The sequence below is a fragment of the Halomonas sp. KM072 genome (assembly GCF_050710315.1).
Lineage (GTDB): Bacteria > Pseudomonadota > Gammaproteobacteria > Pseudomonadales > Halomonadaceae > Vreelandella > Vreelandella hamiltonii.
On sequence record NZ_CP136132.1, the window covers coordinates 570394 to 626765 of the forward strand.

The 56372-nt window shown below is 58.8% G+C and carries 54 protein-coding genes and 3 tRNA genes (2 of these 57 only partly in view); 39 read left to right on the forward strand and 18 right to left on the reverse strand.

The genetic code is table 11. The features are described from left to right. From RVM26_RS02675 to RVM26_RS02690, 4 genes are all read left to right on the forward strand, one after another. Positions 1-170: the end of a 5-(carboxyamino)imidazole ribonucleotide synthase gene (locus RVM26_RS02675; RefSeq protein ID WP_287808280.1), read on the forward strand. Its footprint begins 976 nt before the window's first position; 170 of the gene's 1146 nt are visible here — the last part of the coding sequence; its start codon lies beyond the left edge, outside the window; the stop codon is at positions 168-170. Between the two features lie 130 nt (positions 171-300). After that, positions 301-1620, forward strand: a complete 1320-nt coding sequence (locus RVM26_RS02680; protein ID WP_498940643.1) for an IS4 family transposase — start codon at positions 301-303, stop codon at positions 1618-1620. A 152-nt stretch (positions 1621-1772) separates the two neighbouring features. After that, a complete protein-coding gene (locus tag RVM26_RS02685; protein ID WP_044630674.1) occupies positions 1773-2909 on the forward strand; it encodes an RNA-guided endonuclease InsQ/TnpB family protein in 1137 nt (378 codons plus the stop codon). A gap of 174 nt (positions 2910-3083) precedes the next feature. Further along, the gene (locus RVM26_RS02690) at positions 3084-4709 is read left to right on the forward strand and encodes a diguanylate cyclase domain-containing protein (RefSeq protein WP_287808353.1); all 1626 of its coding nucleotides are present in this window, start codon (positions 3084-3086) and stop codon (positions 4707-4709) included. Here the strand turns inward: RVM26_RS02690 and RVM26_RS02695 are convergent. The 7 genes from RVM26_RS02695 to RVM26_RS02725 all read right to left on the reverse strand — a co-directional run bounded on the left by RVM26_RS02695 (position 4687) and on the right by RVM26_RS02725 (position 10473). Continuing rightward, positions 4687-5511, reverse strand: coding sequence for a TraX family protein (locus RVM26_RS02695; protein ID WP_287808352.1), 825 nt, complete (start codon positions 5509-5511; stop codon positions 4687-4689). The two genes, RVM26_RS02690 and RVM26_RS02695, sit on opposite strands and share 23 nt — an antisense overlap. Positions 5512-5589: 78 nt before the next feature. Next, positions 5590-5760: an amidohydrolase family protein gene (locus tag RVM26_RS02700; RefSeq protein ID WP_287808351.1), complete on the reverse strand. Its 171-nt coding sequence runs from the start codon at positions 5758-5760 to the stop codon at positions 5590-5592. Positions 5761-6141: 381 nt separating this feature from the next. Next, positions 6142-6912 (reverse strand): transporter substrate-binding domain-containing protein, encoded by a 771-nt coding sequence (locus RVM26_RS02705; RefSeq protein WP_287148604.1) that lies wholly within the window; start codon positions 6910-6912, stop codon positions 6142-6144. 138 nt (positions 6913-7050) lie between these two features. Further along, a complete protein-coding gene (locus RVM26_RS02710; protein WP_016916530.1) occupies positions 7051-7779 on the reverse strand; it encodes an ABC transporter permease in 729 nt (242 codons plus the stop codon). A gap of 1 nt (position 7780) precedes the next feature. Continuing rightward, a complete protein-coding gene (locus RVM26_RS02715) occupies positions 7781-8482 on the reverse strand; it encodes an ABC transporter permease (RefSeq protein WP_016916531.1) in 702 nt (233 codons plus the stop codon). Positions 8483-8499: 17 nt separating this feature from the next. Next, the gene (locus RVM26_RS02720) at positions 8500-9270 is read right to left on the reverse strand and encodes an ABC transporter ATP-binding protein (RefSeq protein WP_016916532.1); all 771 of its coding nucleotides are present in this window, start codon (positions 9268-9270) and stop codon (positions 8500-8502) included. A 216-nt stretch (positions 9271-9486) separates the two neighbouring features. Beyond that, a complete protein-coding gene (locus RVM26_RS02725) occupies positions 9487-10473 on the reverse strand; it encodes a succinylglutamate desuccinylase (RefSeq protein WP_287808356.1) in 987 nt (328 codons plus the stop codon). A gap of 342 nt (positions 10474-10815) precedes the next feature. Here RVM26_RS02725 and wrbA point away from each other — a divergent pair, with 342 nt between their 5' ends. Further along, a complete protein-coding gene (gene wrbA, locus RVM26_RS02730) occupies positions 10816-11415 on the forward strand; it encodes an NAD(P)H:quinone oxidoreductase (protein ID WP_213262353.1) in 600 nt (199 codons plus the stop codon). A 94-nt stretch (positions 11416-11509) separates the two neighbouring features. Here the strand turns inward: wrbA and RVM26_RS02735 are convergent, their stop codons facing one another. Next, complete coding sequence (locus RVM26_RS02735) at positions 11510-12583, reverse strand: tartrate dehydrogenase (RefSeq protein ID WP_228219767.1); 1074 nt, start codon at positions 12581-12583, stop codon at positions 11510-11512. 130 nt (positions 12584-12713) lie between these two features. On the opposite strand from RVM26_RS02735, the gene RVM26_RS02740 reads away from it, so the two are divergent. Beyond that, complete coding sequence (locus tag RVM26_RS02740) at positions 12714-13631, forward strand: LysR family transcriptional regulator (protein ID WP_498940648.1); 918 nt, start codon at positions 12714-12716, stop codon at positions 13629-13631. A 12-nt stretch (positions 13632-13643) separates the two neighbouring features. On the opposite strand, the gene RVM26_RS02745 is transcribed toward RVM26_RS02740, so the two are convergent. Further along, positions 13644-14207, reverse strand: a complete 564-nt coding sequence (locus RVM26_RS02745) for a lipocalin family protein (protein WP_498940650.1) — start codon at positions 14205-14207, stop codon at positions 13644-13646. A 157-nt stretch (positions 14208-14364) separates the two neighbouring features. Here RVM26_RS02745 and RVM26_RS02750 point away from each other — a divergent pair, with 157 nt between their 5' ends. Both RVM26_RS02750 and RVM26_RS02755 read left to right on the forward strand, forming a co-directional pair. Further along, on the forward strand, positions 14365-14793 hold the full coding sequence (locus RVM26_RS02750; RefSeq protein ID WP_498940652.1) for a YjbQ family protein: 429 nt from the start codon (positions 14365-14367) through the stop codon (positions 14791-14793). 39 nt (positions 14794-14832) lie between these two features. Continuing rightward, positions 14833-17109 (forward strand): glycosyltransferase, encoded by a 2277-nt coding sequence (locus RVM26_RS02755; RefSeq protein WP_287808344.1) that lies wholly within the window; start codon positions 14833-14835, stop codon positions 17107-17109. An 8-nt stretch (positions 17110-17117) separates the two neighbouring features. Here the strand turns inward: RVM26_RS02755 and RVM26_RS02760 are convergent, their stop codons facing one another. The 3 genes from RVM26_RS02760 to RVM26_RS02770 form a co-directional block, all read right to left on the reverse strand. Next, complete coding sequence (locus tag RVM26_RS02760) at positions 17118-17810, reverse strand: TVP38/TMEM64 family protein (RefSeq protein WP_287808342.1); 693 nt, start codon at positions 17808-17810, stop codon at positions 17118-17120. A gap of 71 nt (positions 17811-17881) precedes the next feature. Next, the gene (locus tag RVM26_RS02765) at positions 17882-18820 is read right to left on the reverse strand and encodes an ABC transporter substrate-binding protein (RefSeq protein ID WP_498940655.1); all 939 of its coding nucleotides are present in this window, start codon (positions 18818-18820) and stop codon (positions 17882-17884) included. A 32-nt stretch (positions 18821-18852) separates the two neighbouring features. After that, positions 18853-20028, reverse strand: coding sequence for a TauD/TfdA family dioxygenase (locus RVM26_RS02770; protein ID WP_287808340.1), 1176 nt, complete (start codon positions 20026-20028; stop codon positions 18853-18855). 126 nt (positions 20029-20154) lie between these two features. On the opposite strand from RVM26_RS02770, the gene RVM26_RS02775 reads away from it, so the two are divergent. The 4 genes from RVM26_RS02775 to RVM26_RS02790 all read left to right on the forward strand — a co-directional run bounded on the left by RVM26_RS02775 (position 20155) and on the right by RVM26_RS02790 (position 23708). Next, entirely contained in the window at positions 20155-21018 is an 864-nt protein-coding gene (locus RVM26_RS02775) for a LysR family transcriptional regulator (RefSeq protein WP_498940657.1), read from the forward strand. A gap of 106 nt (positions 21019-21124) precedes the next feature. After that, the gene (locus RVM26_RS02780) at positions 21125-22576 is read left to right on the forward strand and encodes an alanine/glycine:cation symporter family protein (protein WP_287808338.1); all 1452 of its coding nucleotides are present in this window, start codon (positions 21125-21127) and stop codon (positions 22574-22576) included. A gap of 186 nt (positions 22577-22762) precedes the next feature. After that, positions 22763-23371, forward strand: coding sequence for an FMN-dependent NADH-azoreductase (locus RVM26_RS02785; protein ID WP_498940659.1), 609 nt, complete (start codon positions 22763-22765; stop codon positions 23369-23371). Between the two features lie 37 nt (positions 23372-23408). Continuing rightward, positions 23409-23708 carry an MGMT family protein gene (locus tag RVM26_RS02790; RefSeq protein ID WP_016916542.1) on the forward strand — a complete coding sequence of 100 codons (300 nt, stop codon included), beginning with the start codon at positions 23409-23411 and terminating at the stop codon, positions 23706-23708. A gap of 79 nt (positions 23709-23787) precedes the next feature. On the opposite strand, the gene RVM26_RS02795 is transcribed toward RVM26_RS02790, so the two are convergent. Together RVM26_RS02795 and RVM26_RS02800 are read right to left on the reverse strand one after the other, a co-directional pair. Next, complete coding sequence (locus RVM26_RS02795; RefSeq protein WP_287808336.1) at positions 23788-25356, reverse strand: GNAT family N-acetyltransferase; 1569 nt, start codon at positions 25354-25356, stop codon at positions 23788-23790. Positions 25357-25399: 43 nt separating this feature from the next. Further along, entirely contained in the window at positions 25400-26317 is a 918-nt protein-coding gene (locus RVM26_RS02800; protein WP_287808335.1) for a DMT family transporter, read from the reverse strand. Positions 26318-26548: 231 nt separating this feature from the next. Between RVM26_RS02800 and RVM26_RS02805 the strand changes: the two genes are divergently transcribed. The 5 genes from RVM26_RS02805 to RVM26_RS02825 all read left to right on the forward strand — a co-directional run bounded on the left by RVM26_RS02805 (position 26549) and on the right by RVM26_RS02825 (position 34907). After that, positions 26549-28570 carry an FAD-dependent oxidoreductase gene (locus tag RVM26_RS02805; RefSeq protein WP_287808334.1) on the forward strand — a complete coding sequence of 674 codons (2022 nt, stop codon included), beginning with the start codon at positions 26549-26551 and terminating at the stop codon, positions 28568-28570. A 139-nt stretch (positions 28571-28709) separates the two neighbouring features. After that, on the forward strand, positions 28710-29762 hold the full coding sequence (locus RVM26_RS02810) for a threonine aldolase family protein (protein WP_498940662.1): 1053 nt from the start codon (positions 28710-28712) through the stop codon (positions 29760-29762). A 266-nt stretch (positions 29763-30028) separates the two neighbouring features. Further along, entirely contained in the window at positions 30029-31951 is a 1923-nt protein-coding gene (locus RVM26_RS02815; RefSeq protein ID WP_498940663.1) for a PrkA family serine protein kinase, read from the forward strand. Positions 31952-32031: 80 nt separating this feature from the next. After that, a complete protein-coding gene (locus RVM26_RS02820) occupies positions 32032-33321 on the forward strand; it encodes a YeaH/YhbH family protein (protein WP_498940665.1) in 1290 nt (429 codons plus the stop codon). 20 nt (positions 33322-33341) lie between these two features. Beyond that, a complete protein-coding gene (locus RVM26_RS02825; protein WP_039181979.1) occupies positions 33342-34907 on the forward strand; it encodes a SpoVR family protein in 1566 nt (521 codons plus the stop codon). Between the two features lie 37 nt (positions 34908-34944). On the opposite strand, the gene RVM26_RS02830 is transcribed toward RVM26_RS02825, so the two are convergent. Further along, a complete protein-coding gene (locus RVM26_RS02830; protein ID WP_039181982.1) occupies positions 34945-35259 on the reverse strand; it encodes a high-potential iron-sulfur protein in 315 nt (104 codons plus the stop codon). 258 nt (positions 35260-35517) lie between these two features. Between RVM26_RS02830 and RVM26_RS02835 the strand changes: the two genes are divergently transcribed. Both RVM26_RS02835 and RVM26_RS02840 read left to right on the forward strand, forming a co-directional pair. After that, on the forward strand, positions 35518-35793 hold the full coding sequence (locus RVM26_RS02835) for an Lrp/AsnC family transcriptional regulator (RefSeq protein ID WP_026002022.1): 276 nt from the start codon (positions 35518-35520) through the stop codon (positions 35791-35793). An 83-nt stretch (positions 35794-35876) separates the two neighbouring features. After that, the gene (locus tag RVM26_RS02840; RefSeq protein ID WP_227407781.1) at positions 35877-36740 is read left to right on the forward strand and encodes a DNA/RNA non-specific endonuclease; all 864 of its coding nucleotides are present in this window, start codon (positions 35877-35879) and stop codon (positions 36738-36740) included. A 312-nt stretch (positions 36741-37052) separates the two neighbouring features. On the opposite strand, the gene RVM26_RS02845 is transcribed toward RVM26_RS02840, so the two are convergent. From RVM26_RS02845 to RVM26_RS02855, 3 genes are all read right to left on the reverse strand, one after another. Next, positions 37053-37139, reverse strand: a tRNA-Leu gene (locus RVM26_RS02845). A gap of 64 nt (positions 37140-37203) precedes the next feature. Beyond that, positions 37204-37290: transfer RNA gene (locus RVM26_RS02850), tRNA-Leu, on the reverse strand. An 84-nt stretch (positions 37291-37374) separates the two neighbouring features. Continuing rightward, positions 37375-37461 (reverse strand) — tRNA-Leu (locus tag RVM26_RS02855). Positions 37462-37731: 270 nt separating this feature from the next. Here RVM26_RS02855 and rnr point away from each other — a divergent pair. From rnr to RVM26_RS02955, 20 genes are all read left to right on the forward strand, one after another. Next, entirely contained in the window at positions 37732-40131 is a 2400-nt protein-coding gene (rnr, locus tag RVM26_RS02860) for a ribonuclease R family protein (protein ID WP_498940668.1), read from the forward strand. A 2-nt stretch (positions 40132-40133) separates the two neighbouring features. Beyond that, positions 40134-40943 (forward strand): SPOUT family RNA methyltransferase, encoded by an 810-nt coding sequence (gene rlmB / locus RVM26_RS02865; RefSeq protein WP_498940670.1) that lies wholly within the window; start codon positions 40134-40136, stop codon positions 40941-40943. Positions 40944-41153: 210 nt separating this feature from the next. Further along, entirely contained in the window at positions 41154-41531 is a 378-nt protein-coding gene (gene rpsF / locus RVM26_RS02870) for a 30S ribosomal protein S6 (protein WP_016916554.1), read from the forward strand. 33 nt (positions 41532-41564) lie between these two features. Then, positions 41565-41792 (forward strand): 30S ribosomal protein S18, encoded by a 228-nt coding sequence (gene rpsR, locus RVM26_RS02875; RefSeq protein ID WP_009097135.1) that lies wholly within the window; start codon positions 41565-41567, stop codon positions 41790-41792. Positions 41793-41804: 12 nt separating this feature from the next. Next, positions 41805-42656, forward strand: a complete 852-nt coding sequence (locus RVM26_RS02880; RefSeq protein WP_498941699.1) for a hypothetical protein — start codon at positions 41805-41807, stop codon at positions 42654-42656. 15 nt (positions 42657-42671) lie between these two features. After that, positions 42672-43118, forward strand: a complete 447-nt coding sequence (gene rplI, locus RVM26_RS02885) for a bL9 family ribosomal protein (RefSeq protein ID WP_498940672.1) — start codon at positions 42672-42674, stop codon at positions 43116-43118. 183 nt (positions 43119-43301) lie between these two features. Further along, entirely contained in the window at positions 43302-45956 is a 2655-nt protein-coding gene (locus RVM26_RS02890; RefSeq protein ID WP_498941700.1) for a replicative DNA helicase, read from the forward strand. 126 nt (positions 45957-46082) lie between these two features. Further along, on the forward strand, positions 46083-46376 hold the full coding sequence (locus RVM26_RS02895; RefSeq protein ID WP_498940673.1) for a hypothetical protein: 294 nt from the start codon (positions 46083-46085) through the stop codon (positions 46374-46376). 140 nt (positions 46377-46516) lie between these two features. Continuing rightward, positions 46517-46819 carry a DUF6482 family protein gene (locus RVM26_RS02900; RefSeq protein ID WP_498940674.1) on the forward strand — a complete coding sequence of 101 codons (303 nt, stop codon included), beginning with the start codon at positions 46517-46519 and terminating at the stop codon, positions 46817-46819. A gap of 240 nt (positions 46820-47059) precedes the next feature. Beyond that, on the forward strand, positions 47060-48145 hold the full coding sequence (hemH, locus tag RVM26_RS02905; RefSeq protein ID WP_498940676.1) for a ferrochelatase: 1086 nt from the start codon (positions 47060-47062) through the stop codon (positions 48143-48145). A gap of 199 nt (positions 48146-48344) precedes the next feature. Continuing rightward, on the forward strand, positions 48345-50693 hold the full coding sequence (locus RVM26_RS02910; RefSeq protein WP_498940678.1) for a putative monovalent cation/H+ antiporter subunit A: 2349 nt from the start codon (positions 48345-48347) through the stop codon (positions 50691-50693). Then, positions 50686-51117, forward strand: a complete 432-nt coding sequence (locus RVM26_RS02915; RefSeq protein WP_498940680.1) for a Na(+)/H(+) antiporter subunit B — start codon at positions 50686-50688, stop codon at positions 51115-51117. The genes RVM26_RS02910 and RVM26_RS02915 overlap by 8 nt, the downstream gene beginning before the upstream one ends. A 33-nt stretch (positions 51118-51150) precedes the next feature. Further along, positions 51151-51498 carry a Na+/H+ antiporter subunit C gene (locus tag RVM26_RS02920; protein WP_287808318.1) on the forward strand — a complete coding sequence of 116 codons (348 nt, stop codon included), beginning with the start codon at positions 51151-51153 and terminating at the stop codon, positions 51496-51498. Beyond that, positions 51495-53096, forward strand: a complete 1602-nt coding sequence (locus RVM26_RS02925; RefSeq protein ID WP_498940682.1) for a proton-conducting transporter membrane subunit — start codon at positions 51495-51497, stop codon at positions 53094-53096. The genes RVM26_RS02920 and RVM26_RS02925 overlap by 4 nt, the downstream gene beginning before the upstream one ends. After that, on the forward strand, positions 53093-53566 hold the full coding sequence (locus RVM26_RS02930) for a Na+/H+ antiporter subunit E (protein WP_039182030.1): 474 nt from the start codon (positions 53093-53095) through the stop codon (positions 53564-53566). The genes RVM26_RS02925 and RVM26_RS02930 overlap by 4 nt, the downstream gene beginning before the upstream one ends. Next, positions 53566-53835, forward strand: a complete 270-nt coding sequence (locus RVM26_RS02935) for an MrpF/PhaF family protein (protein ID WP_039182034.1) — start codon at positions 53566-53568, stop codon at positions 53833-53835. The genes RVM26_RS02930 and RVM26_RS02935 overlap by 1 nt, the downstream gene beginning before the upstream one ends. Then, positions 53828-54232: a cation:proton antiporter gene (gene mnhG, locus RVM26_RS02940; protein WP_498940686.1), complete on the forward strand. Its 405-nt coding sequence runs from the start codon at positions 53828-53830 to the stop codon at positions 54230-54232. The genes RVM26_RS02935 and mnhG overlap by 8 nt, the downstream gene beginning before the upstream one ends. Before the next feature lie 197 nt (positions 54233-54429). After that, the gene (locus tag RVM26_RS02945; RefSeq protein ID WP_498940688.1) at positions 54430-54588 is read left to right on the forward strand and encodes a DUF2256 domain-containing protein; all 159 of its coding nucleotides are present in this window, start codon (positions 54430-54432) and stop codon (positions 54586-54588) included. After that, positions 54585-56006, forward strand: a complete 1422-nt coding sequence (locus RVM26_RS02950; protein ID WP_498940690.1) for a cryptochrome/deoxyribodipyrimidine photo-lyase family protein — start codon at positions 54585-54587, stop codon at positions 56004-56006. The genes RVM26_RS02945 and RVM26_RS02950 overlap by 4 nt, the downstream gene beginning before the upstream one ends. Then, positions 55999-56372 carry the 5' portion of a DUF3429 domain-containing protein gene (locus RVM26_RS02955; RefSeq protein ID WP_498940692.1) on the forward strand. 85 nt of this gene lie beyond the right edge of the window, so only the first 374 of its 459 coding nucleotides appear in the window; the start codon lies at positions 55999-56001; its stop codon lies beyond the right edge, outside the window. The genes RVM26_RS02950 and RVM26_RS02955 overlap by 8 nt, the downstream gene beginning before the upstream one ends.

Consider the following 56372-nt stretch of genomic DNA (forward strand, 5'->3'; position numbering starts at 1 on the left):
CCCATACCCACCTGCACCGCTACGACAAGGCCGAGCGGGCGGGGCGCAAGCTGGCCCACGTGAACGTCGTGGCGGCCAGCCATGCCGAGCTGCTGGAAAAAGTACGCGCCTGCCAGGCACTGCTGCCGGGTGCTCCGGCGGTCGAGTGGAGCTTTGCCGACTCGCTCTGAGACGTGCGTTCGATGGCTGTCATGGCCTCTTAAGCCGCCCTTAGAGGCTAATGCCAGTCAGTTAAGAGTTTCATCAATGAGCTGACAATGCGATATTCCGGTATCAGTGATTCTCTGATACCGGATTTTTATGCATTTTAGTCAGGCCATTGATGCCATCGCTCGCGTTTCACCTGAACATTTCTCCAGCCTCGCGGATGTTCTCTCCCCCGAGCTGATTGACGAATGCCTAGCGCACGCCGGTGTAGCCACCTTGCGTAAGCGCCGTTTACCGCTTGAGATGGTGGTCTGGTCGATTGTCGGCATGGCCTTGTTCCGGCACATCCCGATGGGGCAAGTCGTTCATCAGCTTGATATTGTCTTACCCGGCCAACGTCCTTTCGTGGCACCCAGCGCCGTTGTCCAAGCACGTCAACGCCTCGGGGTAGAGGCTGTCAAACGTGCGTTCGAGCAAACGCAGGACCTGTGGCACGAACAAACCCCTCACCCTCATTGGTGTGGTCTCAGGCTGCTAGGCGTAGACGGAGTGGTATGGCGAACGCCTGACACGCCTGACAACCAAGCGGCTTTTACACGTACGCGTAACGCCTACCGAGAAGCGAGCTACCCGCAGGTGCGGATGGTGTGTCAAATGGAGCTGACGAGCCACCTAATCACGGGCGCCGCGTTTGACAGCATCTCGACGGGCGAAGTGGCGTTAACGACAGACCTGATCGCCAGTACACCTGACCACTCACTGACGTTATTTGACCGTGGGTTTTATTCGCTGGGTCTGCTGCATGCGTGGCAGCAAGCAGGCGAACAGCGCCACTGGATGATCCCGTTACGGAAGGGAGCGCAGTATGAAGAGATCTACTCGCTGGGACGTCAGGATCGACTGGTTCGTCTGACGACATCCCCACAAGCACGAGCGAAATGGCCAGACTTGCCCGCGACGTTAGAAGCACGTCTGATGCGTCGTAAGGTCAAGGGAAAAGAAGTTCAGGTGCTGACGTCGATGACCGATCCGCTGCGCTTTCCTGCTGCTGATATCGTGGATCTTTATAGCTATCGCTGGGAAATCGAGCTGGGCTACCGGGAAATGAAGCAGTCACTGCTGGGCAGCCGACTCACGCTGCGTAGTCGTACGCCGGACATGGTTCGCCAGGAGTTATGGGGAACGTTGCTCGCCTACAACTTGATACGCTTTCAGATGGCGCGAATGGCCTACAGCCTGGACAGCATTCACCCCAATCAATTGAGCTTTCACCAAGCTGCCCATTTTATTATCAAAGAGCTATCTATGTTGCCGGCGGTGTCACCTGGCCGTCTTCCCGAGGTCATGAGGTCGATGCTAGAGATGGCGCCTTCCTTCTTGTTACCCGATAGACGAGAACGGTCATACCCGCGTGCTGTTCGGACACGACCACAAAAATATGCGGTTAGAAAAATGCCAGTCAGGCTTAACTGACTGGCATTACCCTTAGAGGCGGCTTTTTCATGTTCGAAGGCTACTTTTACCAAACAGCGCGTAAAGCATCGCCCAGTCGGGCGGTGATACAAGCGCGCACCGCGTAGCGGTGCCAGATTGACTTCGCCTCATTACCCTGATATTTATACAGCATGACAAAGCGTGCCTACAAAGAGCGGTTCTACCCCACTTCCGAACAGGCTGAGCTGCTGGCGCAGTCGTTCGGGTGTGCCCGTTTTGTCTGGAATAATACCCTGGCCTATCGCACCGAGGCGTATCAGCAGCGCGGTGAATCGGTCTCGCACTCATCGGCGGAAAAGCGACTGGTGGGCTTAAAGGCGGAGTTTCCGTGGTTGCGGGATGTTTCCAGCGTGATCCTGCAGCAAACGCTCCGCGACCAGAAAGCCGCCTTCGACAACTTCTTCAACCCAAAGCTCAAGGCGCGCTACCCACGTTTCAAGCGCAAGGATTGCCGGCAGTCGATCCGGCTGACCAAGGCCGCGTTCCGCTATCGGGATGGTGAGATCACTATCGCAAAAGCGAAGACGCCGTTACCCATCCGATGGAGCCGGTCACTACCCTCTGCACCCTCTACCATCACGATTTCACGCGATCGTGCTGGACGCTACTTCATCAGTTGCCTGTGTGATTTCGTGCCAAAAGCGCTTCCGGTCACGCGCAAAACGGTCGGCATTGACCTCGGCTTGAGCGATTTGTTCATTACCAGTGACGGCGCAAAATCGGGCAATCCGCGTCATCTGAAACGCTACGAGGCGAAGCTGGCCTGCTTGCAGCGCCGGTTGGCGAAAAAACAGACAGGTTCAAACAACCGCAACAAACACCGTTGGAAAGTGGCACGGCTACATGCCAAGATCGCCGACTGTCGCCGTGACGCTACCCACAAAGCGACCCGCGCACTCATTAACGAAAACCAAGTCCTGTGCGTCGAGTCACTTAATATCATTGGTATGATCAAGAATAGACGGCTTTCTAAATCCATTAGCGATGCCGGGTGGGGTGAGTTCGTCCGGCAACTGGAATACAAGGCCGCCTGGGCGGGGCGCCAACTGGTGAAAGTGAGCCAGTGGTTCCCCAGCAGCAAGCGGTGTCATGGCTGTGGCTACAAGGTTGAGAAACTGCCGCTGTCGCAACGTCACTGGCACTGCGAAAGCTGCGGCTATCCCATTGACCGCGACATCAACGCGGCCAGGAATATACAAACCGCCGGGCTGGCGGGGTTAGCCTGTGGAGCGACCGGAGCGGAGGGCAGCGGCCTAGCTGCTATCTAGTGAAGGCGTGTGGAAGCAGGAAGGTTCTGGGGGTGATCTCAGAACCCTCGCCCAAAGCGCGAAGCGCGGCGGGCGGGGAGTGTCAGTGCGTAAACATGCTAAAAGATAGGGCGTGATAAAACGTTTGTATTAATCAATAAGATTGGCCCATAAGCCGACGAAAACGGGGGTTCTATGTCGCCCAGCAAGCCAGTGGCGTCGACGGCAACTGCGTCAGGGTTACGCAGCGGCTACCAGCGCGATCACCATCTCACCCTGCAACAGCTGCGCGGAGAAAAAGTGCGGATGTTGTATGACAACCTTTGGCAACCGGTGCTCAGCAGCGTTTTGGCGGGCGGCTTGCTGGTGGCGGCGATGTGGCCCGTGGTGGAAGGCTGGGTGCTGCTGGGTTGGTACACGGCTTTGGTGGTGGTGTCGGGATTGCGTTTGGCGTTGGCTCACCGTTTCAAGCGCTTGCCGATTCAGCAGCAGCAACGGCACCGGTGGCTACGCTGGTTTGCCATGGGGGCCATTGTTTCCGGGGTGGTATGGGGCAGTACGGGAGTGCTGTTGTTCAGCCCTGAATATCCGGGGCAAATTGCGGCGCTGTCGATCGTGCTGGCCGGTATCGCGGCGGGGGGCGTCACGACGCTGTCTTCGGTGTGGTGGGTGGCCACTGGCTTCGTATTGCCCATCCTGTTGCCTTTGAAATTCCAGTTCATGCTGATGGGAACACCGCTTTCCGTGTTGATCGGGCTGATGCTGGTCCTGTTTCTGCTGCTGATCCTGATCACCAGCCGCCGCTTGAGCCGAACCATCCATGACAATATCGCCCTGCGCGTTACCATGGCGGCCCGTGAGGCACAGCTTCGGGAAAGCGAAAACCGCTATCGCTCGATTTTCCAGCACTCCCCCTTGGGTGTTTTGCACTTTGACGACCAGGGGCAGATCACCGACTGCAACAGCAAGCTGCTGGAGATCCTGGGCGTCGAGCGTTCTCGGCTGCTGGGCTATCGCATGCTGGACCGTTCAGCCGACCGAAGCGTTGCCCGGGCCGTTTCCGCGGCGCTGGAAAAAGGCACCGGCTACTACGAGGGGACCTATCGGCTACCCAAGGCCAGTGAGGGGACGCCGCTGCGAGCGTTCTTCAACGGCGTACATGGCATGGATAACCGGATGATCGGCGGCGTGGCGATCATCGAAGACTTCACCGAGCGCAAGCGCAGTGAGGAGATCATTTATCGCCAGGCGTACTACGATGCGCTGACGGACTTGCCCAATCGGCGCCTGTTCATCGAGCGTATGGCAACGCTGTGCCAGGAGGAGGAGAGGCCGCAGCGGGGTGGCCTGGTGATGTTCATGGACATGGACCGCTTCAAACTGATCAACGACACGCTGGGACATGCCGCGGGCGATGACCTGTTGGTGCAGGTGGCGCGGCGCTTGGAGTCGTGCCTGCGCGACGGTGACATGGCCGCCCGGTTGAGTGGCGATGAGTTCGTGCTGCTGGCGCAGTTTTCAGAGCCTGATCTGGACAAGCTGAGCGCCCTGGCCGAGCAGTACATGCAGCGAGTGAAGCAGGCGCTGTCGGGGGAGTATCGGCTGGAGAGCCGCTGGGTAGAGGTGACCCCGAGTATGGGGTACACCTGCTTTGAAGCGTCTACCTGTGACCATGCCGAAGTGCTCAAGCAGGCCGATACCGCCATGTATCAGGCCAAGCTGGAAGGGCGTGATCGGCTGCGCCGCTACCAGCCCTGGATGCAGGACGAGGTCAATCGGCAGGTGGCAGAAAAGACGTTCAACCTGCCAGTTGGCCGCTGATCAATAGCCACAGGGCAATCAGGGCGAAGTGCCCTGGGTACCAGGCCAGCCACAGGCGGCGGGGCATGGCCAGCGCCACGGGCGGTACGCGCTGGGCGGCGCCCGCGGCCAGCATCAGCACCAGAACACAGGTACCGACGGTAAAGGATTTGGCCATGTCCGATGCGTTCATCTGCCCGGCGATCCAGAGCACCGGAAACGCCGCCAGACCCGCCCATAGCCTTGATTTGAGGGCATCGCGGGTCTCGCTGAGGGCCTGCATGGCAAACATGAACAGCGGAATCAGCAGCAGGCCGTTGTGGCCATACTCCACCCAGAAGCCCAGCAGATACCAGACGGTGACACACACGGCGGCCCCCAGCATCAGCCAGCCCAGGCCCAGCGTTTGTGCCTGGTAGTGCTGCCACCCCTGGCGTACCAAGGCACCGAGTGCCAGGCCGCTGGCCAGCGTAAAGCAGACATTCAGGATAAACGCATCCGAGGCCCTGGGCATCATCATGTAGGGCACTTGTGCCGCGATACCGATGATCAGGATACGGCGTGCGTAGCGCAGCGGCTTGCGGGTGTTGAACAGGCCGTGCCAGGCCACCATGGCAGCAAACAGCGGAAAGGCAATGCGCCCAATCGAAGAGCCCGCCCAGCCCAGGTCCCAGGCATCGGGCAGTACGTAGCGGGTCAGGTGGTCCACGGTCATGGTGAACAGCGCAAGCCACTGGCCCCAGGCGGTCCAATGGGACGAGGGGCGCATCGTCTCGGGTAGGCCCGTGGAGGGCGTTGCGTGTGCCGCTGAGTATTCTGCCATGTTACCTCCTTGTAAAAGCGCATTATGCCATTAAAGACCCGCATTGGCTGAGCAAGTTCGCTGGGCGGCTTCGGGCGCTCAGGGGGCGCTGAAAATCGGTTTGCCCAGTGCCCACACGTGGTCAATGGCCCAGCGACCTTCGCTCAACACGATGAAATCGGCATCCGAACCGGGTATCAGGCGGCCTTTTTGGGGAAGCTTCAAGGCATCAGCGGCGGTGGTGGTAGCACATTGCAGGGCGTGCTCCATGCTGATCTAATGAAGACGATGCCTGATTTCCCTGCGAGCAGCCCGGCGGTGCGGGCGTCGGAAGCAAGCCGCGTTAACTCTTGGGTAGTGGGTTGGGAGCCGCGATGGTCACTAATCGCGACTTCACCCACGCCGATGAACTCAGGAATGTAGAGAATATCGCTGGCTACCGAACCGGTCAGCGTAACGGGGGGAAGTTGGCACGGGCGTGCCAAAGAGGGGGCTATTCGTCGAACCACTCGCTCAGGTAGAAGCGGACAATGGTGCCACGGGTACCTGGGCGTTGCGCATGGGGCGCAGAGGGGAATAGGCGGTCTGGAGTCATGGTATTGGCGTGCTGCCATGCCTTCCCTGAGGAAGGCATGGCGAGACGGTCAATGCTTACTCTTCGCCAAAGTAGCGAGTGTAGATTTCATCGTAGGTGCCGTCTTCCTGCAGTTCGGCCAGTGCTTCGTTGAAGCGCTCGGCCAGGGCCTGGTCGCGCTGGCGGAAGGCGATGCCGAAGCCGTCACCGAAGTACTCCTTGGGCTCGCTGATGCGCTCGCCTACGACCACGTACTCGGTGTCTTCGTTGTTCAGCAGGGTGGACTGGCCGATCGGATAGTCGAGGAAGACGATATCCAGGCGCTGTGCCTGCATGTCCAGCACCATGTCGTCAGCGGTGGAGTAGCGGCTGACGCTGGCAATACGGCCGTATTGGTCGGTCACGTAGTTGTCTTGCAGGGTGCCGCGCTGTACGCCGATGGTCTTGCCGGCCAGGGTCTCTTCGTTGGCCTCACTGAGTTCCAGGCTGGCGGGGGCAAACCAGGCCGACGGCATGGTGATGTAGGGGTCGGAGAACAGCACCTGCTGACGACGCTCGTCGTTGATGGTCATCGACGACATGATGGCATCGTAGTTACGTGACATCAGGCCCGGAATGATGCCGTCCCACTCCTGCTCGATCCACTCGCAGGTCACGCCGATGCGCTCGCACAGAGCGTTGCCCAGGTCGATATCGAAACCGGTCAGCTCGCCCTCGGGGGTGCGGTATTCCATGGGCTCGTAAGGTACGTCCACGCCGATACGCACGTGGTCGTAATCACGGGCTTGGGCAGAAGACGCAGCAGCCACGGTCAGGCCCAGCAGAGAAACGGTCAGCAGTTTTTTCATTGTAGACTCCAAAGGAAGCAGGTTCACCGGAGGTGATCCCCTTTAAGCTACCCCAGCTTGCGGTTGGCGAAAAGGGGGGTGACCTGAATTAAACCAACGCTTGTTTTACGTTGGCGTACGTTGGATTGTTCGTCATGCTCAGGTTTGTGGCCGCAAATGTGCCAGCAGCCGTTTTTCCAGGTAACGGAAAAAATACAGGATGGCAAAGGTGAGGCACAGATAAATGGCCGCCACGAACAGGAACGCATCGAAGGGGGCATAGAAGCGCGCATAGACGAAGCGTGCGGCCCCGGTCAGGTCCATCAGGGTGACGACGCTGGCAATGGCGCTGGCATGCAGCATGAAGATGACTTCGTTACCGTAGGCGGGCAGGGCACGGCGAAAGGCGCTGGGCAGGATGATACGGCGCATCATCAGGCTGTTGGACATGCCATAGGCCTTGGCGGCTTCTATTTCACCCCGTGAAGTGGCCTTGATGGCACCCCGGAAAATCTCCGTGGTGTAGGCCGCCGTGTTCAAGGTGAAGGCGATCAGTGCCGGGTAGAAGGCTTCGCGCAGCAGCGGCCACAGGAAAGTTTCCTGAATGCCATCGATGAACACCACCCCGTAATAGATGATGTAGAGCTGAATGAGCAGCGGGGTGCCACGAAACACATAGGTATACACATAGACCGGCAGGCTGATCCATTTGTGCTTTGAGCTGCGCATGATGGCCAGCGGGACGGCCAGGATCAGACCGGCCACCAGCGAGAGGAACACCAGCTGTGTGGTGGTCACCAGGCCTTCCCAGTAGTAGCCCAGAGTGGTGGGGGTGAAGATCAGGTTACCCGCCAGTAAATCGTTGAACCATGCAGAGATGTCCAGCATGTCACTGCCCCCCGAAGCCGATGTCGTAACGTTTTTGCAACCGTGCGAAGACCCACTCGGAGACGCTGGCAATCAGCAGATAGGCTGCCGCCACCGGAATGAGGAAGACAAATGGCTCGTGGGTGGCCCGAGAGGCTTCTGCCGCCACCCGCACCATGTCCGTCAGGCCGATCACCGACACCAGGGCGGTGGTCTTGAGCAGCACCATCCAGTTGTTGGAGAGGCCGGGCAGCGCATGACGCATCATCTGAGGAAAGCGAATACGCCGAAACACCAGTGCGTTGCTCATGCCGTAGGCCTTGCCTGCCTCGATCTGGCCGTTGTCGACGGCCATGAACGCCCCGCGAAAGGTTTCGCCCATGTAGGCGCCGAAGATGAAGCCGATGGTGAGGACACCGGCCGCGAAGGCGTTGAAGTTGATGTAGATATCGATGTCGTAGCGGTCATAGAGCATATCGCTGATCGCATTGACCCCGATCTGCCCGCCGAAGAACAGCAGCATCATCAGCACCAGGTCGGGCACACCACGAATCACCGTGGTGTAGACCGTTGCGCTACGGCGCAATAGCCAGTTGCGGGACATTTTGGCACTGGCGGTCAAGAGCCCCAGCACAATCGCCAGGATCAGCGAGAGGAGGGCCAACTGAACGGTCACGCCTGCGCCTTCCAGCAGGCGGGGGCCGTAGCCTTGCAAATCAAGCATCGTGCATGCCTCGCGGATCAGTATTTGGGCGCCAGAAACTGCTTCAGGCGCGGCGATTGCGGGTTGCCCAGCACGTCATCGGGCGTGCCGGCTTCTTCCACGAGGCCCTGGTGCAGGTAGATCACCTTGCTGGACACGTCCCGGGCAAAGCTCATCTCATGGGTCACCACTACCATGGTGCGCCCTTCGTTGGCCAAATCGCGCATGACCTTGAGCACGTCGCCTACCAGCTCGGGGTCCAGCGCCGAGGTGGGTTCGTCGAACAGCATGACTTCCGGGTTCATGGCCAGCGCCCGGGCGATGGCGCCACGCTGCTGCTGACCGCCGGACATTTGCGCCGGATAGGCGTTGGCACGCGCGCTGAGGCCGACTCGGTCGAGCAGGGCGTGGGCGTGTTCGATGGCTTCTTTCTTGGGTTTACCCAACACGTGAATTGGCGCTTCGATGATGTTTTCCAGCAGCGTCATGTGGGCCCACAGGTTGAAGCTCTGGAAAACCATGGAGAGCTTGGCGCGCATCTGCACGACCTGTTTCCAGTCGGCGGGTTCGCGGCCATGGCGGGTGGTCTTGAAGCGGATCTGTTCGCCATGGACGATCAGGTCGCCGTCATCGGGCTGTTCCAGCAGGTTCATGCAGCGTAAAAAGGTGCTTTTGCCAGACCCTGAAGCACCAATCAGGGTGATCACATCACCTTTCTGGGCTTCAAGAGAGAGGCCTTTGAGGACTTCTGTATCGCCGAAGCGCTTTTTGATGTTACGCACTTCAAGGGGAGTCGGCGTAGCGGCCATAACTTAGGCTCCAGTACAGGGTTGCCGCAGCAACAACGAATGAGTGTTCGTGTTTCTGTGCGGCTGGCGCGAAAAAAGGGGCGATTCTATCAGGAGTGCGCCGGAGACGCGTACTTTATCAGGGCGACATTGGTCGTGTTGCCTGAAGAGCACTCCTGATGGCCCCTCTACGTTATTGTTATCAAACTATCTTTTCTTCAACGGGACTTTCTGTGGCTAGTTTGCCGTCCGTTCCGGCGCCACCAGCAAGGCGGCCCGAGCGCCTATCTCGACCTGTGCGTTGGGAAACACCACGTGCAGCGGCGTATCTTCCACCACGAAGTCACCGGCGGTGGCATCCTTGGCCAGGCAGGTGCCGGTGTCGAAGCGACTGAAGTTGGGCACGTCTTCATCGAAACACAGCGTGAAGTCTTCGGAGTGACGCATCAGTTCATGCTGCACCCGGTAGAATGCCATGGTGCTGGCCGACTGGGAGGGAGGCGTATAGCCGCTACCGAGAGCACTGATCAACGTAAGCATGGGAGACAGGGCGTCCATGTCGTTGTGGCCGAACGGGGCGACTCGCCCCAGCTCGAAGGTAAAGGCCTGGGCACCATGGTAGTGCTTGCTGTAGTGAGAAAACGTCCAGCTATGCTGATGCTGGTGAAGCACGGCCTGCATGTCGGCGGCGGCCAGCCACTCCCACTGTTCCGGGTCGGTCACCGACTCGGCGAACGGCTCGACCACGAAGCGGGTATGCAGGCTGTCGCGGATGGCGGTGTGCAGGTCGTAATGCAGCCGAGGCAGGGCGTGATGGCGAGCATAGAACGTATCCACGGCTTCCATCAGTTGTCGCGCTCGTTCGGGCTCGTCGCCCTGGTCGGCCAGTTCGCGCTTGAACAAGCGATTCAGGTTGGTGGTGATGTAGCGCTGCTGGGCCTTGAGCGCGGGAATGTTGCCCAGAATCACCAGCATGGGAGCGCCCAGTTGCAGGGTGCTGGCTTCCAGGGCAGCCAACCACTCGCCCAGCAGTTCTACCGGAGCGGTCTCGTTGCCATGAATGGCGGCGGAAAAGACACAGGCCCGGGCATGGGGGCGCAGTATGTTGGGCGTCAATTCCAGTACGCCCGGACGGTGCAGGTGATAGGTGCCGCTGGCAAAGCGGCCTATGCGTGGCAACGGGCGTTCACCGTCAAGGGTCCAGTCGAGCCATTGGCCTAGCATGAAAGTGTCCTTGGTCATGGGCATCTACTTGTGTTGCCCTACCTTTACCACGCTCAGCTCGTGCCACAAGGGGTGGTGTCGTGCGCGTGAAAATGGTCGGTGGGAAGATGAAAGTTGTTGGTACAAAAACGCTTATGGCAGATCGCTACAAGCGTTTTCAGGCCCAGCGCTTTTAGTGCCGAAGTGGCACAAGTGCAAGGTCGGCACATCGATGAAATCGAAGCGCGGCGTCGAAAACATTCGCTTTTATCTACGTTTAACTGCGCTATGTTTTAATGAGTTTTCACTGCCCGCCGTGGGCAACCTGTCTGATGCTTGAATGTAAGTCCAAAGGAGTGAGTAATGACGAAGGTACTGGTACTTTATTATTCCATGTATGGACATATCGATACCTTAGCAGCCGCTGTGGCGGAGGGGGCAAAGGGTGTTGATGGCGTAGAGGTCACGGTCAAACGCGTGCCCGAAACTATGCCGGAAGAAGCGTTCAAAAACGCGGGCGGCAAGCAGGATTTCACCACGCCGGAAGCCACGCCCCAAGAGCTGGCCGATTACGATGCCATCATCTTCGGCACGCCCACTCGCTTTGGCAACATGGCCGGTCAGATGCGTACCTTCCTCGACCAAACCGGAGGCTTATGGGCCAACGGCGCGCTGCGTGGCAAGGTGGCGAGCGTATTTACATCAACCGGTACTGGCGGTGGTGATGAGATGACCATTACCTCTACCTGGACCACGCTGGCCCACCATGGCATGGTTATTGTGCCGATTGGCTACGGCATTGAAGAGCAGTTTGATATTTCGAAAGTAAGCGGTGGCACGCCCTACGGTGCCGCGACGCTGGCCGGTGGCGATGGCTCCCGCCAGCCGGATGACCGCGAGCTGAAAATCGCCCGCTTCCAAGGAAAACACGTGGCTGAAATTGCCGCTAAGTTGGCGAGTTAATCGTTAGCTGCAAATTCTGGCTGAAAAAGAGCAACGCCTCGCTGTTAATGCAGCGAGGCGTTGCTCGTTATGGGGCGTTGTTTTTATAGGGAGATTAGCCGCCGATCCGATCAGCAATGGCTTTGCCCAAGCTTTCCGTGGTGCCCTGGCCGCCTACATCGCGGGTAAGCACTTGGCTATCGCCTTCGCCCAGCACGGCTTCGATGGCCTCGACCATGGCGTCGGCGGCCTCCTTGTGTCCCAGATGTTCCAACATCATGGCGCCTGACCAGATTTGGCCGATGGGGTTGGCAATGCCCTTGCCCGCAATGTCGGGTGCGCTGCCATGAACCGGCTCGAACAGGCTGGGGAACTTGCCTTCCGGGTTGATGTTGGCGGAGGGCGCAATGCCGATGGTGCCGGTGCAGGCCGGGCCTAAGTCGGAAAGAATATCGCCAAACAGGTTGCTGCCTACCACTACATCAAACCAGTCCGGGTGCAGCACAAAGTTGGCGGTCAAAATATCAATGTGGAACTTATCCACGGCGATCTCTGGGTACTGTTTGGCCATCTCGGCCACACGCTCATCCCAGTAGGGCATGGTGATGGAGATACCGTTGGACTTCGTGGCCGAGGTGAGCTTTTTACGCGGGCGGGTTTGCGCTAGATCGAAGGCGTACTTTAGTACGCGGTCGACACCGGTTCGGCTCATCACCGTTTCCTGAATGACGATTTCACGCTCGGTGCCTTCATACATTTTGCCACCGACGCTGGAGTACTCGCCCTCGGTGTTCTCACGAACCACGTAAAAGTCGATATCACCAGGCTTGCGGCCCGCCAGCGGGCTTTTAATGCCAGGCATTAACCGGCAAGGGCGCAGGTTGATGTACTGGTCGAATTGACGACGGAATTGCAGCAGCGAACCCCATAGCGAAATATGGTCCGGTACTTTTTCTGGCCAGCCCACCGCTCCATAGAACAGCGCGTCAAAGCCTTTGAGCTGCTCAACCCAGTCGTCGGGCAGCATCTTGCCGTGTTCCAGGTAGTAGTCGCAGCTACCAAACTCAAACGTGGTGAATTCCAGGTCGATATTGAAGCGCTTGGCGGTGGCTTCTAGTGCGCGGATGCCTTCGGGCATCACTTCGGTACCGATACCGTCGCCAGCGATAACTGCAATACGATGGGCCATGGGGGCTCCTTGTTTTGTTAGACGTCACAAAATAGCAGGGCGTGTTTTCGTGGTATGAGTGTAGCGCCTGTTGGCGACGAGATAATCAGGCTACTATGCAAGCTATTGTTGCCTTAAAGTGAAGAATCTCATGATGCTGGATGACCTCGCCTTTTTTCAGCAGCTGGCCCGGGCAGGGAGCCTAACTGCCACCGCCCGAGAGCTGGGGCTGTCACTCTCGGCCGTCAGCAAACGCTTAAAGCAGCTAGAAGCCCGGCTTGGCGTGACGCTGGCGGCGCGTACCACTCGCCGCTTGACGCTGACCGCCGAGGGGGAGCGCTATCTCACTCAAGGTGGGCTGATTTTAGAAGAGCTGCAAACGCTGGAGAGCGCACTCAGCGATACCGCGAGCCAAGGGCTTACTGGACGGCTGCGGGTCAACGCGACCTTTGGCTTTGGCAGGCGGCATATTGCGCCGCTGCTCTCATACTTTTGCGCAGAACACCCGGCGGTGGAGAGCTGGCTGGAACTGACGAATTTCCCACTCAATTTAAGCGATCACGGTTTTGATGTGGGGATTCGCATTGGCGAGCCGCCGGATTCGCGCCTAGTCGCCAAACGTATTCTGCCCAACCGGCGAGTGCTGTGCGCCTCGCCCAGCTATATGGCTAAGATGCCCGCGCTGAACGTGCCGAGCGATCTTGCCCAACACAGCTGCCTAGTGATTCGTGAAAACGATAGCGACTTCCCGCTCTGGCGCTTTGAGCATTGCCACTCGCCGCGGCGCCAAGCGGTGAAGGTCAGCGGGCCGTTGGCCAGCAACGACGGCGAGGTGATTACCCGCTTAGCGCTGGATGGCCACGGCGTGATGCTGCGCTCCTGGTGGGATGTCAACGAGCACTTGGCAAGCGGTTCACTGCAGAATCTACTGCCCGATTGGCAGGGCGTGCGCGCCGACGTTTACGCCGTGTTTGAGCACCGCCGCCATGTTCCTGCGCGCATCAGTGTATTGATCGATTTCTTACAGCGGGAAATGGCGGGCAGGGTGCCCGCCTTACCCAATGGCTAACGAGGAGGCGGGCTAGCGGCCTGGGCAGGTTTGGTCCTGCACCACGTCAATCAGCTCATCGGTGGGGAAGTCCAGCTCGGCGGCGCGCTGGCGTAGACGCTGCTCCACGTCGCCTTCAAGGGTTGGCGTGCGGGCCAGAATCCATAGGTAGTCGCGGTTAGGGCCCGCCACCAACGCCCACTGGTAGTCGTCATCTAGCTCAAGGATGTTATAGCCGCCGTAAAACGGGCCAAAAAAGCTGACTTTTAACCGCCCAACGCTCTCTTCATCAATAAAGTAGGCGCGCCCTGCGGCTTCATCCCAGGCTTGCTCTTCCAGGTTGTAGCCTCGGTTAATCACCTTGACGCCACCATCGTCGCGCATGCTGTAGGTAGCCGTCACGCAGTCCAGCCCCTCTTCAAAGGAGTGGTCCAGGCGGGCAATTTCGTACCACTCTCCCAAATAGCGCTCTAGCTCAAAACCAGTGACGGGTTCGGTGCCATCGGGAATGCCGGTGCAGCCTACCAGCAGTGTGCTGGTGGCGGCGACCGCTGCCAGCGTGGCCAGGCTCCTTGGCCGCGATGTGGGTTTCATCATCTTGCTCCTTGCACGTGAACAATAAACGTTAAATCTATCAGTGTGGGTCACTGCGTGCCATGGTTCCCGTTGGGCGCGATACGGCAGGCCAAGGAAATAGGCTATGGTATGTCTGTTACCGTATCCTCTTAACAATGCTTATAACAAAGGAGTGATTATGTGGCATCAACAAGAGATTCACTTGCCGGAAATGCCTCGGGGCTTTCACCTGATTACCGATGAGATTGTCAGGGCGCTGCCCTGTTTGGCGGAGTGCCACCAAGGGCTGCTGCATTTACAGCTGATGCACACTTCCGCTTCGTTAACGCTCAATGAAAACACCGACCCAGATGTTCGTCATGATTTGGATGCCTTTATTCGCCGCTTAGTGCCCGAAGGGCTGAGCTACTTCCAGCACACCTTAGAAGGCCCTGATGACATGCCTGCCCATGTGGCCTCTAGCCTGCTAGGCACTCAACTGAGCCTTGCGGTGCGGGATGGCCGTTTAGCCCTTGGCACGTGGCAAGGGGTATGGTTAGGTGAGCACCGTGAGCAGGGCGGTTCACGTCGCTTGCTGGCCACACTGAACGGCTGCGCCGCGCTCTAGCGACCGCCTATAGATGACCTTTTGAGATAAGCGCCCTACATGCCTCGACGTCTTTTTCGCCTCTCCCGCCAGCGCTGGTTGAGGCTGTTTTTTGTGCTGAACCTTGCGCTGGTCGCAGGTCTGATTATTTATCAGGTGTGGCTCTATGTGGCTGAGCCTGAATTTGAGTCGCTGCATACCGTGGAAGTCGCCGATATACGTGAACGGCTGTCAGGACGGGATGCCTACCGCTTTGCGGTGGTGGGCAATATCAATAACTCGGTGAACGTCTTTCAAGACGAAATTATTCCGCTGCTGAACCAAGGCGATATCGACTTTATGGTCTCGGCAGGTAACGCAGTGAGCGGCGGTCAGCAGGAGAGCTACCAGGCGATTTATCACAGCCTGGAGCTGCTCAACATGCCTTACCTGCTGACCTACGGTGATAACGAAGACAGCGATTTCGGCAGCTATCTGTTTTACGACTACTTCGGCCCGCACTTTTACTCGTTTGTGGCGGGCAATAGCCACTTTATTTTTCTGGACGGCACCGGTAAATCCTCTACCTCCTGGCAGTTGGATTGGCTGGAGCGCGAGCTGGCCGCCTCTGATGCCGTACACCGCTTTGTGTTTGTGGGCTTGCCGCTGCACAACGTGATTCAGGATGCGCCGCTGTTTGAAGAGGATAACTACCTTAACGACCCCCGGTTTGGCGATGGCATTATGCACTTGGCCGAGCAGTACCGGGTCGATACGGTATTTTCGGCGAATCTATCGCTATACGCCCAGCAAACCGTTAACGGTGTGAACTACGTCACCACGGGGGGCGCAGGCGGCCTGCTGCTGGATGCTGATGAGAGCTTTCATCACTATGTGGTGGTGGAAGTCGCGGGTGGCAGCGTCGGCATTTCGCCCGTGCGGTTGAATGTCGACCGTCCCGGCTGGTGGCGCATGCTGAGCAGCGTGGGCTCGACGATTTATGCGTTTTTCTACGTCAGCTATCCGCGTTTTCTGCTGATTGTCGGGGTGCTCACACTGCTGGCCATGCGCCTCTACCGGCTGATTTTTGAAGAGCGCGACTACTACCCCGATTTTGATATCGACCCCACGCCCTACCTGGAAAAAAGCCTGCGGGTGGCGATGGTCTCGAACAACTACTTCCCGTTTGTCTCTGGGGTGTCGGTTTCTGTTGAGCGGCTGCGCCAGGGGCTGGGCGACCTTAACCACCGTGTTCAGCTGCTGGTGCCGCGCTACCGAGAGCCGTGGCAGGATGATGACACCATTGTGCGCGTTCCTACGCTAATGGCATTTGGAGAGAAGCGTGAGTTTCGTTTAACGAACCCGTTTAGCGCCCGTTTTCGCCGCTGCCTGCGTGAGTTCAAACCCGATGTGATTCACGTGCATCACCCGTTCTGGCTGGGCTCGATGGGGCTGTGGATGGGGCGCAGGTTAAAGGTGCCGGTCATCTACACCTATCACACGCGCTTGGAGCACTATGCGCATTTTGTGCCGCTACCGGGGGCGCTGTTCCGCAATCTGATTTCTCACTACTTGATCAAGCGTTTCTCTAACCGCTGCCAAGGGGTCATTGTGCCGACTTACTCGGCAGAGGAGTACCTGCGCATGATCGGCGTGAAAACGCCGACGCTGGTGCAGCCCACCGGGATTGATGCTGAACGTTTTGCGAACGCCGATGAGAAGGCAGTGGCGCCACTTCGCCAGCAGTTGGATATCGGCGCCAACGATACGGTGCTGGTGAGTGTCTCTCGGATCAGCAAAGAGAAGAATATCGGCTTTATGCTGGAGGCGATGGCAGAGTTGAAGCGCAAGGGGAAGACAACGCTGCGCTTGCTGCTGGTGGGTGATGGGCCGGATCGTCAGACGATTCAAGCACAGATTGAAACGTTGGGCTTAGACGCACAGGTGACCTTGGTCGGGGCGGTGCCGCCGGAAGAGATGGCGCTCTACTATCACGTGGGGGATGTGTTTGTGTTTGCCTCTACCTCGGAAACCCAAGGCATGGTGATTTTAGAGGCCATGGCCGCTGGGCTTCCGGTGGTCGCCGTGCGCTCCAGCGGTATTGATGACGTGGTGCGCGATGGCTATAACGGTTTTAAAACGCCACAAAACCGCCAGAAGTGGGGGCAGCGTGTGGTGGAGCTGGCCGAGGATGAGGCGCTACGCGATACCCTAGGCAGCCAAGCAAACGCCTTCTCCGCTGACTACGATATTGCCAAGTTTGCCGGCGCCGTCGCGCATTTTTATGCCGAGGTGCTAGCGAAGCACGACTCTTCAGAGCATCCTTCACAAGAGAGCGAGGCCAAGCAGCGTGGCTAACTGAGACGTTAGGCGTCGTGTCGTTTGTTGGCCGTGCGGGCAGTCGCCACGCGCTTGAGTAGCCAAAGCAAGCCAATGCCCGCCACCAAACCGGCCACTGCCAGTGCCAACTCCTGCTTGGAGGCGGCGGTGAACAGCGCGCCGAGCTGGCTGCCGAGTAGGATCACCGCTGCCAGCCCCGGCACGATGCCCAGGGTCGATCCAATCATGTAGTCGCGGAAATTAAGGTGAAACGCTCCGGCGAGCATATTGGTGAGCGTGAAAGGAGCAAGGGGCAGCAGGTTGATCACCGTCATGGTGCGGATGCCGCGCTTGGAAAGGTAGCCGGAAAGACCGCGCAAATGGCGGCCGCCGTAGCGCATTAGGGCATCCCGACCCAGCCAATGGCCCACCCAGTAAGAGACCACCGAAGAGCTCAATGTGCCCAAGGTGGCGTAGGCCAACCCCCACACCGGCCCAAATAGCAGGCCAGTTAGCACCACTAGCAGGCTAAGCGGGAACATCACTAACAGCGAGCAGGTGTACACGGCCATGACGGCGGCAAACATCCAAGGGGCTCGCTGCCACTGGCTAATGGTGGTAGTGAGTTCTTCGAGGTGCGCTTGAGTCAGCAGCCCCTGCTGTTGCAGGTAGCGCCACATTACCCCTAGCACCACCAGAGCAATGAATAGGCCAAGGCCTTTTATTAACGTCCGTGACATCCCACTCCCACCGCCTACCTTGCAAAAGAGCAACAGCATACGCCACTGCGGCGGTGGGGTGAACGAACTCGTTACTGTAGGCGCGCTTCAATGACAGGCCAAGCAGCGTCACCATCGGTGGTCGTCATATCGGCCAGCATGGCTTCCACGCGTTCGGGGTTGTCGTTGATCCACTGCTGGGCCACCTCGGCAAGGTCACGCTCCTCTTGACCAAAGGCTTGAATCATCCAGCTCTGCTCGTCGGCGGTAAAGCTGAACTGCTCAAAGAAAGTGACCAGCGCCGGGTGGGCATCGGCGTAGTCGCTGCGCAGCAGGGTGCGTACGTCGCTTTCGCCGTTGTTCTCACCAAACAGATTTTCCGGGTCTTCCAGGTAGCGCATGGGCAGCTCAAGGTTCATCCAGTGGGGCGTCCAACCGACCCAGACAATGGCCTCTTCTCTGGAAATCGCGTCTTGAGCGGCGGAGAGCATGCCCACTTCGCTGGTATCCACCAAGCTCCAGTCGCCCAGGCCCCAGGTGTCGTTATCCATCGCGTTATGGAGAATCTCACTCGCCGCTGAGCCTGCGCCAAAGCCATGAATTTGGCCGTTGAACTCATCACGGTGTTCATCTAAATCTGCGAAGCTTTGAATGCCGCGCTCATGCAGGTACGCCGGTACGGCCAGGGTCATCTGAGCGCCATCGACGTTGTTGGCGACATCGGTAAGCACGCCAGAGGCTTTACGCGGTTCGAACATCTCTTTTTGTGCGGGTAGCCAAGCGCCTAAAAAGGCGTCGACGTCGCCACTCTCCATGCCTTGGTAGATCACCTGCAGGCCGATTTCGTGGGTTTGAGTGTCGTAGCCCAACGGATTAAGGAGCTGCTCAGCAATTTCGGTTTTTACCGTAATACCGGGCCAGGCCGGGACGCCGAAATCGAGCGTGGCGTCATCGGCAAGGGCGGCTTGGGTGGTAACGCCTGCCAAGCTTAGGGCAATGGTAGAAACGAGTGGACGGGTTAAACGCGTCATGGAAGAGGATCTCCTTGCTTAGGTTATTGTGATTACGCGGTGGTACGAGCGAGAACACGCAGGCGCGAAGCCAGCATGTCGCGGTCTAGATAGGTGCCCTGAAGATGGCGAGCACCGCTATTGGGATCGAACTCCCGGCGGCCGTGAAGCACGCGACGATTATCGAACGCCACCATCTGGCCCGGTTTTAAGGTGAACTCCAACTGATGGGCGTCGCTGTGGAAGAGTTGCCACAGCACTTTATAAGCGCGGTACCAAGCCGCCATTTTTTCAGCGGGCAGGTGGAGGGTGTCGCGTATCCAGTTATTAAGGCGTATCTCCACCAGCTCGCCTTGGCTATCTAGGGTGATCACTGGGGCTTTGATGGCGATATCGTGGGTGTCGTCCTGAAAGCGAAAATCGATGGGCGTTTCGCTGAGAATAACGAGCGCTTCCGGGTCCTGTTCGCGCAGGGCATTGATCACTCGGGCACCATCAGCAAACAGCGACTCGCCACCGCTGGCGTCGTTTTGCAGGCAGTAGAGCAGTTGAATATCCGGTGGCTGCTGCCAGTTGGGCAAGTCGATATGCAGCGGTAGACCGACAGCGGTATAGGCCGCGTTGTTGGGGTTAGGCTTGGAGCGAACATTAAAGCGCCCGCCAAAGTTGGTAGCGCGTTGCGGGCCAATGCGCTCGGCAAGGCGGCTGACTTCCTCTTCCACCAGCGGTGCGTCGGTGACCAGCGCCAAGCCGTCTCGTAGCAGGGCGGTCAGCCAGGTTTTCTCGCCTTCTGGGGTCAGAAAGTCGGCATGGCGAACGCCTTCGGGGAAGAATTCGTCACGCCACGGCTGCGGGGCGGGCAGTGCAGAAAAGCGCGTCGCCTCAGGGCGGCGCTGGTACAGCCAGCCGCTATGAAAAGCGCTCACATGCCCATCCTGCCACTGTAAATAGAGGTGCCCATCTGCCAAGGTAACGCTAGGTGGCTGTTCGATATTGTCTAGCGGTAGGTAGAGACGCTCGCGGGTTTGCGGATGGCGACACTCGGCGCAGGCGCAGTGGTCGCGGAGCCATAGCAGGGGCAGTGCTGTTCGCGTACCGTCTTCCCAGGTCAGCGCAAGGCTGCTGTCGGTGAGCGTGGCATCGCTGAGTGCCGGGCCGTGTTCATAAGGCGTGAGTTCACTCATTTGAGGGGCTGAACGCTTTTCCGTCGCTGCTAGTGCGCTGGTCATAAGGGGCCTCGCTGTGGGTTGATGACATATTGCTAGATGTTTCTATTAGGATGCGGAGTCCTCTATGCAGTGACAAACGATTAATCTGGCCCCAAAGACCCTGTTTAACTTATAGGTTGCTTTTTCATGAGCCAATTACCCCCACTGTTATGGCTACAAGCCTTTGAGTCGGCCGCCCGAACGTTGAGCTTTACTGCGGCGGGCCACGAGTTAGGTGTGACCCAGGCCGCCATCAGCCAGCGTATTCGGCTGCTGGAAGATCGTTTAGGCCAAAAACTATTCGTGCGCCACGCGCGAAGCCTGACCCTGACGCCTGCCGGGCAGGCGTGGCTGCCCAGCATTCATGATGCGTTTTCCCGCATTAGCGAGGGCACCACGGAAGTATTTGGGATGACTAGTGAGAAACCAGTGACGCTGCGCGCAACGCCGGTCATTCAGCAATCCTGGCTAGCACCACGGCTGGTGGCGCTGCATCGGCAAAAGCCGCATATCCTGCTGCGCCTGGTGAGCGCGATTTGGCCCGACGACTTTGGCCCAGAAGGGGCAGATATTGAAATCCGCTATGGCCGAGGTGAATGGAGCGGTGTTGAGATGCTGCCGCTGGGCGACGAGCAACTGCTGCCCGTATGCTCCCCGGCTCTGGCCCGCACGTTAACCACGCCTGAGGATTTGGCAGGGCATACGCTGCTGCACGCGGTGGGCTTTGGCGTCGGTTGGCCCGGCTGGCTGCAGGCGGCGGGGGTCGCTCATTTAGAAGCCAACTGCCTTTCTCTGACGTGTGATAACCAGGTCATGACGCTGGCGCTCGCCAGCCAGGGCGGCGGCGTGGCATTAACCCATCGGCGTTTGCTAGAGCAGCGCCAGGATTTAGTCGCCCCGTTTGATATTGAAGTGCCCAGTGATGAGCGTTTCTGGCTCGTGCGCCCTAGCAAGCGTCAGGTAAGCGAAGAGGCGGGCGAAGTATGGGAGTGGCTGTCTGGCTCGCGCTAGGCAGTGTTTATGACTGTTAAGTAGGAAATTTGCCAATTTTCTTGCCATTTTGGTGCAACCGTGAAGAATGATGCGCCTTCTTAGTTTTAAAAAAGGCGTGTTTGGTATGGATTTTACTCTTCCTCCCCTGTTGACCGCGATGGTGGACCGCGGCAATGGGCTGTTATGGGGCAGCGTGCTGATTTACCTGCTCATCGGTGCTGGCCTCTATTTCACGGTCATGACCCGTGCTATTCAAATTCGTTATTTCGGTCATATGTTCAAGCTGCTGCGCAGCTCTCGGGAATCCAACGGCGGTATCTCGTCGTTTCAGGCGCTTTCGACCAGCCTTGCCGCCCGCGTCGGCACGGGCAACTTGGCCGGGGTGGCCGTCGCCATCTACTTCGGCGGCCCGGGCGCGATTTTCTGGATGTGGATGACCGCCATGGTGGGCATGGCGACCAGCTTTGTAGAGTCCACGCTGGCCCAGGCGTACAAAACCGACCATGGCGACAACACCTTCCGCGGTGGCCCAGCGCGCTATATTGAGCGCGGTTTAGGACTTCGCTGGCTGGCGGTGCTGTTTTCGATCTGCCTGATCATTGCGTTTGGGCTAGCGTTTAACAGCGTACAGGCCAACTCTATCGCCCAGGCCATGGAACAGGCGTTCGCCATTCCCACCTGGGCCATGGGGTTAGTCTTGATGGCCATCGTCGCGCCGATTATTTTCGGCGGCTTAAAGTCGATTGCGAAAGTCGCTGAGCTAGTGGTGCCGCTGATGGCACTGCTGTACCTGATCTTGGCGCTGGTCGTCGTGGCGCTCAATATTAGCGACCTGCCTGCTGCCATCATGACCATCGTGCAGAGCGCTTTTGGTATTGAGCAGGCGGCTGGCGGTGCGATGGGCTATGCCATTTCCCAAGCGATTATGAACGGTATTCAGCGCGGCTTGTTCTCTAACGAAGCGGGCATGGGCTCTGCGCCTAACGCGGCAGCAACCGCCAGCACTCGCCCAGATCACCCGGCAGCCCAGGGCTTTATTCAAATGCTGGGGGTTTTCCTGGATACCCTGGTGATCTGTACGGCAACAGCGGCCATCATCATTATGGCAGGCCCGGAGCTGCTGGCGGGCGAAGAGAACAACGGCATTCAGCTAACGCAAATGGCGCTCTCAAGCCACGTGGGCGATTGGGGCGGCATGTTTATCGCCATCGCCATTCTGCTGTTTGCCTTCACCTCGGTGATTGCCAACTACTCCTACGGCGAATCCAACATTGAGTATCTGGCAGGCCGGCGTGCGCCGCTGGCGGTGATGATTTACCGCTTTGCCGTGCTGGGCATGATCATGGTGGGTTCCGTAGCTAGCCTGGGGGCGATCTGGAATTTTGCGGACCTCTCTATGGGCATGATGGCGATCATTAACCTGGTGGCGATTCTGCTGCTATCGCCCATTGCCTTTGCGCTGTTCAAAGATTACGACACCCAGCTCAAAGCGGGTAAAGAGCCGGTCTTCGATCCCAGCCAGTTCCCGAAACTGGCCAAAAAGGTCGACCCCAAGGCGTGGCCCAAGCAGAAGTAAAAGACGCGGGTTAAAAGTGCTAAACGCCCCGCTCGACGTTGCCAAACTGCAGCGTGGGGCGGGGCTTTTTCGTGGGGCGGATAATTCGATTTTGTCGAATGAAACTCGGAAAACGTTGCGCTTTTGCTTAGCCAAAAGCGCCGTAGAATAGCGCCTAACCTTCCCCCTGATTTTTAAGGATTTTTCATGACCACTCGTGCCCTTTTAGTGACCTCTTCTATTCTCGGCGACAACGGCCAGTCCAATGCGCTGGCGACTCATTTTCAACAGCAAGCCGCTACACGCGATGGCGTCGCCGTTACCCACCGCGATGTGGTCGCCAACGCGCTTCCGCACCTCGCCATTGAAGAGTTAGGCGCTTGGCAGACCCCCGCTGAAGAGCGTACCGTTGAACAGCAGGCGCTTGCCGCTCACTCTGATGAGCTGCTGGCAGAGCTGCGCGCTAATGACGTGCTGGTACTGGCGGTGCCGATGTACAACCTGGGCATTCCGTCACAGCTGAAAGCGTGGTTTGACCGCGTGCTGCGCGCCGGTGAAACCTTCCGCTACACCGAAAACGGCCCCCAGGGGCTGATCGAAGGCAAGCGGGCTATCATTCTGGCCGCTCGTGGCGGTCAATACGCGGGCACCGAGTTCGATAGCCAAACGCCGCACCTGAAAACCATGCTGGGCCTGATGGGCATTAGCGATGTGGACGTGGTGTTTGCGGAAGGCCTCAACATGGGTGACGCCCAGCGTGATAGCGCACTGAAAGAAGCCTTCCAGGCCATCGATCAATTGGTGGATGGCCTGTAAGCCATCTCACCTTGGAGTTCACGCACTCGAGGTAGCCATGCCACGTCCCGAGCTGTTGGAACAGATCTATACCATCGTCGATCAGATCCCAGCGGGGCGGGTGACCACTTATGGGCGCGTGGCCAGCATGACGGAAGGGGCCACGCCGCGTATGGTGGGGTCTGCCATGCGACACTTGCCCGAGGGGCACCAGGTGCCCTGGCACCGAGTGATTGCGGCATCGCTGACGCTGGCCGACCATGGCGGCGCGGCGCGCCAGCACCAGAAGTTGCGTGACGAGGGCGTGGTGTTCGATGCCAAGGGCAGGGTGCCCGCCCATCTGGTATGGCCGGATTAGCACAGCCGTTTTGGCATCTCATGCCAGGTGCAACGCTAGGCAAGATGCTCAATAAAAAGCCATCACGGCGGCCGAGGGCTTACTCTTCCCGTTTGGCGCCGGACTTCAGCGACCAGTCCCGCCAGCGCAGGTCGAAGAGATCCTTGCGGCGGTCCTTGAGGTTGGTCACCGAGCCTTCTGCACGCACTACGGTCAGGCGGGTCAAGTCCAGGTCCGAGAAGATGATCATCTCGGTGTTGGGCGTGGTTTCGGCCAGCACTGCGTCATGGGGGAAAGCAAAGTCGGAGGGGGTGAATACCGCCGACTGGGCATACTGGATATCCAGGTTCTCGATGGACGGCAGGTTGCCGACGCTTCCGCAGATGACCACGTAGCACTCGTTCTCGATAGCCCGCGCCTGAGCGCAGTGTCGCACACGCAGGTAGCCATTTTTGGTGTCGACCCAGAACGGCACGAACAGAATGTCCATGTCCTGGTCGGCCAGCAGGCGGCCCAGTTCCGGGAATTCCACGTCGTAGCAGATCAGGATGCCGACACGGCCTGCATCGGTATCGAACACCTGCAGATCGTCGCCGCCTTCGATCACCCAGTCGCGCCGCTCCTGCGGGGTGATATGCAGCTTGGACTGTTTCTCCACCTCGCCGTCCCGATGGAACAGGTAAGCCACATTGTAGAGGCGGTCGTCCTCACCCACCTCGATCATCGAACCTCCGACGATGTTGATGTTGTAGGACACCGCCATCCGCGACAGCTCGCTCTTGAAGCGGTCGGTAAAGCCTGCCAAAAAGCGAATGGCCGCCGTTTGGTCTTTTTGGGCAGCTCGGTCCTGAAGCCCCATGAGTGGCGTGGTGAACAGCTCCGGGAAAACGGCAAAGTCGCTCTGATAATCTGACAACGCATCGACGAAATACTCGATTTGCTGCAGCGCAGCCTCCACGGAGGCGAACTCACGCATTTGCCACTGCACCGCGCCCACGCGTACCTGAGTGGGGCGAGTGTCCAGCACGTTTTCAGCGGGCTCGAACAGAATATTGTTCCATTCCAACAGCGTGGCGTAGCCTCGGGACTGCTCGTCTTCCGGCAGGTACTTGCGTAACAGACGTTTGACCTGGAAGTCGTTGGCAAGCTGGAACGACAGAATCGGGTCGTAAATCTCCTTGCGGGAGACTTTGTCGATGTACTGGGCCGGGGTTAGCTCGCTGGCGTGCTGGTGATACTCGGGAATCCTCCCGCCCGCGAGAATGGCGCGCAGGTTGAGCGAACGGCACAGCTCTTTACGCGCTTCGTATAGGCGGCGGCCCAGGCGGTAGCCGCGATAGTCTGGGTGGATCAGTACATCCAGCCCGTACATGGCATCGCCTTCCGGATCGTTCAGGATGATTTCACGATGGCCGATCAAATCGTCGTATTTGTGCGGGTTGGAGAACTCGTCATAATCCACCTGCACGGTGAGCGCCACGCCGACCAGCACGCCATCGTCCTCGATAGCAATCTGACCATCAGGAAATTCTTGGATCAGCTTATCGATGGTGTGCTTGGGCCAAGCGCCACCAATGTCGTGATACACCGCGTCCATCAGCGACTTCAACTGATCGTAGTCGTCGCTGGTGAGGTTACGCAGATTGAGGTGCAGGTCTTCCAGGGACATAGGTCAGGGGTTCCCATTCAGCGAATGAAGTTAGCTTATTGTATCATTGCTGGGCGCTGCTCGTTTTACTGGCCGCCACGCGGCTGACCAGAGGGCGGGTCAAGGTCTGCGCCATGATCACGCCTGCCAGGATCAGCAGCCCGCCAATGAAGTGGAAGCCCGCTACCCGCTCACCCAAAAACGCCATGGCAATCAGGGCGCTGAACAAGGGCATCAGGTTGATGAAAATACTCGACTGGTTGGCCCCGATCTGACGGACGGCCCGCATCCACAGGAAGGTAGTGATCACCGAGGCCGGAATGCCCGCGTAGAGGATCAGCCAGACGTTGCTGCTATCCACTGGGGTCATGGGGCCCAACAGGTACGAGGGCAGCAGGAACAGGACGGCAAAGCAGACCTGGGCGTAAAGCATCACCCAGGGCGGAAGGTTCATGGCCCAGCGTTTCAGCATGACGCCATACAGCGCATAGCAGGTGGCTGCCACCACCATCAGCGCGTCGCCCTGGGCCACCTGCAGTTGCAGCAACGACAGCGGGTTGCCACGCCCCAGCAGTACCGTCACGCCAATGAAGGCCAGCACGCCGCCTGCCACGCCGCCCATCGTGGGGGGCTCACGCAGAATCAGCGCGCTGAGCAGTACCGTCAGCAGGGGCACCATGGCCGCCAGAATGCCCATATTGGTGGCGGTGGTGGTTTCGGCTGCCACGTAGGCAAGCCCCTGCCACAGGCCCATGCCCAGCAGCCCAAGCAGCGCCAGCTTCAGCCAGTTGCGGCGAATCTCGTCGCGGTGACGCAATACCGCAGGCAGCACGAAAGGGGTCATGACCACCAGCGCCAGCAGCCAGCGTAAAAAGGCGATACTGCTGGGCGCGATGGCGCCGACCGTCAACTGGTTGATGGTCATATTGCCGGACCATATCAGTACGGTGGCCAGTGGGGGCAAGAAGTAGATCAATGGCATAGCGCATTCCCTTAAAACAATCCCTTATCGTTAGCCGGTTAATGTGACGCGCTTTGCCGCCAGGGGCAAGGGGGGAAGTAGTCGATATAGCGACTATCGTCTGGATAAAAAGGCGATACAGTTGCGTGGTAAAAGTCTGTACGTAGCCAGCGCTATGTCATACGCTTGTTTGAATGTGAGTGGCAAGCCATTGATTGCCCGCCGTACTAATAACAGTGAAGGAGCACCGTGATGCACCAAGCGCCAGCTTATCCGCACCTATTTCGTCCATTAACCGTGGGACATTTAACGCTGCCTAACCGCGTATTGATGGGGTCCATGCACACCAATTTAGAAGAAGCGCCGAATGGCTTTGAGCGCTTGGCAGCGTTCTATGCAGAGCGCGCGCGTGCAGGGGTAAGCCTGATTGTGACGGGTGGCATTGCGCCCAATGCCGAAGGGGCGGTATTTCAAGGTGCCAACGCGCTGACAGAGGAGTCTCAAGTGGCGGAGCATCGCCATGTTGTCGACGCGGTACATGCTGCCGGTGGGCACCTATGCATGCAAATTTTGCACGCCGGGCGCTACGCTTACTCACCAGAGCTGGTGGCCCCCTCGGCGCTGCAAGCCCCCATCAACCCGTTCATCCCCCGAGCGCTCTCCAGTGAAGAGGTAGAGCAGCAGATTGCCGACTATGTTCGCTGCGCTACGCTCGCCCAGCAGGCGGGCTACGACGGCGTAGAGGTCATGGGCTCGGAAGGCTATTTGATCAACCAGTTTATTTGCCGCCGCACCAACCAGCGTGACGACGACTGGGGCGGCGATTTTGAGCGGCGTATGCGTTTCCCTGTCGAGATCGTCAAGCGTATTCGCCAAGCGGTTGGCGAGCGCTTCCTGCTGATCTTCCGCCTGTCGATGATTGATCTGGTGGAAGAGGGCAGCTCCTGGGAAGAGGTCGTACAACTGGGCCAGGCCATTGAAGCCGCTGGCGCGAACGTCATCAATACCGGCATTGGCTGGCACGAGGCACGGGTGCCGACCATCGTGACCAGCGTGCCCCGGGCCGCGTTTACCGAAGTCACCCGCCGCATTCGCGCGGCGCTGTCGATTCCGCTGATTACCACCAACCGTATCAATATGCCGGAGGTGGCCGAGCGCGTACTGGCCGAGGGCCATGCGGATATGGTGTCGATGGCGCGTCCGTTTTTGGCTGACCCCGAGTGGGTGCGTAAAGCCGAGGCGGGCTTGGCGAAGGAGATCAATACCTGCATCGCCTGTAACCAGGCCTGCTTGGATCACACCTTTATGGGCAAGCTGACTTCCTGCTTGGTCAACCCCCGTGCCTGCCACGAAACCGAGATCACCCTGGCGCCTGCGCAAACACCTAAGCGGGTAGCGGTGGTAGGCGGCGGCCCAGCGGGGCTTGCCACAGCAGTAGCGGCGGCCAGTCGTGGGCATGCCGTGGTGCTCTTTGAGCGGCGCAGCGAGTTGGGTGGGCAGTTTAACTACGCTCGCAAAATCCCCGGTAAAGAAGAGTTTAACGAAACTCTGCGCTACTTCCGCGTCATGCTCGAAAAGCACGCGGTGGACGTGCGCTTAAACACCGAAGCCACTGTAGGCGCCCTGGCAGATTTTGACGAAATCGTGATTGCCACGGGGGTGGTGCCCCGTGAACTGGCGTTACCTGGGGCCGACCACCCCAGCGTGCTGAGCTATGCAGACGCCATTGAGCAGCCTGAACGAGTAGGCAAGCGCGTGGCGGTGATTGGGGCAGGCGGCATTGGTTTTGATGTTTCGGAGCTGCTTTCCCACGAGGGGCACCCCACCATGGAGGTGGCCGCATGGTGCGATGAGTGGGGCGTGGATTTAGCAGTGGGCGAACGGGGCGGCTTAAAAGCGCCGCAGCCGCCACGTTCACCGCGCAGCATTGTGATGCTGCAGCGAAAAAGCTCTAAGCCAGGCAAAAACCTGGGTAAAACCACGGGTTGGGTGCATCGTGCCTCGTTAAAGCAGCGTGGCGTAGAAACACTGGCCGGCTGCGAGTATGTGCGCATCGACGATGCGGGCTTACACATCCGCCGCGAAGGGCAAGAGCAGGTGGTCGAGGTGGACACCATTGTGGTGTGCGCAGGCCAAGAGTCGGTACGCGACTTGATTTCGCCGCTGGCCCAAGCGGGTAGCCGCGTGCATGTGATTGGCGGCGCAGATGAAGCGGCCGAATTGGATGCCAAGCGCGCTATTGATCAAGGCACCCGGCTGGCGGCCTCGCTGTAACTCGCGTGGGGGCGTGACGTTCACGCTAAAATGGCGATAGACTGATGGATCACCCTAACTACTAAGCCACGTTAGGGATTTAAGGCGCGGGTGGCACCCAGCCTGCGCCGCACGACCGTCAGACAAAAGGATTATCGTCATGCTCTCGGAGTGTACCCCACGATTTTTAGCCAGTGACAACACCTCCGGTATCTGCCCGGAGGCGATGCAGTACTTACTCGAAGCCAATCAGGCCGATGATTTAGCCTACGGCAACGACCGCTGGACCGCCCGCGCCGCCGACCGTTTTCGTGAAATGTTCGACTACGATTGTGACGTATTTTTCGTGTTCAACGGCACTGCAGCCAACTCACTGGCGCTCTCCGCGATGGGGCGCAGCTACCACAGCGTGATTTGCCATGAGCTGGCGCATATTGAAACCGATGAGTGCGGTGGGCCGGAGTTCTTCTCCAACGGTGCCAAGCTGCTGACCTCGCCGGGAGCGAACGGCAAACTCACGCCGCAAGGGATTGAAGCGCTAGTGACCAAGCGCAGCGATATCCACTACCCGAAACCGAAGGTGGTATCGCTCACCCAAGCCACCGAAGTCGGCACCGTTTACTCCCGCGAAGAGCTGCTGGCCATTCGCGCCATGGCAGATAAGCATGACCTTCGGCTGCACATGGACGGTGCACGCTTTGCCAATGCTTGTGCCAGCTTGAACGCCTCACCCGCAGAGTTGACCTGGCAAGTGGGCGTCGATGCACTGTGTTTCTCGGGCACCAAAAACGGTCTGGCGTTTGGCGAAGCCATCCTGTTCTTCAACCGCGAGCTGGCGGAGGATTTTTCCTACCGCTGCAAGCAGGCGGGCCAGCTCGCCTCCAAGATGCGCTACGTCTCGGCGCCCTGGCTGGGCCTGCTGGAAAGCGGCGCCTGGTTGACCAATGCCGAGCACGCCAACGCCATGGCCCGATACTTGTCGGAAGGGTTGCAGGCGCTGCCTGGCGTCTCGCTGATGTTCCCCACCGAAGCCAACAGTGTGTTCGTTGAATTACCTCCTCACGCTATCGAAGCGTTGAAAGCCAAAGGATGGACCTTCTACACCTTTATTGGTGCAGGCGGGGCACGGTTTGTCTGCGCCTGGAACACTACCGTTGAATTGTTGGACCAGCTGTTGGCAGATGTGAAAGCGGTGCTTGACGTTCGTGCTTGAACAATACCGCCGCTAAAAACTGCTCTGACGTTAAGCTCTCAAGCGCCGCCTTCTCAGGCGGCGCGTTGCGTTGTGGAGTTGCCACAACATTTCACGCAACTAAACCCCTGTTGCTGTGCTCATATCGTTAACAGCGCTGCGTTGAAGGTTTAGTCATCACATTTTGCTAATGCTGACTACGCTGATAGAGCGACACTTCGCACGGCAGGCGGCCTGGGAATTTGGGTCAGGCGATGGCTGCCGGGGATGGGCCACAGGAGAGTTCCATGAGCATCTTTGATCACGTTCAAGACCGTTTTGCCCGCGTTCAGCAAGAGGACATGAGCCTGGAGGAGTATCTGGCGCTGTGCCGCCGTGATCCCAAGGTGTATGCCAGCGCCGCCGAGCGCATGCTGGAAGCCATAGGCGAGCCTGAAGTGATCGACACGGCGAAAGACCCGCGTCTGTCACGTATCTTTTCCAACAAGGTGATTCGCCGTTACCCTGCGTTTGCCGAATTTCATGGCATGGAAGAGGCCATCGAGCAGATCGTGGCCTACTTCCGCCACGCGGCCCAGGGCCTGGAAGAGCGCAAGCAGATCCTCTATCTGCTGGGGCCGGTGGGCGGCGGCAAATCGTCGCTGGCCGAGCGTCTGAAACTGCTCATGGAACGTATCCCGTTTTACGCCATCAAGGGCTCGCCAGTGTACGAATCCCCGCTGGGGCTGTTTTCACCGGAAGAGGACGGCAAGCTGCTGGAGCAGGAGTACGGTATTGCCAGCCGCTACTTGCGCAGCGTCATGTCACCTTGGGCCGCCAAGCGTTTGAAGGAGTACGGTGGGGATATCTCCCAATTCCGCGTGGTGCGGCTCTATCCGTCGCGCTTGAACCAGATCGCCATCTCCAAGACCGAACCCGGTGACGAGAACAACCAGGATATCTCCTCGCTGGTGGGCAAGGTGGATATCCGCCAGCTGGAGCTCTACTCTCAGGACGACCCGGATGCCTACAGCTTCTCGGGCGGGCTGTGCCGCGCCAACCAAGGCCTGATGGAGTTCGTGGAGATGTTCAAGGCACCCATCAAAGTGCTGCATCCGCTGCTGACCGCCACCCAGGAGGGGAACTACAACCCCACCGAAGGCATGGGCGCGATCCCCTTCGATGGCGTCATTCTGGCCCACTCCAACGAATCCGAATGGCAAGCCTTCCGCAACAACCGCAATAACGAGGCGTTCCTCGACCGTGTGTACATCGTCAAGGTGCCTTACTGCCTGCGCGTCTCCGAAGAGATCAAGATCTACCAGAAACTGCTCGAAGACTCGTCCCTGAGCGCCGCGCCTTGCGCCCCGGATACGCTGCGCATGCTGGCCCAGTTCTCCGTGCTGTCCCGGCTGAAAGTGCCTGAAAACTCCAGTATCTACTCCAAGATGCGGGTCTATGACGGCGACAACCTCAAGGATACCGACCCCCGCGCCAAGTCCATTCAGGAGTACCGCGACGCAGCGGGCGTCGATGAAGGCATGCAGGGGCTGTCTACCCGCTTTGCCTTCAAGATCCTTTCGCGGGTGTTCAACTTCGACAGCCAGGAAGTGGCAGCCAACCCGGTCCATCTGCTGTACGTGCTGGAGCAGGCGCTGGAGCGGGAGCAGCTGCCGTCGGAGGTGTTCGAGCGCTATCTGGGCTTCATCAAGGAGTTTCTGGCCCCGCGTTACGTGGATTTCATCGGCAAGGAGATTCAGACCGCGTACCTGGAGTCCTACAGCGAGTATGGTCAGAACATTTTCGACCGCTATGTGACCTATGCCGACTTCTGGATTCAGGATCAGGAGTACCGCGACCCCGAAACCGGCGAGCTGTTGAACCGCCAGTCGCTGAACGAAGAGCTGGAGAAGATCGAAAAACCGGCCGGGATCTCCAATCCCAAGGACTTCCGTCATGAAGTGGTCAACTTCGTGCTGCGGGCGCGGGCGCAGAACAACGGCATGAACCCCAGCTGGCAGTCCTATGAGAAGCTCAAGGGCGTCATCGAGCACAAGATGTTTGCCAATACCGAGGAGCTTTTGCCGGTCATCTCGTTCAACGCCAAGGCATCCAGGTCCGATCAGAAGAAACACGAGGATTTCGTGGCGCGCATGGTGGACCGCGGCTATACCGAAAAGCAGGTGCGTTTGCTTTCCGAGTGGTATCTGCGCGTTCGCAAGTCCCAGTAACCAGCCGGTTGCAGGGGTGACCCTCACGATGGGCGGGCGCGGATGTTCAGCGCTCCCGCCTGAGGTATCAAGGAGGTCGAATGACCTACTTCATTGATCGCAGACCTAACGCCAAGCACAAGAGCGCGGTCAATCGGCAGCGCTTTCTGGAGCGTTACCGCAAGCACATCAAGCGTTCGGTCGAGGAAGCCGTGAACCGTCGTTCCATCACCGACATGGAGCGCGGCGAGAAAATCTCGATTCCTGCCCGAGACATCTCCGAGCCGGTGTTCCAGCACGGCAGCGGCGGCGCCCGCACCATCGTTTCTCCCGGCAACAAGGAGTTTCTGCAAGGGGACAAGATTCGTCGCCCCGGTGGGCAGGGCAGCGGTGGCGGCGCGGGAGAAGGCGGGGCGTCCAACCAGGGGGAGGGCAACGACGAGTTTGCCTTCACCCTCAGCCGCGAGGAGTTTCTGGAATTCGTCTTCGACGGCCTGGAGCTGCCACACTTGCAGCGCAAGCCCTTGAAGTCGCTGGAAGAGATCAAGATGGTGCGGGCCGGGCTGGCCCGTGACGGCGTGCCTTCGCGCATCAGCATTACCCGCTCCATGCGCGAAGCCTACGCCCGCCGCATTGCCATGCGCGCCCCCATCAAACGGGCCTTGAAAGAGGCTGAAGAGGCGCTGGCGGCGGAAGAGCGCAAGGACCCCGTGCTGCGCAACCCGGCCCGAGTGGCGGAGCTCAAGGCCGAGGTGGAGCGGCTGGAGAAGCGCATCGAGGCGATTCCGTTCATCGATACCTACGACCTGCGCTATCACCAACTCGCCGCCCAGCCACAACCCTCGAGCCAGGCAGTGATGTTTTGCGTGATGGACGTTTCCGGCTCGATGACCCAGAACCACAAGGATATCGCCAAGCGGTTTTTCCTGCTGCTCTACCTGTTTCTGGAGAAGCACTACGAAAAGGTCGAGCTGGTGTTCGTGCGCCACCATACTGCCGCTCGGGAGGTCAACGAGGAGGAGTTCTTCTACTCCCGCGAAACCGGCGGAACCATCGTCTCCAGCGCGCTGACGCTGGTGAACAAGATCATCGAAAAGCGCTACCCGGCGGGCCAGTGGAATCTATACGTGGCCCAGGCCTCCGACGGCGACAACTGGGACGATGACTCCAATATCTGCCGCGACCTGCTGGTCAAGCAGCTGATGCCGCAGCTGCAGTATTACGCCTACGTGGAGATCACTCCCCATGATCATCAGTCGCTGTGGCATGAGTATGAAACCGTGGCTGCCCAGTTTCCCGAGCGTTTTGCCATGCGCCAGATCGTCAATGCCGGGGATATCTATCCCGTCTTCCGTGAGTTGTTCAAGCGCCGCTTGAGCCAGGAGCGCTAGCGCGCGTTAAGGAGTGGGCCATGAGTGTCGACCGCAACCCCATCGCGACGGGTTCCGACTGGAACTTCGGGATTCTGGAGCGCTTTGACGAAGAGCTGGCGCGGCTGGCTGACGAGTATCGGCTGGATACCTATCCCAATCAGATAGAAGTGATCACCACCGAGCAGATGATGGATGCCTACGCCAGCGTGGGGATGCCGGTGGGCTACCATCATTGGTCGTTTGGCAAGCAGTTTCTGGCCGTGGAACAGGCCTACAAGCGGGGCCAGATGGGCCTGGCCTACGAATTGGTGATCAACTCCAACCCCTGTATCGCTTACCTGATGGAGGAGAACACGTTGATGATGCAGGTGCTGGTGATTGCCCACGCCTGCTACGGCCATAACTCGTTCTTCAAGGGCAACTACCTGTTTCGTACCTGGACCGATGCCGAGTCCATCGTCGATTATCTGGTATTTGCCCGCAAGTACATCGCCCAGTGCGAAGAACGCCACGGTTCCCACGCCGTGGAGCAACTGCTGGACGCTTGCCACGCCCTGCAGAACTACGGGGTCGACCGTTACAAGCGGCCTTCGCCCATGTCGGCCGAGGAGGAGGCCAAGCGCCAGGAGGAGCGAGAGGCCTACCTGCAAACCCAGGTCAACATGCTCTGGCGTACCATTCCCGAGCCGCCGACGGGTGCCGTGCCGCTACCCGGGGCGCTGCACAGCGACGATGACCCGCTAGGGCTGCACAGTGGCGGGCGCTACCCCTCGGAGCCCCAGGAGAACCTGCTCTACTTCATCGAGAAGAACGCCCCGCTGCTGGCCCCCTGGCAGCGGGAGATCGTGCGCATCGTGCGCAAGCTGGCGCAGTACTTCTACCCTCAGAGGCAAACCCAGGTAATGAATGAGGGCTGGGCGTGCTTCTGGCACTACACTCTGATGAATCGGCTCTATGACGAGGGCAAGGTAGACGAAGGGCTGATGCTGGAGTTTCTGCAGTCCCACGCGGCGGTCATCAATCAGCCGGGGTTCGATAGCCCTTACTACAGCGGCCTGAACCCCTACGCGCTGGGCTTTGCGATGTTCATGGATATCAAGCGTATCTGCGAAGACCCTACCGCCGAAGATCGCGAATGGTTTCCGGACATTGCCGGTAGCCCCTGGCGAGACACGCTGGAGTTCGCCATGCGTAACTTCAAGGACGAGTCGTTCATTCAGCAGTTTCTATCGCCCAAGGTGATGCGTGACCTGAAGCTGTTCATGATCGTCGACGACGACCAGTCGGAAATGTTGGAAGTGGCGGCGATTCATGACGAGCGGGGGTATCGGCGGGTGCGCGATGCGCTATCGACCCAGTATGCGCTATCGGTACGCGAGCCCAACATTCAAGTGGTGGAGGCCGCCATTCGAGGGGATCGTTCCCTGACGCTGCATCACGTTCAGGACCATCGTCGTCCGCTGGCCAGAAGCGTGTATCCGGTGATTCGTCACCTTCAGCAGCTGTGGGGGTTTCCGGTGCACCTGGTGTCGCTGGACGAGGGGCGGGTGACTCGCCGCTACCAGTGGCCGGTAGAAGAAGAGAACAAGGAAAACCATCCCTGAAAACAGTGACCCCGCGGCGAGTGCGGGGTCCAGGGTATCAGCCTTGTGCGGTCCAGGACTGGCACCAGCCGTCCGGCTCGACACTGTTTTCCGGGAACAGCTGGCAGCCTTCGGTGCCTTCCACGAAAAACATGCAGTTGGAGCACAGTTCACCCTCTTCGAAAGCCGGGTGGTCGCTGGCGTCGCTGGCATTTTCAACGTAGTTCAGTGCCTGGGCTGTCGGTGAGGACGGGTCCAGACGGGGCAGCTCCTGAGCAAAAGCAGTTTTCGACAGGATACCCGCACCAAACGGCAGGGCAGCAAGCCCCAGCACGCTGTTACGCATGAACTTACGACGGCTCTGATTAGCCATGGTGTCTCCTTATCGTCACGGTCTGACGGTGTGCTACGGTGATCGGGTGGTGGGCCACCTCTATAAAACTCCGACAGCGAAACGCTGCTGGAGATCTCTAGTACATGCTAGCGCAAGCGTAAAATTAGTGCGAATAACCTTATGAAAAGCGCGACAATTGGCCACGCTGGCCGGCAAGGCTTGGCCCCGGCGGGCAGGCTGCTATACTCGCTGCGTCGTGCAATATTCATCTTACCGCCACTCATTTGCGAGGACGCCATGCAAAGCGCAGTCATCCTGATCAATACCGAAAAAGGCCAGATCAAGGCCGTGGCCGAACGCCTGGCCGATGTGGAAGGTATCAGTGAGGTGTACTCCACCTGCGGCCGTTACGATCTGGTGGCCATTGCGCGCACCCGCGATTTCGAAAGCCTGGCCGAGCTGGTGACCGAGCGGTTGAATGCCGTGGAAGGCATCAGCGATACCGAGACGCTGAACGCCATGCAGGTTCACTCACGCCATGACCTGGAAACCATGTTTTCCGTTGGTTGGTAACGCCCCGGCTTTGCAAAGCCGATGAAACGAATGATGAAACGCCGCTGACAAGGTGTCTTGAAAGGTAGCAGGGGAGTCCTCCGTTGGCTAAATCACTTTTGCGCTGGCGTCGTCAGGGGCGACGCTTGGGCATTGCCGTGCTGTTCGTGCTGGTCGGTACGGGCTTGTGGGAGTATCAAGGGCGCCAGCACCAGCAGGCTTATACCTGGATGGGCGTGCCCACTTGGGAAACATTGCACCCTACCAGCCTGCACCGTGTACTGCGTAACGATGGCTTTTTAGTGGGGTGGTCGGATGTACGGGTGGGGGCGTTGTGGGTCAGCTACCAGGTAGAGGCCGTGCCTGAGGATATGCGTATTGGGCCCAGGCCCAATTTCCAGCCAGACTGGCGCATGCTGTGGCCGGTGAGTACCGATAGCTATTCCGGCAGTGGCTACGACAGAGGACATCTGGCGCCCAACTACGCCATTGCTGCCGTGCATGGGCGCAGCGCGCAGGTGGACACGTTCTTGATGAGCAACATGCTTCCCCAGCGGCCGAATCTGAATCGCCAGCTCTGGCAGCGGCTCGAAGCCTCCGTCATGGATCACTTTGCGCCGCGTTTCGATCGCTTGCAGGTGATTACTGGGCCGGTCTACCCCGAGCGCTTCATGGATAACGTTTTCAACCGCGTGGGGTGGGTGGAAATACCCGAAGCCTTTTACAAGATCATCGTGGCACCCCATGATGAGGCGCCTCTGGCGCTGGCGTTCATCATGCCTCAAGACGTGCAGGGCAATGAGCCGCTGAACGACTACCTGGTGACCATTGATGAGATCGAAGCCCGCACCGGGCTGAATTTCTTCCCGAACCTCTCACCCCAGCTTGAAGCCGTGCTGGAAGGTGAGCTGCGCACCCAGGGGTGGGCGCTGGAGGAGGTATCTCGTCGCCCAGGTCGGTTCCAGTAGTAGTCCGGTACGCTGCATTTTGGCAGGCCAAGGCGTTGCCCTGGCCTGCTGCTTGAGCGCAGACACGGCAATACTCGAACGGCATGGGCTCGATGCGTATGAGATAAACAGGCAGAGGAGAAGGCAGGTAGAAGAGAAGGCAGGTAGAAGAGAAATGGTGGGGAAGAAAAAGTATCAGAGCAAAAGGGAATCAGAGAATAAAAGCATACAGATGAGAGTGCGCCAAAAGAGGGCGACTAATGAGGGACAATACACAGATAGAAAGACATCAGAGGGGATAATACGAAAGCAAGAGCGATACGGGGGCATCGGTGGTGCCCAGGAGAGGACTTGAACCTCCACGTCCGTACGGACACTAGCACCTGAAGCTAGCGCGTCTACCAATTCCGCCACCTGGGCGTATCGACTCTTTCACTGCTTTACTGCTTTCACTATACATTCAGCCATTACGTCGGTGTTCGCATGGTGCCCAGGAGAGGACTTGAACCTCCACGACCATACGGTCACTAGCACCTGAAGCTAGCGCGTCTACCAATTCCGCCACCTGGGCGAACACGAACGTACTGCCTTTCTTTCACTGCTTTACTTGCCGCCGCACCGTTCTGGTTCATGAAAGGGGATAACATGAAACAGATGGTGCCCAGAAGAGGACTTGAACCTCCACGACCATACGGTCACTAGCACCTGAAGCTAGCGCGTCTACCAATTCCGCCATCTGGGCAAGTGGCGCGTATGATACCGAGGCTGTGGCTAAATGCAAGCCCCTGGGTGTTTTTTTTAATGTAAAAAACCCGGGTTTGCAGCCCCAAGTGGTTGGGTGATTGAACGGGCGGCGCTATACTGCGCCCATGACCAAACAAAACATGACTTATTTCAACTCATCGTTAGTTGAACACGACGCCCTTCGAGGCGCACATGCCTTTCGCCCGCAGTGCACGCTGCCCGCGCTTTTTGTTCGCCTCCCGCAACCGTTATCAAGGATGTTGATCGCATGAAGTACTGGACGTTGAGTGATGATCCGCACGCCGAGCGCGAGGCGAAGAATTACGATAACCCGGCTCCTAGCCGTGAATACCTGTTGGCTGCCCTGGAAAGCTATGGCAAGCCGATTACCCATGAAAACATGAGCCGCATGCTGGGCATCGAAGACGAAGACCATCTGGAAGCGGTGCGTCGGCGTATGGCGGCCATGGAGCGCGACGGCCAAGTGCTGCGCGACCGTCGAGGCGCCTATGCACTGATCGACAAACTCGACCTGATCAAGGGCAAGGTGCTGGGCCATCGGGATGGGTTTGGCTTCGTGCTGCGTGATGATGGCAAGAAGCCGGACCTGCTGCTGCCGCCTCGTCAGATGCGTCGCGTCTTCCACGGAGACCATGTGCTGGTGCGCATCAGTGGGCGAGACCGTCGCGGCCGCGACGAAGCCACGATTGCCGAAGTGATTGCCCGCAATACCGAGACAATGGTGGGCGTATACCGCAGCAATACGCCGGAATTCGGGATTCTCATTCCCGAAAACCCGCGGATTACCCAGGAAGTGATCATCCCGCACACCGCCAGCGGTGGTGCCAAGGATGGTCAGGTGATCTCTGCCAGGATCGTCCAGCAGCCCGCCACGCGGGTTCAGCCGGTGGGTGAAGTGATCGAAGTGCTGGGGGAACGTATGGACCCCGGCATGGAAATCGATATCGCCATCCGCAGCTACGACATTCCCGCCGAGTTTCCGCCGGAGGTATTAGATCAGATCAGCGAAATCTCCGCTGAAGTGCTGGAAGCCGACAAGCAGCACCGCGTCGATCTGCGCGACCTTCCGCTGGTGACCATCGACGACGAATCCGCCAAGGATTTCGACGATGCGGTGTGTGCCTGGAAGACCAAGTCCGGTAGCTGGAAGCTGATCGTCGCGATTGCCGACGTTTCTCATTATGTGCGCCCTGGTACCGCGCTGGATGACGAAGCGCGCACCCGCGGCAACTCGGTCTACTTCCCGGGGCAAGTGGTGCCCATGCTGCCCGAGCTGCTTTCCAACGGTCTTTGTTCATTGAATCCGCACGTCGACCGGCTGGTGATGGTGTGCGAAATGAACATTTCCAAGACCGGTGCCATCAGCCGCTACTCCTTCTATGAAGCCGTGATGAATTCCCATGCCCGACTCACCTATAACAAGGTGGCGGCCATGCTGGACGGCGAGAGTGAAGAAGGGGAGGCGCTGCGTCGGGAGCACGCCGAGCTGGTCAAGCCGCTCAAGAACCTGCATGAGCTGTACGGCCTGCTGCGCGCTGCCCGGGAGGAGCGTGGGGCGATCGACTTCGATACCACGGAAACGGCGATCATCTTCAATGAAGAGCGCAAGATCGAGAAGATCGTGCCGCGCAGCCGTAACGATGCCCACAAGCTGATCGAGGAGTGCATGCTGGCCGCCAACGTGGCGACGGCGCGTTTCCTCGACAAGCACGACCTGCCGGCGCTGTATCGTATCCACGAGCGTCCAACGCCTGAGCGGCTCGACAAGCTGCGCCTGTTCCTGAGTGAGCTGGGGCTTTCGTTGGGCGGTGGCGACGAGCCGACGCCTCAGGATTACCAGGCACTGCGGGAAGCGATTGCCGACCGCCCGGATGCCGACATCATCCAGACCGTGATGCTGCGCTCGATGAACCAGGCGGTCTATTCGCCGCAGAACGAGGGGCACTTCGGTCTTGCTTACCAGGCCTATGCCCATTTCACGTCGCCCATTCGGCGCTATCCTGACCTGCTGGTGCATCGGGCCATTCGCTCGGTGATTCGCGGGCCGCGTCAGACCGCCACCGTGGTGCGGGTAGAGGGTGCGCCGGTGGATCCGCCGAGCAAGTGGTGCCCCTACACCTTCGAGCAGATGCTGGAGCTGGGCGAACACTGCTCCATGACCGAGCGGCGGGCCGATGAAGCCACCCGTGACGTGGAGAGCTGGCTCAAGTGCGAATTCATGTCGGACAAGCTGGGCGAAACCTTTGAGGGCACCATCGCCTCGGTGACCCAGTTCGGGCTCTTCGTGCGTCTCGATGACTTCTTTGTGGAAGGGCTGGTGCACGTCACGTCACTGCCTTCCGACTACTACCACTATGAAGCCGAAAAGCATCGTCTCAAGGGTGAGCGCACCGGCACCACGTATCGCCTGGGCGATGGCCTGACCGTCCAGGTGGCGCGGGTGGACATGGATGATCGCAAGATCGACTTCGGTCTTGCCGATGACAAGCCGCGCCCGCAGCGTCAGCCGCGCAAGCGTCGTAGTGAAAGCTCTGGTGAAAAAGGCGCTGGAGCAGGAGCAAAGGCGACTGCCGGTGAGCAGCCCGCCCGTCGTGGCCCGCGCCGTACGCGCAGCGGGTCGCGTAAACCATCTTCGAAAAAGGGTTGAGCATGAAATCGGCGTCGTCTCGACGTAGCCCGCGCCCGGCTACACGCACTCCTGTCCGTACGCCTGATGGCCTGGATCACGTCTATGGAGTGCATGCCCTGGAGAGCCTGCTGGCACGGGGCAAGTCGCCCAAGGAGCTGTGGGTGCAGCAGGGCGCAGGTCAGCGTTTGCAAACGCTGGTGGCCGATGCCCGAGCCAGCGGTGCGGCGGTCAAGGAGCAGCCGCGTGACGTGCTCGATCAGTTGACCCAAGGGGCGGCGCATCAGGGGGTGGTTGCTTTCTGTGCCCCCTTGACGGCAGAAGGAGAGGAGTCTTTGTGGCTCAAGCTCCGCGCCTGGCCGTCGGATACGCCTCCTTTGCTGCTGGTGCTGGATGGCGTCACCGACGTGCATAACTTTGGCGCGTGCCTGCGCAGTGCCGATGCCTCGGGTGCCCATGGAGTGATTGTAGCCAAGGACAAGGCGGCGCCGCTCAACGCCACGGTCAGAAAAGTCGCCTGTGGTGCCGCAGAGGTGGTGCCGGTCTATCAGGTCACCAATCTGGCGCGCACGCTGGCCAGGCTCAAGGAAGAGGACGTGTGGATCACCGGCACCGCCGGTGAGGCACAGGTCAGCGTATTCGATATCGACTTCACCGGCCCGACCGCGCTGGTGATGGGTGCCGAAGGCAAGGGGTTGCGCCGGTTGACGCGGGAAGCGTGTGATCATCTGGCCAAGCTGCCCATGGCGGGGCAGGTATCTAGCCTGAATGTCTCGGTGGCTGCCGGAATCTGTCTGTTTGAAGCGGTGCGTCAGCGGCAGCTTGCAAGTTAGCCTCCGTCCCACTAGAATGCTTGCGCCCGTTTATACATAAGCGGGCGTTCGTATTGGTAACCCTCTACGACACTGGTTTTATCTGCTTGATGTTCTTTTCAGCCATACGTGGCTTGCCAAGGGCATTTCAGTCAACTCCTTGCTTCCCAGTCGCTGTCAGAGCATATGCTCCGGCACACTCAGGAAGCTGCCAAACCGCAAGGAGATTCCATGCGTCATTATGAAATCGTGTTCATGGTCCACCCGGATCAGAGCGAGCAAGTACCGGCAATGGTCGAGCGCTACACCAGCATCGTCACCGAAAGCGGCGGTACTGTGCATCGTCTGGAAGATTGGGGCCGTCGTCACCTGGCTTACCCGATCAACAAGATCCACAAAGCCCACTACGTGCTGATGAACGTTGAGTGCACCGGCGAGACTCTCGAAGAAATCGAGAACATCTTCCGCTTCAACGACGCCATCATCCGCAGCCTGGTTGTGCGCTGCAAGGAAGCCGTTACCGAAGCTTCTCCGATGATGAAGCCGGCAGAAGAAAAGCGTCCGCGTCGCGAAGAAAAGCCGCGCGCTGAAGCTGAAGAAACTGCCTGATTCTATCCACTGCACGTTTTAAGGAGCTAGTCCATGGCACGTTTTTTCCGTCGCCGCAAGTTTTGCCGCTTCACTGCTGAAGGCGTCAAGCAGATCGACTACAAAGATCTCGACACGCTGAAGGCTTACATCACGGAAACCGGCAAGATCGTTCCGAGCCGTATCACCGGCACCAAAGCACGCTATCAGCGTCAGCTGGCGACCGCTATCAAGCGTTCACGCTACCTGGCACTGCTGCCCTACTCCGATAGCCATCAGTAAGCGTTTAACGTGATGCTGGCACTGGCAAGATGGCTGATGCGCGGAACGCCCTATGCCGTAGGCGGAGCGGCCCTGGCATCGCTGGTGCCCTGGCTGTTTTGGCTAGGCGCCGCCATTGCCGCACTGGTGACCTTGCGCAAGGGGTTCGCTCCTGCGCTGCCGGTCATCATCGCCGCTGCTCTGCCTGCCGGTTTCTGGTGGGCACAAGGTGATGTGATACCACTGGCCAGCGTTCTGCTGGTCACGCTGATGTCCGTCATCCTGCGCGAGCGGATGCGCTGGAGCGAAGCCTTGATCGTGGGCACATTGGCTGCCGCGGTCATGGTTCAGCTGGGCATCTTCAGCCCGCCAGGGGGAACGCAGCTCATGCTGGAGCAGCTGCGGGAGAGCTCTGCGGAGATCGACCGCATGCTCACCGAGTTCGCCAATCAGGGCGTCGATACAACGGCCTTGGCTGCCATGGTCATCGGTGGTGTGACGGGCTTGGTCGTGTTGCTGGCCGCCATTATCTGCCTGGCGCTGGCCCGCAGCTGGCAAGCCGGGCTGTACAACCCCGGTGGCTTTCGCGAAGAGTTTCATGCGTTGCGCCTGAGCCCCCGTGAACTTGTCGTTCTGGTGGTGCTGGGAGTGGCAGGCATGGCGCTTGGTGCGCAGGCACTGGCGATGCTGTGCTGGGTTCCGCTGCTGATTGCCGGTATTGCGTTGGTGCATGGTTTTATTGGAATAAAGGGGATGAACGGGCTGTGGCTGGTGGCATTTTATGTGCTGCTGATCACGACCTGGCCCACGATTCTCATTGTGCTGCTGTTGGGGCTGATCGATACATTTGCGAACGTTCGCGCACGCCTTGCCCGCAGCAACTGACAAGAGGTTTACGAGATGGAAGTCATTCTGCTCGACAAGATTGGTAAGCTGGGCGGCCTGGGTGACAAGGTCACTGTCAAGCCTGGTTATGGTCGTAACTACCTGGTGCCTTACGGCTTAGCCGTACCGGCCACCAAGGACAACATCGAAGCGTTCGAAGCGCAGCGTGCCGAGCTCGAAGCGCAAGCCGCTGAGCGTAAGGCAGAAGCCCAGGCGCGTGCCGAGCAACTCAACGACATCGAACTGTCGTTGGTGTCCAAGGCAGGCGACGAAGGCAAGCTGTTCGGCTCTATCGGTCCTCGTGACCTGGCCGACGCGATCTCCTCTGCTGGAATCGACGTCGCCAAGAGCGAAGTGCGTATGCCGCAAGGCCCGATTCGTCAAACTGGCGAATACGACATCGACCTCCGCCTGCATGCAGAAGTGGACGCCGTTGTACGCGTGGTCGTTGTCGCCGAGTAATCATACTCGCCAACGCTGACGCCTCAAAGGGCGCGGGTTCTCCCGCGCCCTTTGTCTTTTTAGGCCCTGTGGCTCTGTTGGCAAGGGGCGACACAGCAGGCTGATAAAGCCCTCCCTTTACGTGGGGGCCAGTGGTGTTATCCGAGCCGCACGGCTAAGATAAGCGCCGTTGGCTATCGGGTAATTGTTAAGGAGCTCGCAATGCAGGACCAGCCTTCTGCTGATCAGGAAACGGCAGCGTTAAAACTGCCACCGCATTCATTGGAAGCGGAGCAGTCGGTGTTAGGCGGGCTCATGCTGGACAACCAGGCGTGGGACAACGTCTCCGAGCGTCTGGTGGCCGACGATTTTTACCGCTATGAACACCGGCTGGTGTTCAATGTGATGACACATCTGGCCGAATCGGGCCAACCGCTGGACGTCGTGACCCTTTCCGAGGCGCTGGAAGCCCGTGACCAGCTGGATACGGTGGGCGGGCTGAGTTTCCTGGCCGAGCTGGCGCGTAACACGCCTTCGGCCAGCAACATACGCGCCTATGCCGATATCGTCCGTGAGCGTGCCACGCTGCGTAAGCTCATTCGGGCGGCCAACCAGATTGCCGAAGGGGCTTTTTCGCCTCAGGGCAGGCCCGCCGACGAGCTGCTCAACGAGGCCGAGCGGCTGGTGTTCCAGATTGCCGAAGAGCGGCCCAAGACCGGTGGCCCCATTGGCATGAGTGACCTGCTCACCAAGGCCGTGGATCGGATCGATGAGCTGTTCAACCTGAAAGGGGAAATGACCGGCCTTTCCACCGGCTTTCGTGATCTGGATGAGATGACCTCGGGCCTGCAGCCTTCCGATCTGGTCATCATTGCCGGGCGGCCCTCGATGGGCAAGACCACCTTCGCCATGAACCTGGTCGAGCATGCGGTCATTTCCAGTGACAAGCCGGTGATGGTGTTTTCCATGGAGATGCCCGCCGAATCGCTGATGCTGCGTGTGCTCTCGTCATTGGGGCGTATCGATCAGACCCGCGTGCGTTCGGGTCAGTTGGAAGACGAAGATTGGCCGCGGCTGACCTCGGCGGTGAACTTGCTGAAAGACAAGCAGCTGTTCATCGATGACACGGCAGCCTTGTCACCCAATGAGATGCGCTCACGGCTGCGCCGGGTGGTGCGTGAGCACGGCAATATCGCCTTGATCATGATCGACTATCTGCAGTTGATGCAGATTCCTGGCTTTAACGAAAACCGCACGGGCGAGATCTCGGAAATTTCGCGTTCGCTGAAAGGCCTGGCCAAGGAGTTCCAGTGTCCGGTGGTGGCGCTTTCCCAGCTGAACCGCTCGCTGGAGCAGCGCCCCAACAAGCGCCCGGTCATGTCGGATTTGCGTGAGTGTGTCACGGGAGACACGCGGGTGATGCTGGCAACCGGAGAGCGGTTGCCGATTGGTGATCTGGTCGGGCAAACGCCGGACGTCATATCGCTGGGTGAAGATGGCAAGCTGCGCCGCTCGACGACGGATTTGGTGTGGTCAGTGGGCACCAAGCCAGTATTCGAGGTTTGTTTGGCTAGTGGACGGCGTATACGTGCAACAGCCAAGCATCGATTGAAAGCGCTATGGGATTGGAAAACGGTGGCCGAGCTCAAGGTGGGGGATCGTATCGCCTTGGCCAGGCAGTTAGCGCAGCCTGAGCATCCGGTCGTGTGGGAGGAACATGCGCTTATCCTGCTGGCCCATTTGCTGGGTGACGGCAGCTATGTCAAAGGGCAGCCGCTGCGCTATACCACCGCTAGTGAAGCGAATAGCGACGTTGTGACGCGCTGCGCAGAGCAGTTTGGTTCGACGGTGACTCGCCATGCGGGACGCGGTAACTGGCATCAACTCGTCATTGCTGGCAATGGCAATCGCTGGCACGCCCAAGGAGTGGGCGCCTGGTTGAAATCGCTGGGTATCTTTGGGCAGCGCTCTGCAGAAAAGTATATTCCAGGTGAAATTTTCAGACTGTCCGATCAGCAGCTCGCGCTGTTCATACGTCATTTGTGGGCCACCGACGGCAGCATTACGACAGATAAAAATGGGCGCACACGCGTCTATTTCTCTACGGTTAGCCGTCGCCTTATCGATGATGTCAGCGCTCTGCTGTTACGTTTCGGTCTTGTGACCCGAATCCGCCATGTCGTGTCAGGAGAGGGGAGTGGTTGGTATACCGCTGACGTATCGGGAAGCGATCAACAGCAGCGCTTTGCACAGAAAATTGGGGCTTTTGGGCATCAGGTGGCGTCGTTAGCACCGCTGAAAGCGGCATCCGTCGTGGCGAACACCAATATCGATACCTTGCCCCAGGAGGTGTTCGAGCATGTCAAACAGGCCATGCTTGCTAAAGGCGTGAGTCATCGGAAAATGGCTGCAATGCGTGGCATATCTTATGGTGGCTCGTCCCATTTTAGCTTTGCTCCTTCCCGGGAAGCCCTTGGCAGCTATGCAGATGCGCTGGGCGATGTGGCTTTGACACAGATTGCCTCCAGCGATCTCTTTTGGGACCAAATCGTCGAGATACGCCCTTGCGGTGAAGAAGAGGTCTTCGATTTGACCGTCCCCGGTGACGCGTGCTGGCTAGCGGATGGCATCGTGAGCCATAACTCGGGCGCGATCGAGCAGGACGCAGACGTCATTGCCTTCGTATATCGCGACGAAGTGTATAACCGCGATAACCCGGACAACCAGGGTCTGGCCGAACTGATCATTGGTAAGCAGCGTAATGGTCCCATCGGGACGGTACACATGGCCTTCATAGGCAAATACACGCGCTTCGAAGACCTGGCGCCGGATGGTTACGGTGAAGCCTTCGGCGATTGACTTGAGGCTGAGGGGGGAGCACGTATAATGCGCTCCCCGTTGGCTGAGTCGTCTGGGTAACCCTCACTGGAAGGGCGGGATGAGAAGCGTGGGTCAATCGCATTGGTAGATAGACAGGAGTAACGCATGGCAGGTGGTTTTAGGCGCGGTAACCGTAAGCGGCTTCCCAAGCTGGAAGGTCGGGGTGAGCTCCAGTCGTTAGAGCGTGAAGGTCCCTTCAAAGAGTGGTTGGGGATGCCCGATCTCTACCGCTACCACTTGGTAGTGGAAGGGGAGCAGTACAGCTACCAGACAGAAGATGCGGAATTACCTGTCGCCATTGGCGACAAGGTCGTGTTCCGTTACAAGGAAACCAAAGGGGGCAACTGGATCGATCGCAACTCGCTTGGCAAGGCCATCGACCCCTCGGAATATCAGTAATACGACACACATCTTGACGTTTCGGTCAGGAACTCTTTTCTGTTATTGCCGTCTTAGGGGGATAGTGCCAAGGTAATACGATTGTCATGGGGCAAAGGCATGCTGTGCTCCATGGCGATGACCAATAACAGGAGGGAACCATGGAACTTAAAGAGCTTAAACAGTTCGTCGAACGTCATGACAATTTTGAAATCCGGGTAATCACGCATTCGGGCAGCCGTTTCTATCAGGTCGAGCTCGAAGACGTCGAGGGTGAGCGTCATATGCTGACCCAGCGTGGCAAGCCTATGCTGTTTCGAGCGCTGGACGATGTGTACCTCGAACTCAAGCGGGCCGGTATCCACCGGGCTTACCTCGTTCAGCACGTGCCTCAGGATGAAGTCATTGGTCGCGACGCCCACTACAGCACGCCGCTGACCTCGCGTATGCCGCTGGTATTCTGACGCCCAGGCATCACTGATTGTGCGAGCGTGACCCGCATTTTTCCCACCATTGGCCCAGCCGAATTCGGCGACGGGCAAAGAACCGATAGCCTGCATCCAATGAGCAGCAAAGGCTTGGACATGGGTTGGTCTACAGTTATACAAATTATGTTGATAGTATAACTTTATCCCACGTCCTTGCTGAAAAGTGATAAGATTTAGGCCATTGTGAATGATCGACAGCCCCCAGGAGTAAGTGAGATGGCCGACAGCGCTGTAAAGGATCAACCAGGTGAAGGGCGCTTGGCCCACGCGCCAAGCAGTCATCCTCCGGTTGCCCCCGCCAAGGTGGGCGTGGTGCTGGCCAATCTGGGGACTCCCGATGCGACTGACTACTGGTCCATGCGGCGCTATCTCAACGAATTCCTGTCGGATAAGCGGGTCGTGGACTATGCGGGTTGGAAATGGCAGCCGCTGCTGCAGCTCATCATTCTGACCAAGCGCCCCTTTACGTCGGGCCATGCCTACAAAAGCATCTGGAACACCGAAAAAGACGAGAGCCCGCTGCTGACCATTACCCGTGCACAAACGGAAAAGATGACCGCCCGGCTGAAAGCGCTGTATGGCGACAGTGTCGAGGTCGATTTCTGCATGCGCTATGGCAACCCTTCCACGGAAAGCGTGCTGAATCGCATGAAAGAGAAGGGCTGCGAACGCATCGTATTCTTCCCGCTCTACCCGCAGTACGGCTCGCCTACCACGGCTACCGCCAACGATCAGGCCTTTCGCACACTGATGAAGATGAAGTGGCAGCCCTACCTGCGCACGGTACCGGCCTACTTTGAACACCCGGCTTACATCCAGGCGCTGGCCAACTCGGTGCAAGAGGCGTACGACGGCTTTGAAAGCCGTCCCACCAAGCTCGTGGCCAGCTACCACGGTGTGCCGGAACGCTATCTGATGGAAGGCGACCCCTACCACTGCCAGTGCCAGAAAACCACGCGCTTGATGCGTGAGCGTCTGGGGTTGAGCAAGGAGGAGGTCGATACCGCCTTCCAGTCACAGTTTGGCCCGGAAAAGTGGGTAGGCCCGCAAACCGTCGACCATGTGGCCGAGCTGGCCAGGCAGGGCCACAAGCACATTGCCATTCTGTCACCTGCCTTCTCCTCCGACTGTGTGGAAACGCTCGAAGAGATCAAGGAGGAGATTCACGACAGTTTCATGGAGGCCGGTGGCGAGACATTCAGCTATATTCCTTGCCTGAATGATCGCGATGACCATATCGATGCCCTGTTGGCCGTGGTCAACAATGAGCTGTTGGGCTGGTTGCCCGTGCCCGCTCAGTAAGATTTCTGCTCGCACTGACGCCGCTTTGGCCACTGGCCGAGCGGCTTTTTTATGCCAGCGAGGTGGCTGGAGTTTTTCGAAGGGCTGGTATAAGGTTTGTGCATATAAAAACACATTTATTCAACGTTTAAGCGGCACATGTCGTACCATGCGCCGCTCACGTGAATAGTTTGCGCTTATTTTAGGGAGAGAACGCCGGATGCAATTTGCCGTTTTAATAGGCTTCGTGCTGGCAGCTTCGTCACCGCTGCTCAACCTCTGGTGTAGGGAACGAACCAGTCTGGTGCTTGCGCTGTTTCCAGCGCTGATGGCCGCGTGGCTGATTGGCCAAGCGCCGGTGGTGCTGAGTGAAGGGCCGCAACTGCTGGAGTGGGCGTGGGTGCCCTCGCTGGGGATCAGCCTGAGTTTTTTGCTGGATGGCCTGTCGCTGCTGTTTGGCCTGCTGATTTCCGTCATCGGTACTTGCGTACTGATCTATGCTGGCGGGTACTTGAAAGGCCATCCGGATATTGCCCGCTTCCATCTGGCGCTGGTGGCCTTCATGGCTTCCATGATGGGGCTGGTCATGGCCGATGGCCTGTTGACCCTGTTCGTGTTCTGGGAACTGACCAGTATCACCTCGTATCTGTTGATCGGCTTCAACCATAACGATATCGAGGCCAGAAAGTCGGCTCGCCAAGGCTTGTTCGTGACCGTTTCCGGTGGCCTTGCGCTGATGGCGGGACTGGTCCTGCTGGGTGTGGCCAGCGGCAGCTGGTCGCTGAGCGAGATTCTGCAGTCCGACGACAACCTGCGCGAGCATGCGCTCTATACGCCCATGTTGATCTGCCTGCTGCTCGGGGCGTTCACCAAGTCGGCGCAGTTCCCGTTTCATTTCTGGCTGCCGAATGCCATGGCGGCGCCAACGCCTGTCTCGGCTTACCTGCACTCGGCCACCATGGTCAAGGCGGGTATCTACCTGCTGGCGCGCCTGCAGCCCGAGCTGGGCGGTACCGGCATGTGGGTGGGCGTTCTCTCGGTGGTGGGTGCGACCACCATGCTGACGGGCGCCTTCCTGGCGATCCACCACACCAACATCAAGAAGCTGCTGGCCTACTCGACGATCATGGCGCTGGGCACCTTGACCATGCTGCTGGGCATTGGCTCCGACTATGCCATGACGGCGTTCGTCACCTTCCTGCTGGCGCACTCCATGTACAAAGGCGCGCTCTTCATGGTAGCGGGTATTCTGGACCATGAAACGGGTACCAAGGATGTCACGGCCATGGGGGGCTTGCGAAGAGCCATGCCCGTGACGGCGACGATTGCATTCGTTGCGGCGTTGTCGTTGGCCGGGGTTCCACCGCTGTTCGGTTTCATTGGCAAGGAGCTGATGCTGGAGGCTGCCTTGGGCGCCGACAGCGTGCGTCTGATGCTGGTGCTGTTTGCGTTCTTCTCGGCCATTCTGACCATTGCCGTGGCGGCCATCATTGCGCTGCGCCCTTTCTTTGGCGCGCAGCATGCCACCCCCAAGGTTGCCCATGAAGCGCCGTTTAGCATGCTGTTGGGGCCTGCACTGCTGGCCTGCGGCTCGCTACTGCTGGGGCTGGCGCCCGCGCTGCTGGGGGTGGATGCACTGCTGACCGCTGCGGCCACTTCGGTAGTGGGCGATGCGCTGACGGTTACCCTGTCGCTGTGGCACGGTATCAACGTGGCGCTGATCATGTCGCTGGTGAGCATGGCGCTGGGCTTTTTGCTGTTCAAGCGTTGGGACGAGGTGCGCAGCCATTTGGCGCGATTGGCACCGGTCATGCGCTATGGGCCGGAAGCAGGCTATGAAGGCTTCATGAATGGCGTCGTACGCTTCTCCGAGTGGCAGACCCACATTCTGCAGAATGGCTACATGCGTAATTACATTCTGGTGATGCTGGTGGTGTTGATCGGCCTGGTCGGTAATTCGATTCTGCTGCGCCACTCGCCCCAGCTGGCGCTGACGCTGGACGTGCGTTTCCATGAAATCATCGTGGTCGGTACCATGGCCATGGGGGCAATTTTTGCCACCATCTCGCGCTCGCGCCTGGGAGCCGTGGTGTCGGTTGGCATCATGGGCTTCTCGATTGCGCTGATCTTCATTCTGTTCAGTGCCCCCGATCTCGGCATCACCCAGCTGCTGGTAGAGACCATGACGGTCATTCTGCTGGTGCTGGTGCTGTTCCGCTTGCCGCGTTACTCCAACCTCTCGAGCAGCCTCGAGCGCGTGCGCGATGGGGTCGTGGCAGCTGCCATGGGGGTCATGATCTTCCTGTTGATCATGACGGCATGGAGCATCGACCAGTTCGAAACCATTTCCACGTACATGGTCGAGAACAGCGCGCCACTGGCCCATGGCCGCAACATCGTCAACGTGATTCTGGTGGACTACCGCGCCCTGGATACGCTGGGCGAAATGTTCGTGCTGGCGCTGGCCGCCATTGGTGTCATTGCCATGTTGAAACTGCGTCACGATGGCCCCCAGGGCAAATCAGTAGAGGCGGAGAAGAGCAGCGTCAAGGAGCCCTACGATGGTTAAGTCAGGTACGATCATTCTCAATACGGCGGCACGCTTTTTGATGCCGCTGCAACTGATGTTCTCTATTTTTCTGTTGCTGCGTGGCCATGACGAGCCCGGCGGCGGCTTCATCGCCGGGCTGGTGGCGGCAGGGGCGTTTGCGCTTTATCTGTTTGCTTTTGGTGCCAGCGCCACCCGAGAAGTGCTGCGCATGGTCGACCCCCGAGACCTGGTCGGGGCGGGGCTGCTGTTGGGCATGATATCGGTGGTGCCTGCCTGGTTCCTGGGCGAGCCCTTCTTGACCGCACAGTGGTGGACGATTCCCGGTATCGAGTTCAAGGCCTCTACGCCGCTGATCTTCGACGTGGGCGTCTATCTGACGGTGTTGGGTTCCGTCATGGGTATGGTCATGGCGTTGATGGAGGTGGACAAGGATGAGCCTTGAGCTGCATACCCCGGATAACACAGGAGGCTCCCCATGGAACCGTTAATGGCCCTGGCGATTGGTTTGCTGTACGCCACTGCCGTATTCATGATGCTGCGACGTTCGATCGTCAAGTTGGTGATCGGTTTGCTGCTGCTTTCCAACGGCGCCAACTTGTTGATTTTTACCACCGCAGGTATGACCCGTGGCGCACCCCCTCTGATTCCCGAGGGCATGCTGCAGCCATTGGGGCCTGTGGCTGACCCGCTGCCCCAGGCAGTGGTGCTGACCGCCATCGTCATCGCGTTTGGCGTGCTGGCGTTTGCCGTCGTACTGATTCGCCGCGCCTATGAAGTCGTCAAGGCGGATGATTTGGACAAGATGAAGGATACCGACACGTGAGGCCTGAAGTCGCACTTCCCGTTTTGTTGCCTCTGCTTTCGGGGGCAATATCGCTGCTGTTCTGGCGGTCACGGCCCATGCAGCGTTTTGTAGCCGTTGCCGGTAATGTTGCGCTGCTGGCGGTCAGTCTCTGGCTGTTTGTCGCGGTACTGAACGACGGCTATATCACCATGCAGATGGGCAACTGGCCCGCGCCATTCGGCATTACGCTGGTGGCGGACATGCTCAGTGCGGTGATGATCCTGCTGACCGGCATCATCGGTCTGGCCATGGGTATTTACTCATTGGCCACCACCGGGCGTGGCCATGAAAAATTCGGCTACTACCCGCTGATGCACCTGCTGCTGGCCGGTGTGGCCGGAGCCTTCCTGACCGGCGACATGTTCAACCTCTACGTGTGGTTCGAGGTGATGCTGGTGGCATCGTTTGCGCTGCTGATTCTGGGTGGCGAGCGTGCCCAGATGGAAGGAGCCATCAAGTATGTGACGCTGAACCTGTTGGCATCGGTGATCTTTCTGACCGCCGTCGGTCTGCTGTATGGCACGGTCGGTTCGCTGAACATGGCCGATATCGCCCTGCGCATGGACGAAGCCGAACACAGTGGCATGGTGGAAGTGCTGGCCGTGATGTTCATGGTGGCCTTTGGTATCAAGGCAGCCGCGTTTCCGCTGTTTTTCTGGCTGCCCGCGTCCTATCACACGCCGCCCGTGGCGGTATCGGCGCTGTTTGCCGGGCTGCTGACGAAGGTCGGGGTGTACTCGCTGTTCCGCGTCTTCACACTGATCTTCGATCAGACCATGGGCTATCTCCAGGACATCATGTTGTGGGGGGCAGTCTTGACCATGGTGACCGGCGTGCTGGGGGCGGCGGCGCAGTATGAATTCCGCCGTATTCTCTCGTTTCACATCGTCAGCCAGATTGGCTACATGATTCTTGGTCTGGCGCTCTATACCCCGCTGGCCATCGCCGGTGGCGTGTTTGCGATCATGCACAACATCATCGTGAAAACGAACCTGTTCCTGATCAGTGGTATCACGCACCGCCTGCAGGGTACCTATCAGCTCAAGAAGATGGGCGGGCTTTATCGCGAGCGCCCCTGGCTTGCCGTCGCGTTCTTCATTTCGGCTTTCTCGTTGGCAGGCATACCGCCGCTGTCCGGTTTCTTCGCCAAGTTCGTACTGGTGCGAGCAGGCCTGGAAGCGGGCGCCTATGTAGCCACCGGGATTGCTTTGGCTGTGGGCTTGATGACCCTCTACTCCATGGTCAAGATCTGGAACGAAGTGTTCTGGAAAGCCTTGCCGGAAGAGAACAAGGTGCCTGCAACCCAAACGCCCACAGGCGATGATGGCCGTATGCTCAAACCGAGCCTGTGGATGATGTATCTGCCGGTGATCGTATTGGCCATGATGTCGCTGCTGGTAGGTATTTTCGCCGAGCCCATCATGCAGGTCATGAATCAGATAGGCGATCAATTGATGAACCCGGCAGGCTACATAGAAGCCGTGCTCGGCGAGTCAGCGAATGTCATCGATGCACTGCTGGAAGCGGCAGATGCGGGCGTGGATCAGGCGAGTGAAGTTCAGGAGGAAGCTCCATGACCGGTGCAATTTGGAACTTGTTACTCGGCCTGGCCTGGGTACTGTTGAGCGGTGATTTCTCGGGCTTGAACCTGCTGGTAGGCATGGTGTTTGGTTATATTGCGCTGGTATTGATCGAGCCTCAGGTCGAGGCGCTGAAGGGATACCCTTTACGAGTGCCGCGCATCATCGGCTTCATCGGTTTCTTCATGAAGGAGCTGGTGCAGGCCAATCTACGTGTCGCATTCGACATCCTGACGCCACCCTGGCACATGCAGCCAGGCGTCATTGCACTGCCGCTGGCGGCACGTACGGAGATGGAGATCACCATGGTGGCCAACCTGATTTCGCTGACGCCGGGTACCTTGAGTCTGGACGTCTCGGATGATCGCCGGGTGCTCTATATCCATGCCATGTTCCTGGACGATGAAGATGAGCTGAGACGCAGCCTCAAAGAGATGGAGCACCGAGCCCTGGAGTTATTTCGCTGATGGATACCGTGATTTTGATTAGCCAGGTCTTGATGGGCTGCGCCCTGATATTGACCTTTGTGCGCGTGGTGCGAGGCCCCAGCTTGCCGGACCGAGTGGTGGCGCTGGAGCTGTTTTCCACCACGGTAGTGGGGCTGGTGGGGGTATACGCCATTCAGTCAGGTGTATCGAGCTTTCTGGATGCCGCCATCGTCATCGCGCTGATGGGCTTCTTGGCCGCCATAGGATTCGCTCGCTTTCTGGAACGTGGGGGACCGCGTGATGATTGATTTTGTCAAAGGAACGCTGGTGTTGACCGGCGCCAGCTTCATGCTGCTGGCTTCCATCGGTTTGCTGCGCCTGCCCGACTTGTTGACCCGCATGCATGCTACTACCAAGGCTGCGGCACTGGGTGTGGTCCTGATCATGCTGGCGGCGGCCATGCACTTTGCCGAAGTAGGGGTGGTCGCACGTGCGTTCGCGATCATCGTCTTTATTTTGATCACAGCGCCCATTGCCGCTCACGTGATTGGCAGGGCGGGTTACTTCGTGGGCTCCCGTCTATGGAGCGGTACGGTGAAGGACGAGCTCAGGCCCAATTATGATCCGCTCACCCATGAATTGAAGAGTGGGCTGGAAACCGAGGAAAACGCCAAACGTCAACCTCGACCAACAGACCCTGATTGACAGCTAATCAACGAGTTAGCTAAAGGCCACCTTCGGGTGGCTTTTTTATGGCTGTGCCAACGGAGGGCTGTCTTTTACGCAATGCGTGTAGCGGCACACTATGCTCGTCAAACTATATACAATATATGTACTGTGTAAGATATAGTGTCCATGTATGAAAGCGTGGCGCGGTGATTGACGCGTAGCGAGTTGGACAGATGAGACGAAAACAAGACCTACCGGAAAAAGACTGCGTTCAATGCCAGCGCCCATTTACCTGGCGGAAAAAATGGGCGCGCTGTTGGGGGGAAGTGAGTTTTTGCAGCGAACGTTGCCGACGCGAAGCCAGACAGCACGCCGAGGAGGCGCGAGCATGAACAGCACGACTGATATTGTCTGGCTACAGGATAATCTCCGTGTAGCGGACAACCCTCTATTACATTTCACATCCGCCCCTGATCAACTGGTTTGCCTTTATGTACTGGACCGCGCATGGTTGCGCTCCAACATATCAGGCGAAGAGACTTGCCGCCTTGGCCCGGCGCGCCTGCGTTTCTTGTGGCAAAGCCTGATGGAACTGCGAGGCGAGCTGCTGCAATTGGGTAGCGATCTGCTGGTACGTATCGGTCACCCCGCCGAAGAGGTGGTGGCCATGGCCACGCGTCTCAATGCTCGACAAGTATTGGTTGCCGAGCACTCAGGCTGCGAAGAGCGTACCCACATCGATCAAGTGGCCGAGTCGCTGCCCGAACATTGCCCGCTGGTGCGTTCCGATAGCGGTTATCTGATTGACGCCTCGGCGCTGCCGTTTGCGCTGGAAGATTTGCCTGCCAGCTTTTCGGCGTTTCGTCGCCATGTGGAAAAGCATTGCGAAATCCCCGAGCCGCTGAGCATGCCAGTGACGCTGCCTGGGTGGCCAGATGACGCCCCCCGTGGCTTCCCGCCGCTCAAGGATGTGTGTCAGCAGAGCGCGGCCTGGCAGCCAGACAAGCGCCAAGGCTTTGTATTCGTAGGCGGTGAATCTGCCGCTGGAGACCGGCTGCAGCACTATCTGTGGCGGCAGAATGGCGCTGAGTCTTACAAGAAGACCCGCAATGGCTTGCTGGGCGCCAATTTTTCGACGCGGTTTTCGCCTTGGCTGGCCAGAGGCTGCCTCTCTGCTCGGCAAGTACATCGTGAGGTCAAGGCCTGGGAAGCCATCAACGGTAGCTGCGAGTCCAGCTACTGGATCGTGTTCGAGCTGTTGTGGCGTGACTATTTCCATCGTGCCGCGCAATTGGAAGGGGCCACGTTATTTGGTCGCGAGCAACTCCCCGTACCCAACGAGGCGTTCAATCGCTGGCGTGATGGCAAGACAGGGATCCCGTTCATCGATGCGGCGATGATCGAGCTCAAAGGGACCGGATGGATATCCAACCGCGCACGGCAGAACGTGGCCAGTTTTCTGGTCAAGGACCTGGGCGTTGATTGGCGTTTGGGCGCTGGCTGGTTCGAGCATTGCCTGGTCGATTACGACGTGGCCAGTAATTGGGGTAATTGGCGCTATATTGCCGGAGTAGGGCGAGACCCTCGGCAAGACCGCTATTTCAATGTGCTGAAGCAGGCGGGGCATTACGACCCGAAAGGTCTCTATGTCGCATACTGGCTGCCCGCCCTCGAGTCCTTGCCCTTTGGCCTCGAACGGCAACAGCCCTGGCGAGTCGCGCCTTCCAGGTTCGATGCGCCTTGTGTGCTGCCCAGTGAATGGCAGCGCTGGCTGATTTCTGCCGAAGAGTTCGAGGAGACCGATGAGTAAGGAAGCAGGGCGCGTCATGAACGAATGTCGATTGGCATGGGGCTCGGGGCTTGCCGGGCTGATCCCGTTCATTGCGGCGAGTGGCGCAGCATGGTGGGCGCCTACTGCCTGGCAGGTCACGGCGATTTACGGGTTTACTTACTACAGTGCGGTGATTCTGTCATTTCTGGGCGGCGTTCATTGGGGCTGTGCGCTGCAGGTCTCGCGGCCGGGTAACGGCAGGCGCCTGCTGCTGGCCATGGTGCCGAGCCTGATTGCCTGGCCTGCGCTGCTTTTCGATGTGGTGACGGGGCTATGGGTGCTGTTGGCAGGCTTTGTGCTCATTGGCCTTTACGATGTCAGCCGCGATGGCCGTGAAGGATTTCC

What these genes read in the sequence shown, in the direction of transcription:
- RVM26_RS02930 (WP_039182030.1), top strand. Translation starts at nt 53,093, where the DNA reads ATGACCGGTGCAATTTGGAACTTGTTACTCGGCCTGGCCTGGGTACTG.
- RVM26_RS02760 (WP_287808342.1), bottom strand. Translation starts at nt 17,810, where the DNA reads ATGTCACGGACGTTAATAAAAGGCCTTGGCCTATTCATTGCTCTGGTG.
- RVM26_RS02765 (WP_498940655.1), bottom strand. Translation starts at nt 18,820, where the DNA reads ATGACGCGTTTAACCCGTCCACTCGTTTCTACCATTGCCCTAAGCTTG.
- RVM26_RS02795 (WP_287808336.1), bottom strand. Translation starts at nt 25,356, where the DNA reads ATGTCCCTGGAAGACCTGCACCTCAATCTGCGTAACCTCACCAGCGAC.
- RVM26_RS02740 (WP_498940648.1), top strand. Translation starts at nt 12,714, where the DNA reads ATGATGCTGGATGACCTCGCCTTTTTTCAGCAGCTGGCCCGGGCAGGG.
- mnhG (WP_498940686.1), top strand. Translation starts at nt 53,828, where the DNA reads ATGATTGATTTTGTCAAAGGAACGCTGGTGTTGACCGGCGCCAGCTTC.
- RVM26_RS02910 (WP_498940678.1), top strand. Translation starts at nt 48,345, where the DNA reads ATGCAATTTGCCGTTTTAATAGGCTTCGTGCTGGCAGCTTCGTCACCG.
- RVM26_RS02750 (WP_498940652.1), top strand. Translation starts at nt 14,365, where the DNA reads ATGTGGCATCAACAAGAGATTCACTTGCCGGAAATGCCTCGGGGCTTT.
- RVM26_RS02700 (WP_287808351.1), bottom strand. Translation starts at nt 5,760, where the DNA reads ATGGAGCACGCCCTGCAATGTGCTACCACCACCGCCGCTGATGCCTTG.
- RVM26_RS02690 (WP_287808353.1), top strand. Translation starts at nt 3,084, where the DNA reads ATGTCGCCCAGCAAGCCAGTGGCGTCGACGGCAACTGCGTCAGGGTTA.
- RVM26_RS02805 (WP_287808334.1), top strand. Translation starts at nt 26,549, where the DNA reads ATGCACCAAGCGCCAGCTTATCCGCACCTATTTCGTCCATTAACCGTG.
- RVM26_RS02735 (WP_228219767.1), bottom strand. Translation starts at nt 12,583, where the DNA reads ATGGCCCATCGTATTGCAGTTATCGCTGGCGACGGTATCGGTACCGAA.
- RVM26_RS02920 (WP_287808318.1), top strand. Translation starts at nt 51,151, where the DNA reads ATGGAACCGTTAATGGCCCTGGCGATTGGTTTGCTGTACGCCACTGCC.
- rpsR (WP_009097135.1), top strand. Translation starts at nt 41,565, where the DNA reads ATGGCACGTTTTTTCCGTCGCCGCAAGTTTTGCCGCTTCACTGCTGAA.
- rplI (WP_498940672.1), top strand. Translation starts at nt 42,672, where the DNA reads ATGGAAGTCATTCTGCTCGACAAGATTGGTAAGCTGGGCGGCCTGGGT.
- RVM26_RS02780 (WP_287808338.1), top strand. Translation starts at nt 21,125, where the DNA reads ATGGATTTTACTCTTCCTCCCCTGTTGACCGCGATGGTGGACCGCGGC.
- RVM26_RS02945 (WP_498940688.1), top strand. Translation starts at nt 54,430, where the DNA reads ATGAGACGAAAACAAGACCTACCGGAAAAAGACTGCGTTCAATGCCAG.
- RVM26_RS02950 (WP_498940690.1), top strand. Translation starts at nt 54,585, where the DNA reads ATGAACAGCACGACTGATATTGTCTGGCTACAGGATAATCTCCGTGTA.
- RVM26_RS02835 (WP_026002022.1), top strand. Translation starts at nt 35,518, where the DNA reads ATGCAAAGCGCAGTCATCCTGATCAATACCGAAAAAGGCCAGATCAAG.
- rlmB (WP_498940670.1), top strand. Translation starts at nt 40,134, where the DNA reads ATGAAATCGGCGTCGTCTCGACGTAGCCCGCGCCCGGCTACACGCACT.
- RVM26_RS02725 (WP_287808356.1), bottom strand. Translation starts at nt 10,473, where the DNA reads ATGCTAGGCCAATGGCTCGACTGGACCCTTGACGGTGAACGCCCGTTG.
- RVM26_RS02895 (WP_498940673.1), top strand. Translation starts at nt 46,083, where the DNA reads ATGGCAGGTGGTTTTAGGCGCGGTAACCGTAAGCGGCTTCCCAAGCTG.
- RVM26_RS02820 (WP_498940665.1), top strand. Translation starts at nt 32,032, where the DNA reads ATGACCTACTTCATTGATCGCAGACCTAACGCCAAGCACAAGAGCGCG.
- RVM26_RS02755 (WP_287808344.1), top strand. Translation starts at nt 14,833, where the DNA reads ATGCCTCGACGTCTTTTTCGCCTCTCCCGCCAGCGCTGGTTGAGGCTG.
- hemH (WP_498940676.1), top strand. Translation starts at nt 47,060, where the DNA reads ATGGCCGACAGCGCTGTAAAGGATCAACCAGGTGAAGGGCGCTTGGCC.
- RVM26_RS02800 (WP_287808335.1), bottom strand. Translation starts at nt 26,317, where the DNA reads ATGCCATTGATCTACTTCTTGCCCCCACTGGCCACCGTACTGATATGG.
- rpsF (WP_016916554.1), top strand. Translation starts at nt 41,154, where the DNA reads ATGCGTCATTATGAAATCGTGTTCATGGTCCACCCGGATCAGAGCGAG.
- RVM26_RS02900 (WP_498940674.1), top strand. Translation starts at nt 46,517, where the DNA reads ATGGAACTTAAAGAGCTTAAACAGTTCGTCGAACGTCATGACAATTTT.
- RVM26_RS02695 (WP_287808352.1), bottom strand. Translation starts at nt 5,511, where the DNA reads ATGGCAGAATACTCAGCGGCACACGCAACGCCCTCCACGGGCCTACCC.
- RVM26_RS02745 (WP_498940650.1), bottom strand. Translation starts at nt 14,207, where the DNA reads ATGATGAAACCCACATCGCGGCCAAGGAGCCTGGCCACGCTGGCAGCG.
- rnr (WP_498940668.1), top strand. Translation starts at nt 37,732, where the DNA reads ATGAAGTACTGGACGTTGAGTGATGATCCGCACGCCGAGCGCGAGGCG.
- RVM26_RS02710 (WP_016916530.1), bottom strand. Translation starts at nt 7,779, where the DNA reads ATGCTGGACATCTCTGCATGGTTCAACGATTTACTGGCGGGTAACCTG.
- RVM26_RS02680 (WP_498940643.1), top strand. Translation starts at nt 301, where the DNA reads ATGCATTTTAGTCAGGCCATTGATGCCATCGCTCGCGTTTCACCTGAA.
- RVM26_RS02685 (WP_044630674.1), top strand. Translation starts at nt 1,773, where the DNA reads ATGACAAAGCGTGCCTACAAAGAGCGGTTCTACCCCACTTCCGAACAG.
- RVM26_RS02880 (WP_498941699.1), top strand. Translation starts at nt 41,805, where the DNA reads ATGCTGGCACTGGCAAGATGGCTGATGCGCGGAACGCCCTATGCCGTA.
- RVM26_RS02705 (WP_287148604.1), bottom strand. Translation starts at nt 6,912, where the DNA reads ATGAAAAAACTGCTGACCGTTTCTCTGCTGGGCCTGACCGTGGCTGCT.
- RVM26_RS02775 (WP_498940657.1), top strand. Translation starts at nt 20,155, where the DNA reads ATGAGCCAATTACCCCCACTGTTATGGCTACAAGCCTTTGAGTCGGCC.
- RVM26_RS02770 (WP_287808340.1), bottom strand. Translation starts at nt 20,028, where the DNA reads ATGACCAGCGCACTAGCAGCGACGGAAAAGCGTTCAGCCCCTCAAATG.
- RVM26_RS02720 (WP_016916532.1), bottom strand. Translation starts at nt 9,270, where the DNA reads ATGGCCGCTACGCCGACTCCCCTTGAAGTGCGTAACATCAAAAAGCGC.
- RVM26_RS02790 (WP_016916542.1), top strand. Translation starts at nt 23,409, where the DNA reads ATGCCACGTCCCGAGCTGTTGGAACAGATCTATACCATCGTCGATCAG.
- RVM26_RS02810 (WP_498940662.1), top strand. Translation starts at nt 28,710, where the DNA reads ATGCTCTCGGAGTGTACCCCACGATTTTTAGCCAGTGACAACACCTCC.
- RVM26_RS02815 (WP_498940663.1), top strand. Translation starts at nt 30,029, where the DNA reads ATGAGCATCTTTGATCACGTTCAAGACCGTTTTGCCCGCGTTCAGCAA.
- RVM26_RS02915 (WP_498940680.1), top strand. Translation starts at nt 50,686, where the DNA reads ATGGTTAAGTCAGGTACGATCATTCTCAATACGGCGGCACGCTTTTTG.
- RVM26_RS02825 (WP_039181979.1), top strand. Translation starts at nt 33,342, where the DNA reads ATGAGTGTCGACCGCAACCCCATCGCGACGGGTTCCGACTGGAACTTC.
- RVM26_RS02830 (WP_039181982.1), bottom strand. Translation starts at nt 35,259, where the DNA reads ATGGCTAATCAGAGCCGTCGTAAGTTCATGCGTAACAGCGTGCTGGGG.
- RVM26_RS02785 (WP_498940659.1), top strand. Translation starts at nt 22,763, where the DNA reads ATGACCACTCGTGCCCTTTTAGTGACCTCTTCTATTCTCGGCGACAAC.
- RVM26_RS02935 (WP_039182034.1), top strand. Translation starts at nt 53,566, where the DNA reads ATGGATACCGTGATTTTGATTAGCCAGGTCTTGATGGGCTGCGCCCTG.
- wrbA (WP_213262353.1), top strand. Translation starts at nt 10,816, where the DNA reads ATGACGAAGGTACTGGTACTTTATTATTCCATGTATGGACATATCGAT.
- RVM26_RS02715 (WP_016916531.1), bottom strand. Translation starts at nt 8,482, where the DNA reads ATGCTTGATTTGCAAGGCTACGGCCCCCGCCTGCTGGAAGGCGCAGGC.